Here is a 56,577-nt window from a genome sequence, read left to right as displayed (position 1 = left end):
TGGAAGACCAGCACCTCGGCCATGTCGCTCCCCTCGTGCGCGGTGCCCGGGCGGCACCGCGCACGAGTATGGCGCGTGCCACCGACACCGGCGGGTCGTGGTGGTACGACGCCCGGTGCCGGGGTACGCGGGGCGGCATGATGAGACGTGCGGTGTGGCAGGGGCTCGTGGCGGGTGCGGCCGGGGTCGTGGTGATGACGCTGGGTGAGAAGGCCGAGCAGCGTCTGACCGGCCGGCCGGACTCGCACGTTCCGGCGCGCACGCTCCAGCGGCTGACGGGGATGCCCGAGCGGCCGGGGCGGCGGTCGCCGGTGGTGAACCGGGTGATGCACTACGGGCAGGGTGCCCTGCTGGGGGTGGTGCGGTCGGTGATGGCGCAGGCCGGGCTGCGCGGGCCGGTGGCGTCGGCGCAGTTCGCCGTGGTGAGGCTCACCAACGACCAGATCCTGGAGAACGCCACCGGGGTCGGCGCGCCGCCGCGGACCTGGCCGCGCGGGGAACTGGTGGTGGACCTGTTGCACAAGGCCGTCTACGCCTTCGCCACCGGGGCCGTCGCCGATGCCCTGGCCGCCCGGTCCGGTCCCGGCCCCGGGCAGCGGCACGCCGCCGAGCGTCCGGGCCGGCACGCCGACGTGGGACCGCTCCCCCGCCGCGCGGTCTACGGCCGCTGAGCGTGCACGACGGCGGGCCGGGGGAATCGGCCGCGAGCGGAGGGGTACTCCGGTGCGGGGGCCGGAAGCCGGCGGCCCGCCCGCCGGCACAGGCGGAAGGAGCGGGTGACTCCATGGCCATCGCGGACGAGCCCACCGACGACGCGCTCGACCTCCATTTCATCGGCAACGCCACCGTGCTGCTGCGCTACGGCCCTCTGACGCTGCTCACCGACCCGAACTTCCTGCACCGGGGCGAGTACGCCTACCTCGGATACGGCCTGCTGAGCCGGCGCCTGACCGAGCCCGCCCTCGGCCCGCGGGAGCTGCCCCGCGTCGACGGGATCGTGCTCTCCCATCTGCACGGCGATCACTGGGACCGCAGGGCACGGCGGTCCCTGGACCGTGCGATCCCGGTTCTGAGCACGCCCCACGCCGCGCGCCGCCTGCGGGTGCTGCACGGCTTCCGGCGGACGGCGGGTCTGCGGACCTGGCAGGCACTGACCCTCCAGCGGCAAGGGGTGCGGGCCACTGTCACCGCGCTGCCCGGCCGGCACGCCGGGCAGCCGGTGCTGCGCGGACTGCTGCCGCCCGTGATGGGCAGCATGATCGAGTTCGGTCCCGTGGGCGGGCCGTCACGGCTGCGGCTGTACGTCTCCGGGGACACGCTCCTCTACGACGGCCTGGCGGAGATCGCCCACCGTTTCCCGGCCGCCGACCTGGCCGTCCTCCACCTGGGCGGCACCCGCCTTCCCGGCGGGTTCCTGGTCACCATGAACGGGGCGCAGGGCGCCGAACTGGTCCGGCGTCTCGGGCCCCGCGCCGTGCTGCCCGTGCATTACGAGGACTACACGGTGATGCGCTCGCCCCTGTCCGCCTTCCTCGCCGAGGCCGGCAGGCTCGGCCTGGGCGACCGGATCGTGCCCTGTCCGCACGGCGGCCGGGCCCGTCTGCCCGCCGCCCCCGGAGCACTGCCCGTCGTCCGGTGAGCGGCGCCGTTCCCGTCAGGCTGCCGGGGTCCGGGGCACCCGGGCGGCCCGGCGGTCGGCCCGTAGCCGGTCCAGGAGGGCGTCGGCGGCGGCGAGGGCCTGGTCCACCGACTCGGTGACGGTCAGGACGCACAGCCTGCGGGAGGTGACTTCGAGTTCCCGGCTCGAATGACCGGTGGGTTGCAGGTCGTGGCGGAAGCGAGCCTCGGCATAGCGCGCCAGTACCGCTCGTAGTTCCTTCTCCGCAGGCGGCAACACAGTCACAAACCCCTCTCCCAACACGGACCGTCGTACCGGGCCCCACGTCTGTGAGCGCACCCTCCAGGTGGCTCTCCCCAGGGGGCGTCTGCCCCGGCCGGCCCACCGTATGCGCGGTTCCCTCGACCAATGGCGTCCGGTTCCCGCCCCGGACGGGCGGTGCCTTCGCGGTGTTCTCAGGTGGGCCGGCCGGCCGCGCGTTCCGCGCCGAGGTCCCGCTCTTCGCCGCTCCTCCAGAAGTCCAGCAGGGCGGTGACGAGTGCTTCGGGCGCCTCTTCGGCCATGTGGTGCCCGGATTCGATCGGGGCGCCGTCCAGCCGGCCCGCCACCCAGTCGCGCCAGACACCCGGCACATCGCCGTAGAGGCCGGTCATGTCGTCGCGGGTGGCCCACAGCACCTGTACGGGGCAGCCGATGCGCCGGCCGGCCCGCCGGTCGGCGTCGTCGTGCTCCCGGTCGATGCCGAGTCCGGCGCGGTAGTCCTCGCACATGGCGTGCACGGTGGCCGGGTCGTGGATGGCGCGGCGGTAGTCGTCGTACGCCTCGGCGCCCATCTGCTCGGCGGTCGCCTTGTACCAGGCGTCCGGATCGGCGTTGATGACGCGTTCGGCGGGCTTGTCGGTCTGTCCGAGGAAGAACCAGTGCCACCAACTGGCGGCGAAGGTCGCGTCGCAGCGCCGTAGTGCCTCCCCGATGGGCACGGCGTCCAGCACGCTGACGGCGGACACGGCTTCCGGGTGGTCCAGGGCGAGGCGGGTGGCCACATAGGCACCCCGGTCGTGGCCGACGACGGCGAACCGGTCGTGTCCGAGGCCGCGCATGACCTCCAGGCAGTCGCCGGCCATGGCGCGCTTGGCGTACGGACTGTGCCGCGCGTCGGTCGGGGGCTTGTCGGACTCGCCGTAGCCGCGCAGGTCGGGGCAGACCACCGTGTGCCCCGCGGCGGCCAGCATCGGGGCCACGCGGTGCCAGGTGGCGTGCGTGCGCGGGTGGCCGTGGAGGAGCAGGACCGCGGGGCCGCTGCCGCCGTGGCGCACCCGCAGCCGGACGCCGTTCCCCTCGCGACGTGTCAGCTCGAACCCGTCGAACATGAACTCTCCTCCTGTACCGGGGACATCACGGCTCACCTGCCCCGGCACGCTTCCCGCACACGGTGGTGCCGTCGGCCGCGTGCGCCGCCCTCACGCGGCGCCGTCCTTCGCCGCGGCGTCCCGCCACTCGCTGGGCGAGCAGCCGTAGGCGGACTTGAAGGCGCGGCTGAAGTGCGCGGCGTTCTTGAACCCCCAGCCCCGGGCCACCGCGGAGATGGTGCGGCCGGCGCGTCCACGGCGCAGCAGTTCGCGGGCGCACTCCTCGATCCGCCGCTGCTGGATGAGCCGGTGCACCGTGGTGTCCTCGTCCTCGAACAGCGCGTGCAGGTAGCGCAGTGAGATGCCGTGGGCCTCGGCGACACGGGCGGGTGACAGGGCGGGGTCGCGCAGGTGCGCGTCGATGTGGGCGCGGATCGCGGTCAGCAGCAGGGTGCGGGGGGTGTCCGGCGCGCTGTCGCCGTGTCCGCCCGCCTGCTCGTCGACGAGCGTGGCGACGAGGTCCGCGAGGTGGCCGGCGAGACGCTCCTTGACGTGGTCGGCGAAGGCGGTGGTGCCGGACGCCAGTTCGGTGGCGAGCGGGCGCAGCAGCGCGGCCACGCCCTCGCCCGCGGGGATGGCGCGGCCGGTGATCTGCCGGACGCGTCCCGCGGATGGCCCGAGGGAGCGTTCGGGCATCCGCAGGGCGTACAGGTGGAACGGTGTGCGCTGGTCCAGCGCGAAGGGCCGGCTCAGGTCGAGCAGGGCCAGCTGACCGGCGCGTACGACGTCCTCGCGGCCGTCCTGGCGGATGGCGCCGGTTCCCTCCTGCTGCACGAGCAGGACCAGGCGGCCGTCCTCGGCGGCGGGCTCGGGGCGGGCCGGGCGGCTCAGCCGCAGCGGGGCGGCCCGCATCGACAGCAGCCGCAGCCGGCCCGCGTCGTCCGAGCCGAGCGTGCCCCGGAAGCCGGCGGTCCCCGAGGGGAAGGTCATCTCCACGGGTGCCAGCCGCCCCCGGACCGCGCGTTCCCACTCCCGGGCCCGGTCCGCCCCCGGTGCCGGCACTGTTCCTGTCTCGTTCCGCACGCTGTCCCCTCCCGGTCCTCCGGCCCTGGCGGGACGGATGTGTCACGCCTTCAGCCTCGTCGGGGGCGTCGGGGAGGGGTTAGGTCATGTGACCTGTCCTGCGGGTGCGGGTGACCTGTCCTGGGTGCGTATGACCTGTGCTCCGATGGCGGATGTGACCTGTCGCGGGGCGTGGCCGGCGTGCCGCGCGGCTCGGTACGGCCGGCTCGCGGGAGCCGCCTACGCGGTGCCGCGCTCCAGAGCGTGCGCCAGGGCGGCGCGTGAGGCGATGCCCAGCTTGGGGAAGACCTTCGCCAGGTGTCCGCCGACGGTGCGCGGGGACAGGCTCAGCCGGGCGCCGATCTCCTTGTTGGTGAGCCCGTCCGCGGCGAGCCGGGCGATGCGCAGTTCCTGCGCGGTGAGCGCGTCGGGACCGCCCGCCCCGCCGTCGGCGGACCGGAGTTCGCGTTCGGCGCGGTCGGCCCAGGGGACGGCGCCCAGCGCGCGGAAGGTCTCCAGGGCCTGCTGGAGGACCTCGGGCGCCTGCGGGCGGCGGCGGTCGCGCAGCCAGGCGCCGTGGGCCAGCCGCAGCCGGGCCAGTTCGAACACCCACTGGTCGGCGCCGGGCACGGCGTACGCCGCCTCGTAGAGCCTGTCGGCCTCGTCGTCGGCGGCGGCCAGCGCCCGGGCGGCCGCCAGCAGGAACGCGTGGTGCGGGGAGATGTCGCCCATGCGCGCCGCCTCGCCCGCCGCCACGTGCGCCCGTGCCCGCGCGGTCCGGCCGGTGCGCAGCGCCGCGTCCACGAAGTCGAAGAACGGCAGGTGGAACCAGGGCAGGCCGGGCGGCAGGACGCCGGGCGGGGTCAGGCCGGCCAGTGCGGTGTACGCCTCCTCGTCACGTCCGTGCCCGAGGGCGGCCAGGGCCCGCAGATGGGTGAGGTGGTCCGTCACGAACTTCATCCGGACCCGTTCGGCCAGGGGCCGGATGGCCCGGTCCACCGCGAGCAGGGCCTCCTCGTCGCCGCGTCCGGCCAGGAAATGGGCGTAGTGGTGCCGGAAGAGCAGGGCGTTGCAGTGGTAGCCGAGGGCGTCGGCCGCCTCGGCCTCGCGCAGGCAGACCTCCGCCTGGTCCCAGTGGCCCCGCAGATAGTTCTGGTAGCCGCCGGCCTTGGCGATGCTGCCCTGGGTGGCGTAGGCGTGCTGGCCCAGGAAGCGGCGCCACAGGGACGCGTCGGCCATGTCGACCGCGGCGGCGGTCCACAGCAGCAGCCATGCCGCCCCCGCCTGCTGCTCCTGGCTCATCGTGGCGGCCATGGCGCGCAGTTCGGTGCCCGTGCCGTGCGCGGTGCGGGCGGGGTCGGACCAGGCCCGGCGGCACAGGTCGGCCAGTGCGGAGACCTGGTGCCGGTGGGCGTGCAGGGCGGCCCAGCCGCGCGCGTCGGAGGTGTACACCGTCGCCAGCAGCAGCTTGAAGTAGACCTGTTCGGCGAGGTCGTCGAACGGTCCGGTGCCGGGTCCGGTGCGGGACAGGGCGTCGAGGGCCTGGGGGAGGAGGGTGAAGGACGACTCGAAGTCGACGTGGTGGCTCTGGTCGACGTAGACGACGGCGTAGGCGTACAGCGGCGCGCTGTCGACGGGGACGGGCGCGCGGCGCAGTTCCTCGACGAGTTTCGCCGCGTACGGCAGCCGTCCGCCGCGTGCGGCCATGGCGGCGGCCCAGGTCAGGCGGCGAGCGCGGGTCCCGGCGGCGGTGCTGAGGGCCGCCGCGCGGTGCAGCAGGAGTGCGCCCTCGGCGTCGCCGCCGCGCAGCGCGAGCCGGCGGCCGGCTTCCTGGAGCCGTCCGGCCAGCGTGTCGTCGGGCAGGACGGTCGCGTCCGCCTCGTGGCCGAGCGCCCGGGGGTCGTCGTGCGGCAGGGCGGCGGCGAGCCGGCGGTGGGCGGCCCGCCGTTCGGGCCCGGAGGCGCGGGCGACGACGGCGCCGCGCACCAGGGGGTGGCGGAAGGTGAGCCGGCCGTCCGGCTCCAGGCGGGCCAGGCCGCTGGTCTCGATCTCGTCGAGCACCTCGTCGGCGCGCCCCGGGTCGAGGCCGTCCAGCAGGGCCGGGGTCACCCAGATCGCCGCCGTGCCGCCCAGCGCCGCGTACAGCAGCACGTGGACGGCTTCGGCGGACAGGCGGTCCAGCCGTGGGGCGAACAGCCGCTCCAGCCGGTGTCCGAGGGGGAACCTTCTCGGCAGCGGCATGACGCCGCGGGCCTGGTCGGGGTGGAGGTGCACGGGCAGTTCGACCAGCGCCAGCGGGTTGCCGGCCGCTTCCTGGAGGATGCGGTCGGCCGTGGTGACCGCGAGGTGCGGGTGCCGGGTGCTCAGGAGTGTGCGGGCGTGCTCCCCGTCCAGCGCGGTGAGGTCCACGACGGTGCCGGGCCTGCCCTCGGCCGTGGGCCCCTCGGGGCGGCCCGCGCTGACGAATGCCAGGGGCACCTCGGCGGTGCGGCGTTGGAGGAACGCGAACACGGCCGCGCTGGAGGAGTCCACCCATTGCAGGTCGTCCACGAGGACCAGCACGGGGCGCATGCGTGCCTCGCCCGCGAGGAGCGCGAGCACGGCGGCGCCCACGAGGAAACCGCCCCGGACCGGTTCGGCGGCCTCCCCGAGGGCGAAGGCCAGGGCCCGCCGCTGTGGCTCGGGCAGCGCACGCATACGGCTCGTGAGCGGCCACAGCAATTGGTGCAGCGCGCCGAACGCCACGCCGGCCTCGGCCTCGGAGCCCACCGCGCGCAGCACGGTGAAGCCCAGGGCCCGTGCCTCGGCGTGGGCCCAGTCCAGCAGGGCCGTCTTGCCGATGCCGGGCGCCCCCTGCAAGAGGGTGCCGGTGCCACCGCTGCCCGACCGGGCACCGTCCAGCACCCGGCGCAGCAGGGCCTGCTCGGCTCCGCGCCCGGCGAGCGCGGGACGGTCCCGCGCCGGACGCCCCGCGACCGGAGGACCGCCGACGGGAGGGGTCTGGGCCACGAGACCTGCCGGGTCGGACCCGGACGGCGCGAAAACGGCCGGCGGGGGCGGGGCCACGGCCCTCTCGGACGGCGGCACCACGGCCACCGGGGACGATCCGGCCGACACCAGCGGCACCGCGACGGCACGCGAGGGCGGCGCGGCGGCCCCGGACGGCAGCCCGCCCGCCCCGGCCGGCGCGGCCGACGGAGCAGCGGTATGCGGAGGCGACGCGGACGCTTTGGACAACGGCACACCAGCCTCCGACGACAGCCCACCCGGCCCGGCCGACGGTGCTGCGGCCTCCGACGGCAGCCCGGCCGCCCCGGGCCACGGCGCGACGGCCCCCGGGGGCGCCGGGGCCGTCCCGCCCGGTATCCCCGTGGGGGCGCCGTCAGGCCGCACGGAACGTGTCCCGGCCGGTAACGGCGGCGGTGCGCCCGGTACCGGCCGCCGGTGCGGTGGCGGCCATGCGGGAGGGGACGCCGTGGGTCTCGCCCGGCGTCCGGCCGGTCGTACCCGGCTGTCGCCCGCCCTGTGTCCGGCCCGCCGCGCTCAACTGCCGCCATTCGCGCGGCGAGTGCCCGTACGCCCGGCGGAAGGCCCGGCTGAAGTGGGCCGGGTTGACGAAGCCCCAGCGGTGCGCCACCGCGGCCACGGCGGGCGCGGCCCGGCCGCCGCGGGCCAGTTCCCGCGCGCACTCCTCCAGCCGGCGGCGCTGGACGAGGCGCGCGACGGTGATGCCCTCCTCCTCGAACAGCCGGTGCAGGTAGCGCACGGAGATGTGGTGGGCCGTCGCCACCGTCTCCGGTGTCAGCCCGGGGTCCTCCAGATGACGGTCGATGTGGTCGCGGATGCGCAGGACGAGTTCGCCGCGTCCGCTGTCGGCGCCGCCGGACGGACCGCGCTCGGCCACCAGCGTGCCGAAGAGGTCCTCCACGCCGGCCGCGAGCCGTGCCGCGACGGCGGGGCCGTAGGAGTCCGCCGGGTCGAGGAGGCGGGTGAGGAAGGGGCCGAGGACGGCGCCGATCCCGTCCGTTCCGCTGACGGCGGTCGCCGTGACCGCGCGCAGTTCCTTGTCGGACACGTCCAGCCCGCGGCGGGGCAGGTGGACGATGTGGCAGGCGAACCGCTCGGGGAAGTCCAGGGTGTACGGCCGTGCCGTGTCGTAGACGAGGAGGTCGCCGGCCTCGGCGACCGCGCTGCGGCCGTCCTGGACCAGCGTCACCGTGCCGGCCGTCAGGACGAGCACCGCCACGCACGGGACGCCCGGCCCGCCCCGGCCGACGCGCTGGGCGTCGGCCTGGAGGGAGCAGACGGGCAGGTGCCCGAGGTGGCCGCCGGTGATCCGGCCGGTGAAGGCGACGCCGCCGCGCGATGTCACGGCCATCGGGGTCGGGGCCGTGGCCAGGGCGGCCCGCCAACGGTCGACTCTGTCCCCGACCGGCACCATGTCCGTCGACAGCACGAGGTCCACCCGGCTCTCCTCTCTCTCCTCAGCGGAAATCAACCAGCCGGCGGTACCGCGCACCAGGCACTCTCCAGGCAGAAACAGGCAGTGCCGGGATGTGCGCGCGGGGAACAGTGCCGTGCGCGCAGGGGCAAGTCCGGCCGGCGGCCGGCACATAGGGTTGCGGGGCCGCCTTCGCCGGGCGGCGGGCCTGGTCAGGGCGTGTCCAGGCGGGCGAGCCGGGAGCGGGCCTCGGCGACCCGCCTCGGGTCGGCGCCGGGCCCGAGGGCGATGCAGCGCGCGAACGCCTCGCGGGCCTCGGCTTCGCGGCCGGCGTCGAGGAGTATGTCCCCGAGCGAGCGGAGATAGCGGCTCTCCAGGGCGATGTTGCCGTCGGTACGGCACAGTTCGACGGAGGTCCGCAGGTGCCGTACGGCTTCTTCGCAGCGGCCCAGGCGGGCGCAGGAGCGGCCGAGTCCCGCGAGGGCGTTGACGCGGGTGACGGCGGCGATGTGCGGTTCCAGGCGGTCGCCGGCCTCGTCGAGCCGAGCCAGGGCCCGCTGGTACGCCTCGGCCGCTTCCTCACTGCGCTGGACGCCCTCCAGGTCCAGGGCACGGCCGAGCAGCGCCTGGAGCATGCCCGGCAGGTCCCCGGCGGCGTCGAACAGGGTGATGGCCCGGGAGTTGTGGTCGAACGCCGGGCCGGTCCGGCCGAGGAGGTGGTGGGCCCAGCTCGCGTAGTGGTTCGCCCACGCCTCCTGGAGGCGGTCGCCGGCCCGGCGGGCCGCGGCGAGCGCGCGGGCCGAGTACTCCAGGCTGTCCCCGGGTCTGCCCTCGCACAGGAGCACGGCCCAGGCGTAGTAGTTGAGCTGGGTGGCTTCGAGCAGCGGGTCGCCGAGCGCCTCGGCGCAGCGGACGGCCATCTCGAAGACCTCCGGCCAGTGCCCCCAGAAGATCCACTGGTCGGAGAACCAGTGCAGGGACTCGGCCACCTCGACGACGGTCGCGTGGTCGCCGTCCGCGGCGGCGGCGCGCAGGGCCGCCAGCCAGTTGGGGGCCTCGGCCTGGAGCCATTCGCGTGCCCTGTCGGCGCTGGAGAGGTCCACGGTGCCCTGCCAGGTGGACGGCGGCGCGCCGTGGTCGGGTTCGTACCAGCGGCCGGCCACGACGGCCGTCTCGAGCAGCCAGTGGAACATCGAGCGGCGGGCCCGCCCGACGTCCTCGGCGTCGTCCTCGGCGGCGAGCCGGGTACGGCCGTACAGGCACAGCAGATCGTGCAGCCGGTAGCGGTCCCCGGTGGCGCCGAGCAGGCCCGCCTCGACCAGTTCCTCCAGGGTGTCCTCGGCGTCGTAGAGGTCCTGGCCGGTGAGGCGGGCGGCGCCGGCGGCGCCCGTGTCGGGGCCGGGGACCAGGGACAGGCGCCGGAACATGCGGGCGGCCGGGGGCGTGAGCTGGCGGTAGGAGAGGTCGAAGGCGCTCGCCACCCGTATGTCGCCCGCTGACAGCGCGTCCAGACGGCGTTCCTCGCGGGCGAGCCGGTCCGCGAGCCGGCGCACGCTCCAGCCGGTGCGGGTCGCCAGCCAGTTGCCGGCCACCCGCAGGGCGAGCGGCAGGTAGGCGCACAGCCGGGCGACCTCGTGCAGGGCGTCCGGTTCGGCCGTCGCGCGGTCCTCGCCGACGAGCGAGGCGAGGAAGGCGGCGGACTCGGCGGCGTCGAGCCGGCCGAGCGGCAGGCGGTGCACGTCGTCGAGTCCGGTGAGCATGCGGCGGCTGGTGACGAGGACCAGCGTGCGGCCGGAGCCGGGCAGCAGCGGACGTACCTGGGCCTCGTCGCGGGCGTTGTCGAGCACGAGCAGGCAGCGGCGGTCGGCGAGTACCTGCCGGTAGAGGGCCGGGTGGGACTGCGGGCCGGACTTGGCCAGGTCGCGGTCGGGCACGCCGAAGGCCTTGAGCACCCGGACCATCAGCTCCGAGGCGGCGGGCGGGGTGCGGTCGGTGCCCCGCAGGTCCACCATGAGCTGGCCGTCCGGGAAGCGGTCGGCGAGCCGGCGGGCGGCGCGCAGGGCGAGGGTGGTCTTGCCGGTTCCGGGCGCGCCGTGGACGGCGACGACGACGGGCTGGGCGGTCGCGGTCCCGGTGTCCGCCTCGGTGCCGTCGTCCGCCGGTGGTGGTCCGGCGAGTTTCTCCAGTTCCGCCAGTTCGTCCGCGCGGCCCACGAAGTCGTCGACGCCACGGGGGAAGGAGCGCACGCCGACGGGGCTGTATCCGGGGGTACGGCCGGCCCGGGCGGCGGCGAGCAGCCGCTCGCGTTCGGTGTCGCCGAGCCCCAGCCCGTCGGCGAGCGCGGCGACCGTCCGCCGTTGCGGGGCTGCCCGGCGCCCGCGTTCCAGGTCGCCGATACCGCGCACGCTGACGCCGGACGCGTCGGCCAGAGCCTCGATCGTCAGCGACTTCTCCAGCCGCATCTCCCGTAGCAGTGCCCCGAAAACCACCTCTTGTGCGGACATTCCCGCCCCCTCCACCCCGCTGAGTACTTGAACATTCTACTAGATGGGGGGAGCATTTCTGATCAAGGAGGGACGGCCGGGGGCCCGCCTCCCGCGGTCCCTCCCTCGCGCGGGGCCGCGAGCACCTCCGCCAGGGGGCCGGCCGGCGCCGGCTCACCGGCCGGTGAGGTCCACCGGACACCGGCAGCGGGCGTCGTCCGGCTCCTCGTGTCCGCGCCACTCCTCCCCCGGCAGGGAGGACAGGGCGGCCGGCGAAGCGGTCAGCGCACCGCCTTTCCGCGACCGCGCCCGATCACGACGAACCGCCTACCGCGCGTCGCAAGCGGCCACCTCCGTGCGGCCGGTCCTGCCTTGCCGGTACGCCCCGCACCGGAGGGCGACCTTCGAGCCCTGCTCCGACTGGCGCAGGATGACCAGGGTCTTGTCCCGCGGCGGCATGTTGCCCTGCCCATAGGAGATGTAACCGGTCGCGCCGTCGAAGGTGATGCCGCTCTTCAAGGCCGTGAGCATGGCATCGGGGTCCACGCCGCCCTGACCCGAGAGGGCCATGTCGGCTGCCCGGGAGAGGACGTGGAAGGCGTCATAGGACACCGCGGAGTGGCCGTCGTCGCGCCAGGGGTCGTCCTTGGAGGGTCCGCGCACGAAGGCGTCGTACTTGACGAGGAACTGCTTCGTCTTCTCCTCGGCGGCACTGTCGCCGGCCGGCAGCCGGTGCGCCGAGTAGTACAGCCGGAGCCAGTCCTTGTCGTTGAACTCGCCCGTGAGCACCACGTTCGTGAGTTCGTTGCCGCCGAGCATGGTGATGTCGCGGTCGATGCACGTCCCCTGCGTGTCCAGGGCGTTGACGAAGGCGACGAAGTCACGGGCGCGCGCGGACCAGTAGACGACCGTCGGATCGGAGCCGCGCAACGCGTCGCACACCGTCGCCGCCAGATCGTGCGCACTCCTGATCCGCGGCGTGCCCGCGGGCGCGCCCTCGAAGTCACCCGCCTGGGAGAAGTTGACCAAGCGCGTGTCGCCGCGGAAATGTTCGCGGAACTTGTCCGCGAGGCTCTTGCTGTACAGGTCCGCCGAACTCTGGATCACCACGGCCTCCTTGGCCGGCTCACAGCCGCCGTCGGCGTGCGCCATGATGGGGAAGCCGGTGGCGAAGTTCGCCTCGATGTGCGCTTCGGTGCTGTTGAGCGGCGTGAGGGGCCAGTAGTTGGCGCTGACCAGCATCTCGTCAGCGGTGGCGGTGGTGCCGATCACGGGAAGCTCGGCCTGCTTCAGGATGTCCAGGGCCCTGAGCGTCGTCTCCTTGCTCTGGGCGAAGCCGAGAACACCGATCACCTCCTCGTAATCCTTGCCGTCCTTGCCGTCCTTGCCGTCCTTCACCTCGTCGACGAGCTTCCGTGCCTCCTGCTCGGCGTTCTCGAAACCCTTGCCGGTCGTGACCACCCTGACGCGCAGCGGTACCCGCGAATCGTCGGAGATCGCGTACTGGTTCAGATCGTGCTGCCACATGGCGATGCCGCGCAGCTCCGGAATCGTTCCGTCGAAGAGGGTGTCCGTCTTCGAGGTCGGCCCGTTCGACGTGAACGCGACGACGGTGCGCACGGTCCTGCCCCGCGCCACGAAGTCTTCGGCCTCCCGGTTCTGTGCGTCGATCTTCGCGCGCGTCTCGTCGTACCACTGCTTCGGGCGCAGCGGGACGGGCTGGGAGTACCTGCTCCCGGCGACCGGCATGTCACCGGCGGCGCAACTCCTCGACTCCCGCTCCACCGGCGCGAGGTACACCGCACCGCCGACCCCGAGAAGTCCCAGCGCCAACGCCGTGCCGCCGGCCACGCCCGCGGTCATCGTGCGTCCGCCGACACGGTACGACGTCGGAGATGTCGGACGGATGATCAGCCCCTCCCTGCCGAAGGGTTCCTCCCTCAGCCGCACCAGGACCACGCCGGGGTCGGACTGGTGCAGCAGCCGTCCCGCCGAGGTGAGGCTGGACGCCGCCGGGTCGCCGAGGTTCTGCAACAGCTGCCGGGAGGGCGTGCCGACCGCGATGACCAGGGGGCCCGCCGCCCGTGCGGTGTTCTTCCGCTCCTGGTGGAAAGAGCACAGGAAACGCTCCACCGCCTCGGCGCCCGGCCTTTCCTCCCGGGGCAGCGGAACCAGGAGGACGGGACGTGCGGTGCGGCGGCGTTGCAGGGGTCGCACACTGCCGACCTTCGGTGTCCTCAGGTCTTCCAGCAGGGCGCGTGTCAGGAGCGATTCGAGGGCGGACAGCGACTCCTGGTGCCGGGGGTGGTCGGGCGGCAGCACGAGGCGTGACATCTGACGGTCGGCCACCTCGTCCATCACCGCGAACAGGGTCTCGGCGTCTCCGGACATGCCGAGCATGCCGCCGAGCCAGCGTTGACGGGCCGGGCGGAGCACGCGCGGGGCGCGCAGCAGCCCACGGGTCTTGCGCCGCTCCCAGCACCAGCGGGGGAAGGTCCGGGTGATGCCCTGCCACAGGGACCCGAGCAGCCAGCCGCGGATGCCGCCGACCGGTGGCGACTCGCTGCCGCCGAGCGCCCACAGGAAGACCTGCAGACGTCCCTCACGCCGCAGTTGGCGGTGCATCCGCAGTTGGCCGTGCGCGTGGTCGCGCAGTACCTCCGCGCCCGGAGCCCGCCGTTCGTCCGCGTGTTCCCTGATGTAGCCGACCGAGTCCCACAACGGCCAGAAGCCGGGCAGCCGGTCCGGTGTCATGTGCCTGGGCTTGCCCAGGGCCAGTCCGCGGGCCGCCGCGCCGGAGAGCAGTTCGGAGCCGTCGTCGGCCGTGGGGATCGCGTACGGGACCAGCTTCACGTCCCGCTGGCCGCGCAGTGCCTGCTCCAGCGCTCCTGTCAGTCTCCGGACGCGGCTGTCGTACTCGGCGGCGTTCCCTGCGACGTCCAGGATCACCAGCGGCGGTGTGTGCGCGAGCATCTCCCGCTCGGCGGGCGACACCGCCTGACGGAATTCCCGGACGAAATCGTCCGCACCCTCGTCGTCGGGAAAACCGTTCGGTAAGCGGTCGGATTCGGCCATAAAAGATCCCCCTCAGTCCTCCTCGGCGGGTCACGTCATCCGGCCCGCCGGCTCCACGCAGGGGGAGAGAGTACTGGTGATGCCGCATTCCTCACACCAGTTCGCGAAAAGCATGCCGGCTACCCGAAATAATGTCGGGCCACCGTCTGCAATTATGCAAGCGGGCCGTAAGGGCAAGCCGGTGAGGCGATCGCCGGAACTCCTCCCGGGCTGGGGTCAGCGCGCGAAGACCGTACTCGCCAGGACGACGTGGACCGCGGTGCCGCCGAGAATGCTCACCAGCGCGTTGCGGCGCCACAGGTGCAGCCCGACGGTGACGGCCAGGGCGGCCGACGGGGCCACGGCGCGGGCCTCGGTCACCGGGAGGTCGCGCAGGCAGTAGACGAGGAGGATCACCATGACGCCCGCGGGCATGCGGGTGCTGAGGAAGCGCACGGTGGTGCTGGTGCGCAGGGGAGCCAGCGCCGCGAACGGCAGGGCGCGCAGGGCCCAGGTGACGGCGGCGGAGACGAGGATCGCGGCGACGGCGTGGCCGGTGTCAGACATGAGCGGTCCTCCTGCCGGTGGCGAGGTGGCGGGCCAGGAGGCCGGCGGTGAACAGGGCGAAGGCGACCAGCAGCATCTGCGACGGGAACAGCAGCCGGGCGGTCAGGGCGCCGAGCACGGCCAGCAAAGGGGTGGGCAGATCGCCGCGCAGGTCCCGCGCGGCATCGAGGGCGAGCACGGTGAACAGGGCGGTCAGCGCGAAGTCCAGGCCGGTGACGCTTTCGGGTATGAGGAAGCCGAGCAGGGCTCCGGTCGTCGCGCTGCCGGCCCAGTACAGGTGCAGCAGGAACTGGAGCCACAGGATGCGCGGGCCGGACCAGGAGCGGGCCCGTTTCCCGGTGGTCAGCGCGTACACCTCGTCACACAGCGCGAAGGTGCCGTAGGCCTTGCCGAGGCGGCCGCTCACGCGGTCGAGGGGGAAGGACAGCGCGTAGAAGACGTGCCGGACGTTCACCAGGAAGGCGGACGCCGCGACGCCGGCCAGCGGGACCGCGGCGGTGACCATCCCGATGAGCAGGAACTCGAACGACCCGCCGAAGACCAGCATGGCGGACAGCCCCGCCCACCACCAGTCCAGACCCGACTGCGTCGCCAGAGCGCCGAAGGCGAGCCCGAGCGGAAGGAATCCCAGGCCCACTCCGGCGGAGTCCTTGAACGCCGCGCCCGCCTGGGAAAGCGCCGTGGACGGAGTGGCGGGAGCGGGCCGCGGGCGGCTGCCGGTGGCGGCAGAAGGTGCATCCATGGCGCAATTTTATGAAGAATCGCGCGTTATATGGTTGCCCATCTTTGCCTTAGGATCACCCTGTGAGCAATAAAATCACCCTTGATGCGGTCGACCGAGAAATTCTGTTTCATCTGCGCGAGGATGGGCGGCTGACCAACGTCGAGCTGGCCAAGCGGGTCGGCCTCACCCCGCCGCCCTGCCTGCGCCGGGTCAAACGGCTGGAGGAGGCCGGGGTCATCACCGGGTACCGGGCCGTCATCAACCCCGAGGCCGTGGGCCGCGCCCTGGAGGTCCTGATCGACGTGGAGATCTACGCCCAGGACCGCAAGAGCTTCGAGGAGTTCGAGGACACCGTGGCGTCCTACGAGGAGGTCGTCGAGTTCCGCCGCATGTACGGGCGCCCCGACTATTTCATCCGCGTGGCCGTCGCCGACCATGCCGCCTACGAAGCGTTCCTCACCGGCAAGCTCAGCTGCCTGCCCGCCGTCCGGCGCCTGGAGTCCCACCTGACCATGAAGGAGATCAAGACCATCGGATAGGACGGCACGGCCGCCGCATTACGTATGTTGACATAGTTATCTGCTCATACCTATGCTGGGTGCCATGGATCAGCGCAGCGTGTCCGCTCAGGACATTCGCCGGGTGGCCTCGGGCCTCGTGGCGTCCCTGCCCGCGCTGTCCCGCGCCCTGGACCGGCGAGTCGGCCAGGAACATCCCCACCCCAAGCCTCCCGAGGCCCAGCTCGCCCTGCTGCGGCACGTCGAGGCCCACGACGGAGTGACGGTGCGCAAGGCCGCCGAGGCCCTGCGGATGAAGCCCAGCAACGTCAGCGCGCTCGTGTCGCAGCTGACCGAGCAAGGTCTGCTGGAGCGTCGGCAGGACCCCGCCGACAAGCGGGTCGCGCACCTGCACCTGACCGAGCGGGCCAGGCTCGAGCTGGCCGAGGTCAACCGGCTGATGAGCGCCCACGTCATGGGCGCGTTGAGCACGATGACCGACGGGGATCTGAAGGCCCTCGGCGCGGCCCTGGGGTCGCTGAACGCGCTCGCGGAGCGCCTCCACTCCGACCGGTGACGACGCGTACCGACCCCACGGTGGTCCGGTACGCGCGTTGAGGGACCTTTCCGGTTCACCTCTCGCCCTGTCGCTCTTTTCGGGTTCCTTGTTTCCGCCCCGCGGTCCCGACGACGGCGGCCGCGCCCTCCCTCGTGCGCGGACGTCCCCTGCCGTCCGGACCCAGACATCCTCGTGAAGGACTGAATCGTCATGCCCTCCGAAGTTCCGAGTTCCTCCGCGCCCGTGAACGGGGCGCAGCACGCGGACCGCCCGCGCGGCCGGCGTGCCAACCCATGGCTGTCCCTGATCGCCGTCGCGTTCGGGCTGTTCATGGTCGGCCTCGACGGCTCGGTCGTCTCCATCGCCAACCCCGAGATCGGCCGGGACCTGAACGCCGGCACCGCCGACCTGCAGTGGGTGACCAACGCCTATCTGCTGGCCCTCGCGGCGGCCCTGATACTCGGCGGCAAGCTCGGCGACCGGTTCGGGCGCCGCACCTTCTACCTGATCGGCGTCGCGGGTTTCACGGTGGCGTCCGTCGCCATCGGGCTCACCGGCTCCATCGAGGGCGTCATCGCCTTCCGTGCCGTGCAGGGCTTCTTCGGGGCCCTGCTGATGCCCAACACCCTCGGCATCCTGCGGGCCGTCTTCCCACCGAAGAAGTTCGGCATGGCGGTCGGCATCTGGGCCATGGTCTCCTCCGTCTCCACGGCCCTCGGCCCCATCGTGGGCGGCGCGCTCGTCGAGCACGTGAACTGGGAGTCCGTCTTCTACATCAACGCCCCCATCGGCGTCATCGCCCTCCTGTTCAGCGTCATCGTCCTGCCGCAGAGCAAGAACACGGCAGCCGCCCGGGAGAAGTTCGACATACCCGGCGTCGTGCTGCTGGCCGTCAGCCTGCTCGCCGTGGTGTTCGGCGTGGTCAAGGGCGAGACGTGGGGCTGGACCTCGGGCGGCACCCTCGGTGCCATCGCGGCCGGCGTCGTGCTGCTGCTGCTGTTCGGCTGGTACGAGACGCGGATCGCCCACCCTCTGCTGCCCATGCGGTTGTTCCGCAACCCGGCCCTGTCCATCGGCACCGTCATCACCGCGCTGAACTTCTTCGTCCTGCTCGGCGTGATCTTCTTCGTGATGCTGTACCTGCAGAACGTCCGCGGTTTCACCCCCGTACAGGCGGGTGTGCGCACCCTGCCGCTCAGCCTCGCGTCGGTCGTGGCCTCCCCGCTGGGGGCCGCGCTCACCGAGAGGTTCGGTCCCCGGCTGACGATGCCGCTGGGCATGGCTCTCCAGGCGGCCGCCTGCTTCGTCATGCTCGGCTGGAGCGCCGACTCCTCGTACGCCCTGATGTGGCCCCCGTTCGTCGCGCTCGGCTTGGGCGTCGGCATGGTGATGTCCTCCTCCTCGGACGCCATCGTCGGCAACGCACCGGTCAAGGACGGCGGCGTCGCCGGCGGCCTGCAGGCGACGGCCCTGCAGGTCGGCGGCGCCCTCGGCACCTCGGTGCTGGTGTCGCTGATCAGCAGCCGCGTCGGCTCCACCCTCACCGGTGAACTGACCGCGTCCGGCGTGCCCGCGACCGCGGCCGAAGGCCTGGGCGAGGCGAAGGACGCGGTGTCCATGGGCGTCGCCCCGGTCTCGGGCGAGATGCCGGACCAGCTCAAGGCGGCGATCATCGAGGGCAGCCACCATGCCTTCATGAACGGTGTGCACACCGCGGCGCTGGTCTCCGGCGTGCTGGCCGTCATCGGCGCGCTGACGGCAGCCGTCGGTGTGCGGCGCGCTCCTGACGCGGCCCGTCACTGAGGGCGGACGGGCCCGCCCGGCCGAGCTCACCGCGCGACGGTGGCAGCTCGGCCGGGTTGTCTCCCACGGGCCGGGTTCCTACCTGCCCTCTTGGTGCTCCCGGCTGGTCGCCGGCGTCACCAGTTCACGCGCAGACCGGCGATGAACGAGGTGAGCCGGTCGGCGATGAGCCGGTCGTCGTGTACCGAGTAGTGCCAGTGGCAGCCCTGGAAGTCCAGCCCCGAGTCGTCGAGGAACCAGTAGCGCACCCCGCTGTCGCCGGCGTCGTTGCGGGCCTTGACGACCTGCTGGACGTGGGCGGCGAACTGGCCCGCGCCCACTGCCACGATGGTGGTCGCGGCCCCGTACCGTGTCCGCAGCTTCTGGAGGAAGTCTCCGTAGGCGGTGCGGTAGGCCGTCGCGAGGCTGTCGGGGGTCCACGGCTCGCCGGGGTTGACGGCGGTCGAGAAGTCGTTGGTGCCGAGGTTGACCACCACCAGCCGAGGGTGCCAGGTGCCGGGGTTCTGCCACACGTCGCCGGACACGCTCAGCAGGGCACGGTCGTAGAAGGTCCGGTACGTGACGTCCGGCGAGCCGCCGTTGTAGTTGCGCACCATGCCGAGGCCCGAATACCCGTTGATCTGGTAGTCGGCGTTCAGTCGCCGCGCGGTGAGGGCGCCGTAGCTCACGTCGGCGTTGGTGGTCCGCCTGACCTCGTCTCCGGCACACTCGCGAGAGGTCGAGAGGTTGCCGTAGCCCACGGTCAGGGAATCCCCGATGAACTCGATCTGCCGGTCGCGCGGCGCCGGCCTGCGCAGCACGGCCCCGCCGGGCGCGGCGACGAAACCGCCGAACGCGCTGATGTCACCCGGGCTGTCGCTGCGCTTGACGAGCCGCACGGTGTGCGTGGCGTTCGGCAGGCCGTTGATCCAGTGCGTGGTGTTACCGGGTGTGAACAACGTGGCGACGGTGGTTCCGTCGATCTGGACGTCGTAGTCGGCCGCCGAGTCGTTGAGCACGATGCCCACGCCGGTGCCCCTGACAAGGCCCTCGAAGTACACGCCGGGCCAGCTGTACTGCACCGTGCTTCCGGCGTCCTTGACCCGCCCCGCGGTGTGCACCCGTTCCAGCACGCCCGTCGCGGGGACCGGTCGCCCTTGCCGGCCGCCCGCATCCCGGCCGGCGTATCGCACGGCCTCGGCTCCGTTCCCGGTGGAGGCATGCGCCGTGCCCGCCGTGCCCCACGCGGACAACAGCGCCGCCAGTAAGGAGCCCACCGCGGTCAGCACCGCTGTGCGTCCGCCCTGTCTCCGCCATGACGCCTTGCGTGTCATAGCCGTTCCCTTCATCCACGTCTCCTTGCTCGGTTCTCGTAGGTCGCCGGGGTCCCGGAGGGCGCAGCCGTTGTTCCTGGGGAACCTGTGCCGGGTCCGGGGGCGAAGCGCTGTGGCGTGTCGTCGCACGGGTCCGACTCGCTCCACTCGTCAAGCGCGGTTCCACTTCTGGTTGGTCTGGCCGTTGCAGGTCCACAGGACCAGCGGGGTGCCGTTGGCGGTTCCGGCCCCACTGGCGTCGAGGCACAGTCCGGCGTGGACGTTGCGGATCGTCCCGTCGGTGCCGAGGGTCCACTTCTGGTTGCCCTGGCCGTTGCAGGGCCAGGTGACGACCCGGGTACCGTTCGTGGTGCCCTGGTCATAGGCGTCCAGGCACTTGTCCCCGTAGACGCGGATCTCACCGCCCGCCCAGGAGGTCCACAGTTGGTTCGCGGCGGTGTGGCAGTCCCACAGCAGTACCGCCGCACCGGCGGCGGTGGAAGCGTTGTCCACGTCCGCGCAGCGCCCGGACGCCCCGCCCCGCAGACGCGAGGTGGTGGCGGCCAGCGGGCTGCCACCACTCACCCGGAACACGGCCACACCATGCGCGGGCACGCTCGCCGAGATCTGCCCCGACGTGCTCGACGTATCGCCGGTCCACAGATCGGTGAGGGAGAACGGCCCGCCCGACAGGCCGACTTGCGCGGCCGTCGTGGTGACCGTCGCGGTCCCCGCCGACCGGTTGAACAGGCCCACCGCGACCGAACCGTCCGCCAGCGACTTGGCGAACACCTCGGTGGCACCGTCGTCACGGACCCTGCGCCCGCCCGCGCCCAGCGGATCCTGGTCCACCGCCAGCAGACGCGGGTTGCGCAGGACGGCGCTCACCTCGGCCGACATCGTACGGATGTCGTTGCCCGCCATCAGCGGGGCCCCCATCAGCGCCCACAGGGCGAAGTGGGAGCGGGACTCGGTCAGGGACAGGCCGGGCCGGCCCACGACCAGCATGTCGGGGTCGTTGAAGTGTCCCGGTCCCGACTGTGCCGCCAGCGGCGCGGTGACGTCCAGGACGTTGCCCACCCCCATCGGGTAGCTGTTGGTGTTGCCGTTCTGCCAGATGTCGAGCAGGTCCTCGGTCGTGCGCCACAGGTCGGCGACCTCGCCCCAGTTGTAGGCGGCGCCGGTGATGGCGTGCAGGCTGTTGGGGTTGATGCTGTAGACGATCGGCCGTCCGGTGGCGCGCAGGGCATCGCGCATCAGGGTGAACCGCGCGACCTGCTCCTCGCGTGTACCGCTGGACGAACACCAGTCGTACTTCAGGTAGTCCACGCCCCAGGAGGCGAACGCGGCGGCATCCTGCGCCTCGTGACCCCGGCTGCCGGTCGACCCCGGGTAGCCGCCCGTGGCCTGCGCGCAGGTACGCTCGCCCGGCACCTGGTAGATGCCGAACTTCAGCCCCTTGCCGTGGATGTAGTCCCCCAGCGCCTTCATACCGCTCGGGAACTTCGCCGCGTTCGCCCGCAGGTTGCCCTGCGCGTCGCGCTGCGGATCGAACCAGCAGTCGTCCACCACCACATACCGGTAACCCGCGTCCCGCATGCCCGAGGACACCATCGCGTCCGCGGCCTGACGCACCTGCGCCTCCGTGACCCCGCACCCGAAACTGTTCCAGCTGTTCCACCCCAGCGGCGGAGTCAGAGCCGGACTCCCCGGCGCCGCCGAAGCGGTCGAATGCACCGAAGCCGACACACACGCGCCCACCGTCAACACGGCAGCCGCCAGAAGACGAAACAGCCGCCCACCTGACCGTCTGAACACCAAAGCTCCTTTTCCGGGAGGCACCCAAGAAAGAGGGTCCGAAATTTCGGACGCCATTCGGAAACTCGTGCCCCCCGGATAGTAGAGAGTCGGCCGGACGTGTCAACCTTCTCCGCCGAACCAGCCGCCACAACAGGACGTCCGAGCGGTTCCGCAACCGCGCACCGGCGGCGATACACCGAAACTTTCGCCACTTGCCCCGGGGCGTCCGGTCGGGATTCCGCCTCCGCGACTCCCCCGAAAAGCCCTCAGGAGGAGACCTCTCGCGGAGACACTCGACGCATGGACCGGACATCATCCGAGCAGCTCGACGAGACACCTCCGACCGCCGAGGAGTACGAGGCGGTACGGGCGGCGGTGTCGGCCGCGGTCGGATGTCGGGCCGACGGGCAGTCGTGGACGCTCAACTCGCTCCTGGCGGCATGGCAGGACGTCGTGGAGGACGTGGAGGACGGCTACGCATGGTCCGCACCCGACCTCGGCCATGACATCTGGTGCCGCGAGGCCCTGGCCGGAGCCTGGCCGTCCCTGCCCTCCCGCGTGCGGGCGATCCGGCAGTCCGAACTGGACCGGCTCGACAGCCGCTTCCGCACGGCCACCCTCTCCTGGCCCGGCCGGGAAGAGGACCCGGGCCAATGGTGGAAGCGGCGCGTTCCACGGGTTCTCGCAGCCGAAGCGGGCGAGACCCGACGGCAAGGCTGGCCTGCCGGCTGGAGCATGATGCCCTTCCCCAAGCCGGACGGCGTACAAGTCGTCGAGTGACCGGCCAGGGAGGCCGGGCGACGAGTTGACGCGCAGCGGGCAGAAGTACCGGGCGCGCGGCACGCTCGTCGACGGGACACCCTGGATGTCGCGTCTCCCAAGTCTGGCGTCTTAAGTGAAGGCTAAAGAAAAGCCTGTTCACCTTCTTGACCGAGGCATGACTGCCGGGCATGGTTCCCGGAGAGCGCTCTCCCCCATGGATTCCGTCCCGGCCTTCCCACCGCTCCGCACCGCCTCCGTCCCCCGGCGTCCCGACCCGTCAGGAGCCCCTCTTGTCCAGGTCCCTTCCCAGCCCCCTTCCCCCACGCCGAGCCGGCGTGCCCCTGCTCGCCCTGGGCGCACTCCTCGCGTCCTCGCTCCCCCTCGCCGCCGCGCCGGGCGCGCACGCGGCGGACACCCTGCTGTCGCAGGGCCGGCCGGCCACCGCCTCCTCGCAGGAGGGCGACGGTTACGCGGCCGCCGCGGCGGTGGACGGCGATCCGACCGGGACCCGGTGGGCCAGCCAGTGGAGCGACCAGCAGTGGCTCCAGGTCGACCTGGGCCGGGTGTCGAACCTCAGCCGCGTCGTCCTGACCTGGGAGACGGCCTACGGCAAGAGCTACGAGATCCAGGCGTCCGACAGCGGATCCGACTGGCACACCCTGAAGACCGTGACCGGCGGCGACGGCGGAACCGACGACATCGCCGTGTCCGGGACCGGCCGCTACGTCCGGATGCGGGGCCTGGCCCGGTCCGGCGGATACGGCTACTCGCTGTGGGAGTTCCAGGTCTACGGTTCCGCCGGTGACACGACCCCACCGCCCGCCTCGGGTGCCGTGAAGGTCGAGGGCACCCAGGGCGACTGGCGCCTGACGGTGGGCGGCCAGCCGTACACCGTCAAGGGAGTCACCTGGGGCCCCGCGGTCTCCGACGGTCCCACGTACCTGCCGGGCGTCAGGGCGATGGGCGCCAACACGATCCGCACCTGGGGCACCGACGCGTCGAGCAAGGCGCTCCTGGACGCGGCGGCGGCCAACGGGATGCACGTCGTCAACGGTTTCTGGCTGCAGCCGGGCGGCGGGCCGGGGGCCGGCGGCTGTGTGAACTACGTGACGGACACGGCGTACAAGAACAACTCGCTCGCCGAGTTCGCCAAGTGGGTGGACGCCTACAAGAGTCACCCGGCGACGCTGATCTGGAACGTCGGCAACGAGTCGGTCCTCGGACTCCAGAACTGTTACAGCGGCACCGAGCTGGAGGCGCAGCGCAACGCCTACACCCGCTTCGTCAACGACGTCGCCAAGAAGATCCACGGCATCGACCCGGACCACCCGGTCACGTCCACGGACGCGTGGACCGGCGCCTGGCCGTACTACCAGCGCAACGCGCCCGCCCTCGACCTCTACGCGGTGAACTCCTACAGCAACGCGTGCAAGGTGCGCCAGGACTGGATCGACGGGGGCTACACCAAGCCGTACATCATCACCGAGACCGGCCCGGCCGGTGAGTGGGAGGTGCCCGACGACGTCAACGGCGTCCCCGACGAGCCGACCGACGTGCAGAAGGCGGACGGGTACACCAAGGCGTGGAACTGCGTGACCGGCCACCGGGGCGTGGCGCTGGGGGCCACCCTCTTCCACTACGGAACCGAGCACGACTTCGGCGGTGTCTGGTTCAACCTGGTGCCCGACGGGCTGAAGCGGCTGTCGTACTACGCCGTCAAGAAGGCCTACACCGGATCGACGGCCGGTTCCGACACCTCCCCCGTCATCAGCGACATGACCGTCACCCCCGCCTCCTCGGCGCCGGCCGGCGGCGAGTTCACCGTGCACGCCGACGTCCGTGACCCCGAGGGCGACCCGATCACGTACAAGGTCTTCCTCAGCGGCAACTACGCCGACGGTGACAAGCGGCTCGTCGAGGCGCGGTGGCGCTCGACCGGCAACGGGAACTTCGCCGTCACCGCACCCCAGCGGCTCGGCGTGTGGAAGGTGTACGTCCAGGCCGAGGACGGGCACGGCAACGCCGGCATCGAGACCCGGTCCGTCAGGGTCGTCGCCCCGCCGGTGAGCGGGACCAACCTGGCGCTGAACCGGCCGGCGACCGCCTCCTCCTTCCAGCCGTCCTACGGTGACTGCCCCTGCGCCCCGGCACTGGCCGTCGACGGCCGCGCCGAGACCCGCTGGGCCGGCGACTGGAGCGACCCGCAGTGGTTCCAGGTGGACCTCGGCTCCTCGAAGGCCCTGCGCAGGCTGCAGCTGGTCTGGGACCCGGCCTATGCCAAGTCCTACGAGGTGCGGGTCTCAAACGACGGCACCGACTGGCGGTCGGTGTACTCCACGGCCGCCGGTGACGGTGACGTGGACACCCTCGACGTCTCGGCCACCGGCCGCTACGTGCGCCTCCAGCTGACGGCGCGCGGCACGAGCTGGGGCTACTCCCTCCATGAGCTGGGGATCTACGGCTGACGGCTGTGCCCCGGACGAAGGTGGCGCGGCCGTGAGGGTTTCGCCACCACCGCTCCACCCAACGCCACCCGCGTGACACGTGCGCGTGTGCGCGGGCCTCTTCCCACCCCACGGGCAGGAGATCCCATGAAATCGAGTCCGAAACGGCTCCCCGCACTCCTCCTCGGCACCGCGATGCTCGCCAGCGTCCTCGGCGTGGGCACCATCGCCTCCGCCGCCACCGACACCGGCGGCACGGCACCCGCCGCCGTCGCCCACACCGGGCACACGATGGCCGCCTCCACCCAGGCGTCCGGCGACGACCCGGACGGCGACGGCTACATTCCGGCGGTACCGCAGGTCACGGGCGTCACACCCTCCACGGCCACCCCGCCCTCCCGCTACTTCCACGAGTTCCAGGCGAACTGCTCGGTCACACACACCGCCCCGGACGACCCGATCGTCTACCCGGGCCAGCCCGGCAAGTCCCACGACCACACCTTCATGGGCAACACGTCGACGAACGCGGGCAGCACCACCGCCTCCCTCTACGGCGGCGCCACCACCTGCAAGGCGCCGGCCGACGCCTCGGCGTACTGGATGCCCTCGCTGTACAAGGGCGACCAGAAGATCCTGCCCGTGGGCCCGCAGACCATCTACTACAAGTCCGGCGTCACCGACTACACCAGCGTGCGGCCCTTCCCCAAGGGACTGCGGTTCGTCGTGGGCGACCCGATGCAGAGCGCCGACGCGTTCCGCCACCACCGCGGCTTCGTCGAGGGCTGGGAATGCGGCGACAGCTACTTCAACACCGACTTTCCCGCGAGCTGCCCGAACCGGGCCGACGTGCAGCTGAACCTCCGCTTCCAGGCGCCCAGTTGCTGGGACGGGAAGTACCTCGACACACCGGACCACCAGAGCCACATGGCCTACCCGGTCGTCAAGCCCGGCACCAACGACAACATGTGTCCCGCCGACCACCCGGTCGCCGTCCCGATGATCGAGTTCAAGATGGCGTTCCCGGTCAACGGCGACATGAGCCAGGTACGCCTGGCCAGCGGCCGCGGCTACTCCTTCCACTACGACTTCTTCAACGCGTGGGAGGAACGCACCCTCAAGGCCATGGTCGACCACTGCGTCGTGGGCGGCCTCCAGTGCGACGCCCGCGGGTACGACCAGACCCACCCGGAGGCCGGCGCGGTCCTCGGCCCGGACTACCGACTGCCCTGACCGCCGCCCCGTCCCGCCCGTCCCGGCCCGCTCCCGTGCGCCCCGCGCGGGAGCGGGCCGCCGCTCAGCGGACGGGACCCGGTCCGCATACCGTGCCGCGGTCGTCCGGCGTGCCGCACCGGGCCGCGGGCCTCGACCGCGCCGTGACGGTCACAAGAAGCGGCGGACCGGGGTGACGGCGGCTTCCTTGGCCCGCTGGAGCACGGTCCGCCGTCTCCACCGGTGCAGGTCGATCTCGACGCTGCGCTCCAGGTCCACGTCGTAGTCGCGGTCGAGGGCGGCGGTGAACTCCTCGTCCAGCACGGCGAGCATGACCTCTTCGTCGTGGTCCATGGAGCGGCGGTTGAAGTTGGTGGAGCCGATCAGGGCGGCGACCGAGTCCACCGTGATGATCTTGGCGTGCATCATGGTCGGCTGGTACTGGCGGATGTGGACGCCCGCCTCCAGCAACCGTGTGTAGTGGTGCTGGCCGGCGAGCTGACAGGCGCGCTGGTCGGTGTGGGGACCGGGGAGGAGGATCTCCACCCGCACACCTCGGCGGGCGGTGCGGCACAGCAGGTCGATGAAGTAGGTGTCGGGCGCGAAGTAGGCGGTGGCGAGGCGGAAACGCTCCTCGGCGGAGGTGAGCATGACCCTGATGAGGGTCTGCATGTCCTGCCAGCCGATGCTGGCGGAACCACGCACGACCTGGACGATGGACGAGCCGGGCTGCGGGTGCTCGGTGAAGCGGTCGCGGTCGTCGAACAGTTCGTCGTGGCACTCGGCCCAGTTCTGCGCGAACGCGGCCGCGATGCCGTCCACGGCGGGCCCGCGCACCTGGACATGGGTGTCGCGCCACTCCCCCGGATCCCGGGCGTCCCCGCACCATTCCTCCGCGATGCCGACGCCCCCGGTGAACGCGGTCTGTTCGTCGACGACGAGCGCCTTGCGGTGGCAACGATGGTTCTGCTTGAACGGCGACAGCCAGACCGGCTTGCGGAACCAGGCCACCTGCACACCCGCCGTGTCCATGAGGTCCAGCAGTTGCCGCTCGATCTCCTTGGCGCCGAAACCGTCCAGCAGCAACCGGACGCGTACCCCCGCCCGGGCGCGCTCGGCGAGCGCGAAGGCGAAGTCGCGGGCGATCTGACCGCGCCAGTAGACGAACGTCATCATGTCGATCGTGTGCCGGGCCGAACCGATCGCGTCGAGCATCGCGGGAAAGATCTCGTCGCCATTGCGCAGCGGGACCAGCTCGTTTCCCTCGGTGGCGGCGATGCCGATCAGCCGCTCCAGGCGGCGGCGCAGACGCTGCTTGCGCGCTGCCGCGTCCGTCGCGGTGCCCTGGGCCGGGGCCGTCGGCATGCCGTCGAGTATCACGTCGTCTCTCCCGTTCGATCATGCGGCCGGATCGGTGCGGGCTGCCGCAGGAGCCCGAGAACCAGGATGCCCGGTGGGCACCGCGGCACTCCCCGCCGACGGCGCCGTCCGCTGAGCGTCCCGAGACGGTCAGCGGAGTGATCGACGACGGCACCGGGGCGGAGTGCGGCGCGTACGGCCCGTCTGCTTCCGGGCTCAGCGGGCATACGGCGAGGGGCCGGGGGATTCCGCCTCCGGCCGGGCATCGCAGCGTGACGTCGACCAGGGAAGTACGCATGCCGACCGCTGTATCCGGGACACCTGCCGGGCCGCCCGGCGAGAGACCGGGGGTGGGCCCCGGCGTCTGCCCGTCGGGCACCGTGGCCGTGGACCGTCACCCCGCGGACGTGCGACGGCCCGGCGGCCCGCCGTCCACGTCGGGCCGGGCCCGCGGTCACACCCGTACGGCCCGGTCCGGTGCTCCGGTCGCGTGGTCGCCGGAAGGGGGGAAGTGAATGGGTACCGCGACGAAGGTGCCCGAGACACGGGACATGAGCGGAGAGGAGCTGTCCGGCGACGAGGCGTGGGCGGCGCTGCGCCGCTACGGCGGCTGGCCGCTGCTCAGGGACGCCTTCGTCCGCTTCCGTTACGCCGACGGGTTCAGTCACTCCCGTGCCCTCGCCCTGCAGACGGTTCTCGCCGTCATCCCCTTGGCGATCGCCTTCGTCGGCCTGTCCACCACGCTGCACACGGAGAGCATAGGCAGGCTCGCGGAACTGACGATCCACAGGATCGCCCAGGGCCCCAGCGCCGATGTCGTCGACGACGCGCTGGAGCGCAGCCGGCGCACGGCGGGCGACGGCGCCGCGATCGCCCTCTGGTTCGGTGCCGTCTTCTCACTGGTCAACGTCACCACCGCGATGTGCCAGATCGAGCGCGGCGCCAACCGGATCTACGGCAACGAACGCGACCGCCCCTTCCACCTCAAGTACCTGCGCGGCCTGATCATGGCCGTCAGCGCCGGACTGCCCCTCGGACTGGGGTTCGTCGCCATGGTCGCCGGGGACGACCTCGCCTCGGCGGCGGTGGCCGTCTACCACCTCGACGACAGCGCCCGGCGGGCATGGAACATCCTTCGCTGGCCCTTCGGCCTGCTGCTCGCCCTTCTCTCGGCCAGCACCGTCTTCCGCCGCGCACCGCGCCGCAAACAGCCCGGCTACACCTGGCTCGCCTTCGGCGCCGCCGTGTACCTGGTGCTGTGGATGACACTGACCTGGCTGCTGAGCGTCTATCTCGAGCTCAGCGGTTCGTTCGACACCGTCTACGGTCCCCTGAGCGCCTTCATGTCCCTGCTGCTGTGGGCCTACCTGACCTCCATCGCCCTGTTCCTCGGCCTGTCCTTCGCCGCCCAGCTGGAGGCGGCTCGCGGCCGGCGTCCCGGCCCGGCCGACGCCGATCCGGGGGTCTGACGGGCCGAGGGGGCGTGGCGGCTCTCGCGGGCATCGACTCGGGCGCCGCGCGGTATCACCAAGGTGCCGCGCGGTATCACCAAGGTGCGGGCGCAGGCCGGGTCAGAGACACGATCCTTCCTTCTCGACCGTGTCGGGCCGGATGCACGCGGTTCCGGCGGCGTAGTCGCCGCTGCGGTCGTACACCTGGAGGACCGACCTCTCGTCGGGCTCCCACCAGGCCGCGAACGCTTCGGCGATGTACTGGCCCTGCTTCTCCAGGTCCAGCATCTTGTCCTGCTCGGCCGCGTCCCCGGCGTCGATCGCCTCGTAGTCGACGGTCGGGTAGTCCGAACCGGCCTCCAGGGCCGGGTAGGCCGGCTTTCGTTCGTAGCCGCGCCAGCCCGTCAGGTGCTTGACGGCCCGCTTCTGCCGGGTCGTTCCGTACCGGGCGACGAAGTCCTGGAACCGCTTGAAGGTGCCCGGGCTGTCGGCGATCTCCGCCAGTGACATGGTGACCTTCCGGGGCTCCGGCCGGGCGGGTGCCGGTGAACCGGCCGCCACGGTGCGCCCGGGGCCGGACCCAGCCGTCGGGCCTGCCTCCGGTTCGCCGTCACCGGCGCCGCATCCGCTCGCCACCGAGCAGACAAGGGCGACGGCCACGAGCGCGCTCCGCCTCATGGCCGACTGGTTCCTGCTTCTGTCGCTGTCCACGTACCGATCCCCACGCCGGAGGGGCCCCTGCGGTCAGGAGCCCCTCATCCACCGACGCGTGATCGTACATGTGCCCGAACAGAGCGGGGGTACCGCTCCTCCGGTCCGTCAGTCCGTGGCCAGCATGCCTTCGCGCAGGCGGCCCAGGAGGCGGGAGATCAGGCGGGAGACGTGCATCTGGGAGACGCCGAGGCGCTCGCCGATCTGTGCCTGGGTCAGCTCCTCGACGAACCGCCAGTGGATGATCTTGCGGTCGCGTTCGTCGAGTTCGGCGATCATCGGGGCGAGGGAGCGGAAGTCCTCGATCAGGCCGAGGGCGGCGTCGTCGGCGCCGATGAAGTCCGCCAGCGCGGCTTCGCCGTCCTCGCTGCCGTTGATCGCCGCGTCCAGGGAGGCCGACTTGTAGCCGTTGGAGGCCAGCTGGGCCTCCACGACCTCGTCCTCCGGCAGGCTCATCAGCTCGGACAGCTCTTTGGTCGTCGGCGTCCGGCCCAGCCGGCTGCGCAGTTCCTCGTTCGCGCGGGCGAGTTGCACACGGGCTTCCTGAAGCCTGCGCGGAACGTGCACGGCCCAGGAGGTGTCACGGAAGAACCGCTTGATCTCGCCGACGATGTAGGGCACGGCGAACGAGGTGAACTCCACCTCACGGGATATCTCGAACCGGTCGATGGCCTTGATCAGTCCGATCATGCCGACCTGGACGATGTCCTCCATCTCCTCCGGGCCCCGGCTGCGGAACCGGCCGGCCGCGAAGCGGACGAGGGACATGTTCATCTCGATGAGCGTGTTGCGCGCGTACTGGTACTCGGGGGTCCCCTCCTCCAGCACCGCCAACTGGTCGAAGAACAGCTTCGACAGCTCCCGCGCGTCCTTGGGCGCGACCTTGGAGGGATCCGCGATCTCCGGTACGTCCGCCACGTGCGCGGTCCTCTGCACGGTCGTCGTCGCCATTGTGCGCCCATCCAATCGGTCGTTACTGTCCTTGGCCGGTTCTCCGGCAAGCCAGCGTCTACCCCGACTCCCGAGCGGCATTCCCCGGAGTTCGCCGCTTTTTGTCGAGCCCTCCCCGGCTCCGGACGCAGGGTGCGGGACGGGCCGCGCCCAGCGGACCGGTTCGGTACTCCCGTCGAGCCGCCAACTCCGCTTCGTCCGCGATGATTTGGGTCCACATCCGACAGGCATGACCCGGCCGTGACGGGCAAGCAGAGGGGAACCGGAGGAGATGAAAGCAGACAGTAACGACGATTAGGGAGATAAGTGATGTCGTCCTACAGCACAGGCGCCCACAAGACGAGCCGGACCAGCGGTCTGGCGATCGCGGGACTGGTCTGCGGCATCGTCGGCCTGTTCATCCTGCCGATCGTCCTGGGGCCGCTGGCCATCATCTTCGGCGCCGTGGCCCTGCGGCAGACCGGCTCCACGATGGCGAAGTGGGACATCGGTCTCGGCGTGGCCGACCTCGTCCTCATGATCGTGATGTTCGCCGTCGCCGCCCGGAACGGCGGCGCCTTCACCTGGCACGTCGGCTGACCCGCCGCGCCCGCGCCCGCACCGGTCACCCGGCGCGCGGCCCGGAAGGGGCAGGACATACCCGCGCCGCCCCCGGCTCCACTGCCGGGGGCGGCGCGGGCGTGATCGACGCGGGCCATGTACGTGGTCCCGCATCCGCGGATGCACCCTCGGGAACCGGCCCGCGCGGGAAGACTTCCGTGACTCCGGGATCGCCGGGGAAGGCCGCCGCTCCCGTGGAGCCGGTGCGGCGGCAGGCCGGCCGTCTCACCGCGAGGTGCCGGGTGGCACGGACGGCAGGTACCGGGGCGCCCGCCAGGCGGCCAATCGCCGCTCCACCAGAGTTCCGAGCGACAGAAGTTCCGCGTCTTCGCGGTCGCCGGCCATCAGGAGCAGCCCGACGGGCAACTCGCCGACGGATCCCGCGGGCACGGACAACGACGGGTATCCGGCGACGGCGGCCGGAGTGGAGGACGGAATGACGTCGTTGTCGCCCCGGGCACAGTCGGTCGTCCAAGCCGGCGGATTCGCCGGGGAAGCGATGGCGTCCAGGCCGTGGGCGGCCATGGTCTCGTCGATGGACCTCCGGGACAGATCCTTCAGCTCCGCCCGCACGGCCCGGTAGCGTGGATCGGTGGTCGAAGGCGCGGCCAGCGCCTGCTCGAACAGTTCCTGGCCCGCGAAGCAGGTCCGCTCGGCCGGGTGCGTCCGGTTGAACTCGACCAGCCCGGCGAGGCTCCGCGGTCCGCTTCGGGTGGCGAGGTAGGCGTCGATGTCCCGGTGGAACTCGCTCAACAGCGCCGGGAACTCGAGCTCGGCAAGCCGGCCCTGGTAGGGCAGCGTCACGTCGACGACTTGTGCGCCCGCGCCGCGCAGCCGGTCCGCCGCGCGCGTCATCACGGCGTCCGTCTCCGGACCGAGCGAAGGCAGGCGCCACAGCCCGATCCTCTTGCCCCGCAGACCACCGGGGCGCTTCGCCGCGTCCGTGAGGCCGGGACCGCCGGCGCGCACGGTGTCGCGACCGCTGAGCACGGAGAGGGTGAGCGCGGCATCCGTCACGTTGCGCGCCATCGGCCCGGCGGTGTCCTGCTCGGCGGAGATCGGGACGACGCCCGACCGGCTGACCACTCCCAGGCTGGGCTTGTGGCCGACGACCCCGTTCATCCCGGCCGGGCACACGATGGAGCCGTCCGTCTCGGTGCCGATCGCCACCTGGGCCAGGGACGCGGCGAGCGCGGCGGCCGAACCGGAGGACGAACCGCACGGATTGCGGTCCAGGACGTACGGGTTGTTCGTCTGTCCTCCCACGGCCGACCACCCCGACGTCGGCTTCGCGGCGCGGAAGTTGGCCCACTCCGACATGTTGGCCTTGCCCAGGATCACCGCGCCCGCCGCCCGGAGCCTGCCGACCAGCACCGCGTCCGTGTCCGGGGGACGCGTGGCCAGCGCGAACGACCCGGCGGTCGTCGGCATGTCGCGGGTGTTCACGTTGTCCTTGAGCAGCACGGGGATGCCGTCGAGCGGACCGCGGACCGTCCCCCGACGGTGCCTGGCGTCGCTGGCGGCCGCCTGGCGCAGCGCCGTCGGGCTCGTGCGCAGCACCGCGTGCAGCTTCGGATCGATGGTCTCGATCCGTCGCAGGTACGCCCGTGTCAGCGCCGACGACGTGAGCGACCCGCGTTCCATGCGCCTCTGTAATTCGGGGATCGTCACCGTGTCGAGGTCCAGTCCGGCCACCGGGGAGGAACCGGCCCGCTGCGCCGCACCGGCCGCACCGTCGGCGGCGGCCTCGGCCCGCTGACCGGGCGCGCCCGCCAGAAGGGGCGCCACGACCAGGGCCGCGGCGAGCACCGTCACGCTTCTTCTCTTCATGGCCGCACAGCCCACTACACGGAGCCGTCCGGCACAAGAGCGCCCCGCCCGCCCGTGCCCACACCCGGGCCCCGTGCCCGGCCCGCCCCGGTGTCGGACCCGTCGGCGAGGCCCCTGTCCCGGGCCGGGGCACGACCGTGCCTCCGGTCGTCGTCACCGTGACGGGCGCCTGCCGAGCTCATCCGGCGACGCGTTGACGGAACCGACGGTGAAGGCCGTGAGGTTCGCACGGTAAGCCGGCACGATCCGGCCCGCGACGACCTGCTCGCCCACGGCCAAGGCCGCGTGCCACGTGCGCCCCTCAAGGGCCATCAGGCCGGTGGGGGCCTGTTGTCGACGCGGTTGCGCCGAGCCGGGCGGAACGCGGCGGCCGGCCGTCCGGCGCCCTTTCGATGTGCTCGGCCATGTGCGGGGACCCGCTTCCGGGGGGCTGTCCGGGAGCTCGGCGGAGTCGAGGACGTGTCGTACGTCCGCGTCCCCGACGGCGGCTTGGTGCATCCGCACTCCGGCATGGGCGAGCCGGTGGACCGCCCGGGTGCGGGCGGCGAGGTCCGGCCCGGACGCATCGAGCCGGACGTGGCAGTCGGCGTGCTCCGGGCCGGGCGGTGCCGCACGCCACGGCCTTCAGCCCTGTCATGTCCGGGGCGCGCACGGCAATCCGCGCCTCTGGTGGGGCGACCTCAGGAGTCGAGGCTGAGTTCCGCCCAGACCGTTTTGCCGGGTTGGCGTGGGGTGACGCCCCAGCGCCAGGCGAGTCGTTCGAGGAGCTGCATGCCGAAGCCGCCGGGCTCGGTGTGCGCGGTGGCGCGCATGCGGGGCTGACGGTCGCTGTCATCGCTGACCGCGATGCACAGCAGCCGCCCGTTCCAGGTGAGCCGGATGAGGGGAGAACCGGTGCCGTGACGAATGGCGTTGGTGATCAGTTCCGAGACCAGCAGTTCGGCGGTCTGCACCACCGAGTGCCGGCGCAGCGACTCGCCGAAACCTTCCACACAGTCACGGACCCAGTGCCGAGCGGTAGCGATGCTCGCCGTGACCGCGGGGAAACGCGACTCGCAGGATGGGATGATCGGTGCGCCTCTCACGAGCTTCCTCCAACGTGCGTGGACCCTGCACCCCTGCGGACAGACGCGGTGTGCGGAACGGTGGCAGCCGTGTGTCGGGTTACCCCCGCCTACCTGGTGAACCATCCGGGCCTACCGGAGGAGCGTCAGATTGTGTGAAGATCATTCGTCGAAGGAGGGGCAGGGTCGGTAGTGGCGGGTCGGCGGGCGCTGGCAGAATCAGGTCCCGTCGCAAGAGACGAGGCCACGCCGGACACGCTGCCGTCGCGGTCCGAGGTGAGGGAGCCGGCATGGGACAGGTTTCGGATGCGGAGATTTCGCTGGACCGTGATGTGTTCCTGCGGACCCTGGTGCGTGAGCTGGCAACGTCGCTGGAGTCGGTGATCGGCCTGGAGGAGGCGTCCGGCTACGTCAGCCTGGTGGGGCAAGCCGTCGGCACCCAGATCGACGAGATGTACCTCAAGGCGCTGGGAACCGACCGCCTCACGGGCGAACAGGTCGCCGAGGCGCTGGTGGATCTCAAGCGCCGCATCAACGGTGACTTCCATGTCATCGAGCACGACGAGACGAAGATCGTGCTCGGCAACCGGGTGTGCCCGTTCGCCGAGAAGGTGTTGGGCCGGGAGTCGATGTGCATGATGACGTCCAACGTCTTCGGCACCATCGCCGCCCGCAACCTGGGCTACGCGCGGGTGGAGCTGGAGGAGACCATCGCGCGCGGTGACGCGGGCTGCCGCGTGGTGGTGCACCTGGTCCCCGACGTGGACATCGAGACGTCGAGTGGCCGCGAGTACTTCGGCGACCCGGCTGTGGCCCCGTGACCCTTGGCCTCTTCCGGGCCATCACCAAACCGCTGCCCCACCCGGTGCTGCTCTGCGGGGCCGACGGCCGCGTACTGGCCGCCAACCCGGCGGCCTGCCGCTGTGACGACCGCCTGCGCCCGGACGCCAGCTTGTTCGATCTACGGCCCGACGACACAGAGTGGCTGCGCCGGCAGTTGGCCGTATGGCTGCGCAGCGGCAGCCCCGTGCCCGGAGCGTTGGTCATGAAGGACGCGGACGGCCGCACGCGGCGCTTCCGCTGCCACGGGGCGCGCGCCACCTGGTGGGACGGCCCGCAGCCGGCCATACAACTGCATCTCGTCGAGGCCGGGACGTCCGACCGGTTCGTCGTGCTGAGCCAGCAGGTGGAAGCGCTGAACCGGGAGGTCGCCTTCCGTCGGGCCACCGAAGTGGACCGGGCGCGGCTGCTGGCCGCCGAACAGGCCGCCCGTGCCCGGTTGCAGCACCTGTACGACCTGACCGCGGCCCTGGCCGGAGCGATCACCCTCGCGCAGGTTTCCCGCGTCGTCAGCGAGGTCGCGCCGGCCGCCCTCGGGGCCACCGCGGCGGAGCTCTACCTGCACTCGGCGCGGCTGGTGCCGCCCCTGCAGCCGGAGGACAACCGCCTCCCGGCCGGGTCGGGGGGCTGGACCGACCTGGACCGGCCGTCTTCCTCGGACGGCTCGCTTCCCCGCGAGGCAGCGGACGCGGTTCCGCTCGCCCTGTCGCTGGAGGCGGACGGCGTCCAGCTGGGCATGCTGATCGTCCACGGCGCACACCACTCCACCACTCCCGAGCATGTGACGGCTGTCGCCCAGCAGATCGCCCAGGCTCTGCGCCGGGCAGGGCTGCACGAGCACGAGCATCGGGTCGCCGAACGCCTGCAGCTCAGTCTGCTGCCCCAGTTGCCGCGCCTGCCCGGTCTGCAGACGGCCACCTGCTACGCCCCGGGAAGCGACCTGCTCTCGGTCGGCGGTGACTGGTACGACGTTTACGACGTGGACGCCGATCACATCGGGCTGAGCATCGGCGACGTGGCCGGCCACGGACTGCACGAGGCGACCGTCATGGCGCAGATCACCGCCGCCCTCCGCAACATCGTGCCGCGCTGCGGCACCGACCCCGCCGCCGTCCTCGACGAACTGAACACCTTCCTGGGCCGCTACCATCCGAACCGCATGGCCACCGCCTGCTACCTGGTCTTCGACCGCCGGACGCGCGGCCTGACCTACGCCCGCGCCGGCCACCCGCCGCCACTGCTCATCCACGCCGACGGCACCAGCGCCTACCTCGACGACGCCACCTCACCGCCCCTCGGCCCCGTCCGCGACGTCTGCTACCGACTGGCCGCCACCACGGTGGACGACGACGACACCCTGCTGCTGTACACCGACGGGCTGATCGAGCGCCGTCGCGAGGACCTCGCCACGGGAATGGAACGGCTGACCTCGTTCGCGCGCACCGTCAGCGGTCTGGACATCGCCGAGCTGTGCGACCGGTTCCTGCACCACCAGCCCGAGGCCGCGTTCCCCGACGACCGGGCCCTGCTCGCCGTCCGCTTCCGCCCACCGGCCTGATCGCCGCCCACGGCGCGCACTCCGCACGGACGTGGAAGGTGGCGGCCGCGCTGCGGCAGATACACCGCACACAGCCCCGTATTTCACTCGAATGGCGGTACCCACCCACTCCGCCACGTGCGCATTACCGGGGCGTATGCCGGACTGGTGCAGGCGGCTTCGACCCACGGGACGCCACCGCAATCTCCATGTGAGCCAAGGAGGAACCATGCGTCGCACGACTGTCAGTACTCTCCTGACCGCCGCTCTGCTCGCGGGCCCCGCTGCCGTCACCGCGGAAGCGCGGACACCGGCAGTGGCCCAGACGGCCACCGTGCAGACCGTTTCACCCCAGGCACAGGACGATCGGAACAAGGACGATGACGACGGAGGGTGGGGGCTCTGGGGGCTCGCCGGCCTCCTGGGTCTGCTCGGCCTCATCCCCCGCCGCCGGAAGACACACGATGCGGGGGCCTACCGCGGCACGGGCACCGGCCGTCCCTGACCCGGATATCCGCACAAGACCCACCTTGCCGCCGACCGGTCCTGGCCGTTCCCGCAGGCTCCTGCCGCGAACCCCGGAAGAGCGGGTGTCCCCCGCACCCCGGGCCCAGCTAGAGCCGCGCCTCTTCGCTCGGGGCCGGGTACGGGTCGCGGAAGGTGAACGCCTGCGGGCCGGGCCCGTTCTCGCGCAGCATCGCGACCCGCTCCACCGCCTCGGCCACGGTCGGGCGGTGGCCCACCGGGATCCACCACAGGGCCTGGTGCGCCTCGGCCATGCGGCGGAACCACTCCCGGCGGCGGCCCAGTACGCGAAGGTGATCGCTGCGGTACGTGAAGTCCCGAAGGGCTTCGACCGACTCCCAGACCGAGCAGTTGAACAGCAGTCGCGCGTCGCTCCCGTCGGGCCGGATGCCGGTCGCGTCCATGCCACCGGCGTCCACCATGCGCCAGACGAACCCGGGGCTCCGGTCGGCAAGCGCGTTGATCTCCGGTTGCAGGGCGACGAAATCGGCCAACTCGGGGCTGTCCAGCGGGGCGACGATGCGGCCGATGTTGACCTGCGCCAGGTGAGACTCAGTCATGAGCACAGCATGACCTGGCCGGACTTCTATCGTCAATGATTTTTATTTTTAGAGAGGGCTACGCAGCATCCGCCAGGGCACGGATCCATCTCCGGTGTCCACTGCCCAGGCGCCAGGCCCTCGATGAGCGCCAGGTTCATCCCGCAGATCAGGGCGGGGAACTCCGTGGCCAGCACGTGGAAGGGGCAGTTGCGCAGCCGCAGCGTCTCCCCGTCCCAGAAGGGCTCGTAGCCGCGGGCCCGCAGCGCCGCCTCCACGTCGTCGGCACGGGCGTCCGGATGGGACGCACCCGCCGCCCTCGCCGCGGCCTGCAACTCCCGGTCCAGCCCGGCGTTCTCCAGCACCTCGGCGAGCAGCCGGCCGGCGGCTTCGTACGACCGCGGCGGCACGGAGACGGAATGCTCCGCTTCGGCGCGCCGGTACAGCTTCGCCGGCCGCCCCGCCCCGGGGCCGGTGCGCCCGGACAGCCGCCGGAAGGAGACGGTGAGCAGCCCGGCCTCGACCAGCTTGTCCAGGTGGAAGGCGGCCAGCGACCGGGAGATCCCGGCCGCTTCCGCGGCCCCGTCACGGCCCACCTCGTCGGGGGCGGCGGCGACGTATCGGTAGAGGCGGCGGCGCACGGGGTCGCTCAGCACGGCCAGCACGTCGAACGTGGAGTCTTCGTCAGTCACACGCCGACTCTATGACCCAGGAGAGCTTGTCACTGATGCCAAGGGAGCCAGGAACTGCCTGCCGGGCTGTGCGGCCGGCGGCGCGACCGGTGGCGCCCGGGCGGCGGGCGGTCCGATCAGCTCGTCGCGCCGCCGGCGGCCGGCGGACTCGGACACGTTGCCGCCGTCGGCCGTGCGGTCAGGACCCTTCGGGCACTCCGGCCCCGTCAAGGCCGCCTGGACCGGCCCGGCCAGGCTTCAGCTGTTCGAGCACGTCAAGGCTCCCCTGGCGGACCTGCCGGTACGGGAGGTCGTCTCGGCCGGCCACCTCGTCACCGACCTGACGCTGTCCCCGATGACGCCGGTGCACGACTCTCTCGCGGGCTGGAAGTACGAGCATCCCGGACACCCGGCCGGACGCCCTCCCGGACGTCATGCCAGGCCCGCGCTCCCGTTCAGCGATCGGAGCAGGGCGTGCTGGCGGCGGACCTGGTCGCGGCCCCGGTAGGGTTCGCGGCGTCCCTCGTACTCGCTCGAGAGCCAGCCCTGCCAGCCGGCCGAGCGCAGGGTGGCGAGGATGTCGTGCCAGGGGATGTGCAGATCGGTGAGCCGGTCGTCGATCTCGAAGAACTTCGCCTGGATGAAGTGCACATGGGGCAGCACGTCGGCGAGGTGGGACAGGGGAACGGCCAGGGGTTCCAGGAACGCGGGGCGCTTCTTGCCCTCGAAGCCCTCGTGGCCGTCGTCGACCGGTGCCGTCTGGAAGATGCCGGTGTCGATGAGCAGCTTGAAGTGGTCGCTGCCGGTCCGGTCGATGAAGTCGAGGTACGCCTGCGTGACCGGGTGCCTGATCGGGGTGGGGCTGTGGATCTCGGGGCAGATGACGATGTCGAGGTCGGCCGCGAGGTCGAGGACCCGCTCCACCGCGGGCTGCCAGATGGGGTGCGGGTCGAGCTCCGGGGTGACGACGCCGAACTTGGGGCGGATCGAGGTGAAGCCGAGCAGCTTGGCCAGGCGCAGGTCGCGTTCGAGCTGTGCGCGGCCCTCCTCGGCGGTGAGGTCGCGGTCGCGCCACATGGCGGTGTCGACCCAGGAGCCGTAGTTCGTCGGCGTGAGCCCGTACCGGTCCAGGTGCCGGTGCCAGGTGTCGATCCAGCCGGAGTCGGGGTGCGGGTAGCCGGGGATGTTGCCTTCGCCGAGGATCTCGATGCCGGTGGCGCCCAGGTCGGCGATGTCGGCCATGGCGTCCTGGAGCGTCATCGACGTGTACAGGTCGCCCGAGTAGCTGTAGAGCGAGACGCCGTAGCGCAGCCCGTGCGGGGCTCCGTCGTCGCCGGGCACGATCGTGGCCGTGGTGGCGGCGCGGAACACGGAGGGTCCGGCGACCTCGGGGATGTAGGGCCGGCGCAGGTGGACCGCGACCTCGATCCGGTGGACGCCCGCGCCGAGACCGCCCGGGTGGTCGACGCAGAGCGTGGCGGTCTCGTCCAGTTGCCAGCGCACGTCCGTGGAAGCGCGCAGGTCGTCGAGCGTGAACGTACGGCCCTGGAGGGTCCAGCGCTGCGCCTCGCGCGGGAAGGGGTGTCCGTCGACGATCACGTCGGCGCCGTCGACGAGGCTGCCGGCGATGCCTCGGTAGTTGGGGTTGCGCAGGAGGAGCTGGAAGCCCGTGACCCCGGTGTCATCGGTCGTGTTGCGGAATCCGCGCTGCTGGATGATCGGCCGTTCGAGCATGGTCGGTCCTTCGTGACGGGTTGCTGGTTGCTGCGGGGAGGTGTGGGTGTGTTGCCGTGGGGCCCGTGGGTCAGTGCTCGCGGTCCTCGAGGCCGTAGAGGGCCATGCAGGCCGCCTGCGCCAGGCAGAGCGCGGCGGGAAGTCCGACGAAGGCCCACTCGATGGCCTGGTCCGCCCGGTCGGAGACGTGGCCGGTGCGGTATCCGCCCCAGGCCAGGGCCCAGGCGAAGAGGGAGCCGCCGAGGGCGGTGCCCGCCTTGGTGGCGAAGCTGTAACCGGCGTACAGCAGCCCCTCCTCGCGGCGGCCGGTGAGGGTCTCGTGGTGGTCGATCGCGTCCGAGACGAGCGCCGGGGCCGCGACGAAGCCGAAACCGCCGATCATGTTGGCGAACAGGAAGACAGCGAGGAACACCGTCGGTTGCCCGTCCAGGAAGAAGAGCAGGACGTACAGGGCCGCCGTGACGGCGAGGCCGATGTTGATGCCGCGGCGCTTGCCGGTGCGGCGCAGGAACCAGGGGGTGACGAGGGAGCCGATCAGGGCCGACAGGGAGAACGCGAGGAGGATGTAGCTGGTGGCCCAGGCGTCGTCGAGGACCTCGCGGGCGTAGAAGACCGCGCCGGCGGTGATGATGCCCAGGCGGACGAACGCGATGAGGGACGCGGCGCTCACGCCCAGCCAGTGACGGTTGTGCCGCAACGAGGCGAGCGCGCCCCATGTGGGAGCCTCCCGGGCCACCGGTGCGGCGGGGCGTTCCCGGCACAGCAGGGCGACGATCCAGTAGAGCAGCGTGCCGACAGCGCCGAGGACGATGGCCATGCCGGTGAAGCCGCGCGCCCGGTCGGCACCGCCCAGGGCGCCGACGAGCGGCATGACGGCGAGGGAGACGGTGATCAGCCCGAGCGAGGCGCCGACGAACCGGTAGCCGCTCATCCTCAGGCGGGTGTCCGCGTCGTCGGTGAGCATGGGCAGCATCGCGCCGTAGGGGACGTTGACGAGCGAGTGACTGATGCCGACGGCGACGAAGGTGGCCGCCGCCCAGACGACCGCCGTGGTGCCGCTGCCGTGTGAGGAGAAGGCCAGGGCGAAGGCGGTGCCGAGGACGGGTGCGGCGAAGATCAGGTAGGGGCGGGCGCGGCCGAAGCGGCTACGGGTGCGGTCGACCGCCAGGCCGACCACCGGGTCGATGACCGCGTCCGCGATGCGGCCGACCAGCAGGATGGTGCCCGCGGTGGCGGCGGCCAGGCCCGCGACGTCCGTGTAGTAGTACAGCAGGAACGCCGTCAGCGTGGTCCACGTCAGGTTGGACGCCAGGTCACCGAGTCCGTAGCCGAACTGGGCGGCCTTGGCCGGCGCGGGCAGCCGGGCGGAGGGTTCCGGGGTCACGGCGGTGGCGGGAGGGGGCACGGCACTCATCGTCGAGTCCCTTCGGGAGGCAGAGGGCACGCCGCCACCACGCACGCCGGGGCGGGGCGGGGGACTGTGGGCGGCTGCCGGAGGACCGCGGCGGGCCTCGTCCGAAGCCCGCTCGCTGTCGACGGAACTTATGCACACCACAGACATAAGTCAATGGCTGCTGCCATCCTTATGTACGGCACAGCCGCCATGGAAGGCGCCGCGGTGCGCCCGCCCGCGCCCCGGCGGTCCGAGGGCCGCGGCTTGGCGGGGCGTCTCACACCCCGCCGACGAGCCGGTCCGGCTCCACCGCGGACGGCCGCCCGCCCGGCGCCCAGGCGGCGAGCGCGTCCGCGGACAGCAGGGTCTCGACGGCGAGGTGGGCCCCGCCCACGACGCCCCCGGTGTCACCCGCCGCCGAGGCCCGGATGGTCAGGTCCGCCGAGGCCAGGGGCAGGGCCCGGCTGCGTACGGTGTGGTCGACGACGCGGAGGAAGGTGTCCCCGGCGGTGACGGCGCCTCCGCCGAAGACCAGGCGGTCGGGGTTGTAGAAGTTCACGAGCGCGGCCATCAGGCTGCCGATGCGCTCGGCGGCCCGCGCCACGGCGGTCAGGCACCAGGCGTCCCCCGCGACGACACCGCGGCCGATGTCGGCCGGGGTGATCTCTCCGGTGGCACGGTGGATGTCGGCCAGGAAACGGCTGCGGCCCTCGTGCACGGCGGTCACCGCGTCCCGGGCCAGGGCCCAGCCGCCGGCGAGCGCCTCCAGGCAGCCGGTGCGGCCGCACCGGCACATCACGGAGTTGTCCTCCAGGACCCGGGCGTGCCCGATGTCACCCGCGGCGCCCTTGCTGCCGCGGTGGACGCGGCCCCGGCTGACGACGCCCGCGCCGATACCGGTGCCGGCCTTGACGAAGATCAGGTGCTGGTCGTCGTCCAGGCCGGCGCTCCTGCTTTCGCCGAGGGCGAGGAGATTGGCGTCGTTGTCGACCCACACCGGCACACCATGGCGGTCCTGGAGCCGTCCGCGGATGTCGAAGCCGTCCCAGCCGGGCATGATCGGCGGCTGCGAGGGCCGGCCCGTGGCGAACTCCACGGGGCCGGGAACACCGATCACCACGGCCCACAGCCGCTCCGGGTCGCGCCCCTCGAGCAGGCCGGCGAAGTGGTCGCCGAGGAAGCCGAGGGTCTCCTCGGGCCCGCGGGCGACCGGCCACTCCAGATGACGGTGTTCCAGCACTCGGGCGTCGAGGTCCGTGACGGCCACGTCGAGCGCGCCGGCACCGAGGACGGCGGACAGCACGAGCCCCTCCTCGGCCCTGAAGCGCAGCCGCCTGGGCGCCCGGCCGCCGCTCGACGGGCCGGTGTCGGCGTCTTCGAGCAGCCCGAGGTCCATGGCCTCCTCCACCCGCTGGGAGATGACGGTGCGCCCCAGGAGCGCCGTCGCGCCGAGCTCGGGGCGGGTGCGCGCCCGGCCCCGGCGCACCAGGCGCACGACGGTGGAGAGGGCCTCGTACTGATCGATGGCGGTGGGCGGTCGACGTGGCATGCCGCCATCATTCCGCACTTCCGCCGTGGTGGAGCACACGCTTGACGGCTTTTGCATGCCACGTGCAATAGTGGGCCCGATCGTTCTTCCGAAGAAGCCGGAGGCTGCCATGTCGCAGCAGATTCAGGCCGCGGTCGTGGGCACGGGGTTCATGGGATCCGTGCACGCCCGCGCCGTGACGGCGGCGAGAGGCCGCGTACGCCTGGTCGTCGGCAGCTCGCCGGGACGCGCCCGGGAGCTGGCCGAGGGCGTGCCCGGCGCCGAACCGGCCGGATTCGAGGAGGTGTTGGCCTCCGACGTGGACGTCGTCCACATCTGCACGCCCAACCACCTGCACTACGACATGGCCCGGCGGGCACTGGAGGCCGGCAAGCACGTGGTGTGCGAGAAACCGCTGGCACTCTCCGTGACGGAGGCGGCGGACCTGGCCGGCCTCGCGGCGCGCACGGGCCGCGTGGCGGCGGTGCCGTTCGTCTACCGCTTCTACCCCTCGGTACGGCTGGCGCGTTCGCTGATCGGCGCCGGCACCCGCGGGCCGTGGCTGCTGCACGGTTCGTACCTGCAGGACTGGCTGGCCTCGCCCGACGCCGACAACTGGCGGGTGGACGCCTCCCGGGGCGGCGGAAGCCGGGCGTTCGGCGACATCGGCATTCACTGGTGCGACCTGATGGAGTTCGTCACCGGGCAGCGCATCACGGCGCTGCAGGCCATGCTCGGCACCGCTCACCCCGTGCGCGCGGGCCGCCCGTCGGCCACCGAGGACGGCGGCGTGATCTCCTTCCGCACCGACGGCGGGGCTCTGGGCTCCCTGGTGATCAGCCAGGCCAGCGCCGGACGCAAGAACCGGCTGTGGTTCTCCTTCGACGGGCCCGACGCCAGTTACGTCTTCGACCAGGAGAAGCCCGAAAGCCTCTGGGTGGGCGGTCCGGACGCCAACCGCACGCTGATCCGCGACCCCGCCCGCGCCGGCGGCCGGCCTCAGGCGCTGCCCGCCGGGCACCCCCAGGGCTACCGCGAGTGCTTCGCCGACTTCGTCGCCGACACCTACGCCGCCGTCCGGGGCGAGATACCCGACGGCCTGCCCACCTTCGACGCCGGGCTGCGTGCCGCCCGGCTGACCCGGGCCGTGCTCGACTCGGCCGCCGCCGACGCCACCTGGACGGAGATCCCCGCATGAAGCTCGGCATGCTCACCGCCTGCCTGCCCGCCTGGCCGCTGGAGCGCGTCGCCGACCGGGCCGCGAAGACCGGCTACGAGCGTCTGGAGGTCGCCGTCTGGCCCGGTACCGGCGGCCGCGACTTCGAGGCGGCGCACATCGACGTCGCGCACTTCGACGGGAGGGAACACGAGCGCGTACAGGGGCTGTTGCGACAGACGGGGCTCGCGATATCGGCTCTGGCGTACTACGAGAACAACCTCCACCCCGACCCGGAACGACGCGCCCGGATCCGTGCCCACCTCAAGCACGCGATCGACGCCGCGCAGGCACTCGGCGTGCCGTACGTGGGAACCTTCATCGGCCGGGACCCGGCCCGCAGCGTGCCCGGCAACCAGCGCGAGGCCGAACGCGTCCTGCCCGAACTCGTCGAGTACGCCGGCGAGCGCGACGTGAAGCTGATCATCGAGAACTGCGTGATGGAGGGCTGGCACCCCGACGGCCACCCGGGCAACATCGCCTACTCCCCCGAGCTGTGGGAGTGGATGTTCTCCCTCGGCCTGTACCTCAACTGGGACCCGTCCCACCTGCTGTGGCTGGGCATCGACCCGCTGGCCACCATCGCGCCGTACGCCGACCGGATCGTCCACGCCCAGGCCAAGGACATCGAGCTGGATGTGGCCGCCCGGAACCGCTACGGCTTCTTCGGCACGACCGCCAAGAACGGCGACCCGTGGGCCACCGGCTGGTGGCGCTACCGGGTCCCCGGCCGCGGCCAGGTCGACTGGGCCCGTGTCGTCGACCGGCTGTACGAGGCCGGGTTCACCGGCACCCTCTCCGTCGAGCACGAGGACCCGCTGTGGAGCGGCACCCCGGAGAAGGTCTGCCAGGGCCTGGCCATCGCCCACCACACCCTGCGCCCCCTCGTCGTGGCCTGACCCCTCACCCCGGAGCCCCACATGTCCCTCCCTTCGGCAACCGCCTACGACCTCGTCGTCGTCGGCAGCGGCCCCACCGGCAGCACCTACGTACGCGAGGTCTACGAACAGCACCCCACCGCGACGATCCTGCTGCTCGACGCCGGCCCCCGCCTGACCGAGCGGCCCGGCACCCACGTCAAGAGCATCCCCCACCCCGCCGAACGGGCCCGCGCCCAGCGGGACTCCGAGGGCCCCGGCCCGGCGGGCCGCCCCGGCACCCGGCTGCTCGGCACCCGCGAGCTGCCCGCCGCCGCCCTGTCCACCAACGTCGGCGGCATGGGCGCGCACTGGACCGGCGCCTGCCCCCGCCCCGGCGACAGCGAACGCATCGGCTTCATCCCCGACGCCGAGATGGACGCCCACCTCACCCGCGCCGAGCGGCTCCTGCACGTCGACGCCCACGCCTTCGACCGGGCCCCCTTCGCCGACGAGGTACGCCGCCGGCTCTCCGCGCTCTTCGACCCCGGCCGGCCCGCGCACCGGCGAGTGGCCCCCATGCCCCTGGCCGTCACCACCCGTTCGGACGGCGCCCACACCTGGAGCGGCACCGACGTCGTCCTCGGCGGGGCGGCGGCCGACGAGCGCGTCGACATCGCCGACCGGTGCCTGGGCCTGCGCCTCGTCCTGGACGAGGACACCGCCACCGGGGTCGTCGTGCGCGACCTCGTCACCGGTGAGGAGAGGACCGTCGCCGCGCGGGCGGTGGTCGTGGCGGCGGACGCCCTGCGCACGCCTCAACTGCTGCACGCCTCCGGCATCCGCCCGCCCGCGCTGGGCCGCTACCTCAACGACCAGCCGCAGATCGTCCACGCCGTCCGGCTGCCCGACGACATCGTCGCCGCCCACCGCGCCGTCACCGGCCGCACCCGCGACAAGGACGGCGCCATCGTCCCCCAGAGCGGCGTCAGCTGGGTCCCGTACACCGACGCACACCCCTTCCACGGCCAGGTGATGCAACTAGACGCCTCCCCCGTCCCACTCGCCGACGACACCGTGATCGAGCCCGGTGCGGTCGTCGGGCTGGGCTGGTTCTGCGCCAAGGACATCTCCCCCGACGACCGCGTCGAGTTCACCGACACCGCGGCCGACGCCTACGGGCTGCCCGCCCCGCGCGTCCACTACCGCTACAGCGACCGCGACCTGGCCACCATCGAACAGGCCAAGAAGGCCGTCGCCGAAGCGGGAGCCGCCGTCGGCATCCCCCTGGACGACGATCCCCTCCTGCTGCCCGCGGGCAGCTCACTGCACTACCAGGGCACCACCCGCATGGGACCCGCCGACGACGGCACCAGCGTCTGCGACAGTCACAGCCGCGTCTGGAACACCAGCGGGCTGTGGGTCGCCGGCAACAACGTCATCCCGACGGCCACCGCCTGCAACCCCACGCTGACGTCCGTCGCCCTCGCCGTCCGGGGCGCCCGCGCCCTCCTGGATCACCTGGGGTCCACGGCCGGTCAGACGGGTAGCGGCACCGCCTGAACCGTTTCCCCACCGAACACGGTGCTGGTGGCCGGGGCCTTCTTGTTCACGCGGAGTCCCGCGAGGCACGCGGATCAAGCGGCGGCACGGGAACGGCAGGTGCGGGCGGGGTGTCACCGGCCGCGGGCCGCGCCCGGGGGCCGTGGCGTCGCTGGTGCGTCAGCAGCCCGAGGAATCCGGCGAGGAAGCCGCTGATCAGCCCGGACACGGCGTGGTTGGCGGCGTTCGCCCCGGCACTGGAAGGCACCCCGACGATCACGTAGTTGGCCAGCGCGCTCATCACCGCGCCGATCACGCCCCCGATCGCGCCGCTGACGACCGAGGCGCGCACCGCGGACGGGCGGTCGTCAGCGGGCCCGTGACGTCTCGGCACGACCGCTTCGACACCGAGAACGCGGTCGAGCGCGAGCGGACCCGGCCCGGCCAGCAGGACGACGAGCAGCGCCGCCACCACCATCAGCGGGAACTCGGTCCCCGCCCCGCTCGCGGCCCCCTGCTGGGGTGTCATGAACCCGGTGTCCGCGTTGACCAGCGCCGCCGCCAGACACAAGTGGACGGTCAGCGACAGCGCGGTCAGCCGTGCCAGCAGCCCGAGGACGAGGAACACCCCGGCGACCGACTCCCCGGCCGTCACCGCCCACGCCGTCATGGCTGGCACGGGCACACCCCTGCCGTTCAGGAACGCGCCGAACCCGGCCGGTCCGTCGATGAACGTGTCGAGACCGTGGACCATCATGACGGCTCCCGCGGCGAGCCGTGCGACAGCCGGCGCGACCTCCTTGAATCGGTGGGCCGGGGCGACGCCGACGGCGCGCCTCAGGCTGTCCGGCCGGTAAGCGGGCATGGCGGATTCCTCTCCCACAGGTGACGGGTGCGTAGGTCATCGCCGGTCCGCGCGGCTCGGCGCGGCCGGCCGTGCCCTGGCGAACCCGGCCGCGTTCCGTCGCGGCGGCACCGGCCGATGACGTATGCGGTCACTGTGCGGTGCGCCCCCGTCCAGCGGAATCCCCCGGTTCATCGAAAACGCCGATGCCCCGCATCCACGCCGTGGATGGGGCGGCGCGGCGCCGTCCCCGTGGGCCTCTTCTACGGCACGCCGGGCAGGCGGCTGCCGACCCGCTTGGCCGTCTCCCGCAGCCAGATGTGGGCCGCGTCATGGGTGTGGACCGGGTGCCACCACAGCGCCTCGCGCAACGGCACCGCCTCGTAGGGCGGCTCCACCAGCCGGACGGCGGCGATCGGCGTCAGCATCCGCGCCAGCCGTGCCTGGATCAGAGCGATGCGCCGGGTGCCGGTGACCAGCAGCGGCAGGAGCTGGAAGCTGTCGACGGACACCTCCACGCGCGGTTCGATGCCGAGCATGCCGAGCTGGCGCACGGCCGGCGCGTCGTAGGTGCGCTGGTACGTCACCCACGGCAGCCGGGCGAGGTCGTGCCGGGTGAGCCGGTCCTCGACGGTGGGGTGGTCGTCGGCGATGAGGAAGACCCAGCGGTCGTCGTAGAGGTCGGTGGCGGGGAAGTCGCTGATCACGCCGTGCGGCATGAGCAGGCCATCGGTGGCGCTGAGCAGGGTGGCGGTGTCGTCGACCACGACCGGCTGGGTCTGGGTGAAGCGCAGCCGGATGCCGGGGGCCTCCTCGTGCACCACGCGGGCGAGTTCGGTGCCGAAGACGGCTATCGCGTAGTCGGACGCCACCAGCCGGAACTCGCGGCTCTCGCTGGCCGGGTCGAAGTCGGCCTGGCTGGAGAAGAGGCGCTCCAGCACGTCGTAGGCGGTGGCGGTGCGGTCGAGGAGGACCTGGCCGAGGGCGGTCAGCTCGTAGTGGCCGCCGACGCGGGCGAGCAGGTCGTCGTCGAAGTGGCGACGCAGCCGGGCGAGGGCGGCGCTCATGGCGGGCTGGCTGAGACCGACGCGCTGCCCGGCGCGGGTGACGTTGCGCTCCTCCAGCAGGGCGCGCAGGGCGACGACGAGGTTGAGGTCGAGGCGGGTCAGGTTCACGGATCGGTCCTCGCGCTGGACAACGAGCAGGGCGGTGAGCGGCGGAAATAAACCCGGTGGATGCCGACCATCCACAGAATCTATTTCCCTGATCACAAGCGGCGGGTCCAGATTAGTCCCACCGCAATCAGGAGGACACGTCCGTGAAACCCGAACCCGCGTCCGCGCTCTTCGCCGGACCCTTCGCCCTTGCCACCCTCTCGGCCCCGGACGGGCCGGAATTCCCCGCCCTGGTCACCCCGGACGGCTTCGCCGTCGATCTGCGGGACGCCTTCGGCGAGGACCGGCTGACCACGCTGGACGTCCTGGACCGCTGGGAGACGGCACTGCCGCGGCTGCGCGCGCTCGCGGCCGGCCCAGGCCCGGCCCGCGCGGCCGTCACCGGCCTGCGCGTGCACGCGCCCGTGTCGCCGCGCCAGGTGTTCCAGTCGGGTGCGAACTACCGGCAGCACGTGATCGACCTGCACGTGGCCCACCGCGCGCCCGGTGACGAGCGACCGGAGAGCGAACGCCGCGCGGAGGCCGCGGAGATCATGGACCGGCGGGCGGCCGAGGACCTGCCGTACGTCTTCATCGGACTGCCGAGCGCGATCACCGGTCCGTACGACGATGTCGTGCTGCCCGCGTGGGCCGAGCAGCCCGACTGGGAACTGGAGCTGGCGGTCGTCATCGGCAAGCCCGCCCACCGGGTGCCGGTGGGGGAAGCGGCGCGGTACATCGCCGGTTACACCATCGCCAACGACCTGACCGACCGGGCCACGGTCTTCCGCCGGGACATGCCGCAGATCGGCACGGACTGGCTGCGCAGCAAGAACGCCCCCGGGTTCACCCCGCTCGGCCCCTGGATCGTCCCGGCCGAGTCGATCGCGAACCCGGACGACCTGCGCGTCACGCTCAGGCTCAACGGCGAGACCATGCAGGACGAGTCGACCAAGGACATGATCTTCAAGGTCGCGCGCATGGTGTCGTACGCCTCGCAGACCGCCCGCCTGCTCCCCGGCGACCTGGTGCTCACCGGCTCCCCGGCCGGCAACGGCATGCACTGGGGCCGGCTGCTGCGCGACGGCGACGTCATGGAGGGCACGGTCACCGGGCTCGGTGCGCAGCGCACCCGGTGTGTCGCCGAGGCGGCGTCATGAACCGGGACGACGCCGAGGGCGCGATCGCCGAGGCCGCCGAGGCGTACTCCAACTGGGGACGCTGGGGCGAGGACGACCGGCTCGGCACCCTCAACTTCCTGGACGAGGGCAAGCGCCGCGAGGGCGCGGCCCTGGTGCGGCGGGGCGTCAGCTTCTCGCTGTCCCAGTCCTTCGACATGACCGGCCCGCAGAAGGGCTGGCGGCGGCGCACCAACCCGGTCCACACCATGCTGGACACCGGCACGGACGCCGCCCTCGGCAACCAGGGCTTTCCGCACGGATTCGGCGGCGCCGACGACGTGATCGCGATGCCGCTCCAGTGCTCGACCCAGTGGGACGGGCTCGGCCACATCTTCGACCACGGCAAGGCGTGGAACGGCCGGGACGCCGAGAAGGTCGTCACCTCCGACGGCGACCTCGTCACCGGCATCGAGCACATGGCGCCGTACGTCGCCGGCCGCGGCGTGCTGCTCGACGTGGGCCGGGTCGCCGGCGAGGACGGTGAGCTGCCCGACGGGTTCGCCGTCACCGAGGAGCATCTGACCCGCACCGCCGAGGCGCACGGGGTGAGCGTCGGCCGCGGTGACATCGTCGTGGTCCGCACCGGGCAGCTCGCCCGGGCCCGCCGCGAGGGCTGGGGCGACTACGCCGGCGGTCCCGCGCCCGGCCTGTCGTTCACCACGGCCGGCTGGCTGCACCGCACCGAGATCGCCGCGATCGCCACCGACACCTGGGGTTTCGAGGTCCGCCCGAACGAGTTCGCGCACGCCTTCCAGCCGCTGCACCAGGTCGCCATCCCGAACATCGGCCTGCTGATCGGCGAGATGTGGGACCTCGACGCGCTCGCCGAGGACTGCGCCGCCGACGGCGTGTACGAGTTCTGGCTCACCGCCGCGCCCCTGCCGGTCACCGGAGCGGTGGGCTCCCCCGTGAACCCCGTCGCCGTCAAGTGACCGCCGTCAACGCACCCGAGGAACGAAGGAGTTCCCCATGAGCACACCCCGTACGGTCCTGGTGATCGGCGGCGGCGCGGCCGGCAACGCCGCCACGGTCCTGTTGCGCCGCGCCGGGATCGCGGTGGACCTCGTCGAGGCCAAGGACGACTGGAACGCCACCGCGGGCTCCGGTATCACCCTCCAGGGCAACGCCCTGCGCGTCCTGCGCGAACTCGGCGTCTGGGAACGCGTGAAGGAGTCCGGCTTCGGCTTCGGCTCGGTCGGTATCACCGCTCCCGACGGCACCGTCCTGCACGTCGCCCGGGACGTCCGCACCGGAGGCGACGACCTGCCCGCCACGGTCGGCATGCAGCGGCCCCGGCTCCAGCAGATCCTCATCGACGCCGTACGCGCCTGTGGCGCCCGCGTCCGGCTGGGCACCCGGGCCACGGAGTTCGAGCAGGACGCCGACGGCGTGACCGTACGCTTCAGCGACGGCACCGAGGGCCGCTACGACCTGGTGATCGCCGCCGACGGCCTCGGCTCGGCGACCCGCGCGGCCATCGGCATCACCGACAAGCCGGAACCCACCGGCATGGCCATCTGGCGTGTCGCCGTCCCCCGCCCGGCCGGCGTGGTCCGCACCGACCTCACCTACGGCGGCCCGGCCTTCATCGCCGGTTACTGCCCCACGAGCGACAGCACGATCTACGCGTACGTCGTCGAGGCCAACCGCGACCGCGCCTCCATACCCCCGGAGAGCTACGCCGACGAGATGCGCCGCCTGGCCGCCGGCTACGGCGGGCACTGGGCGGACATCGTCCCGCACATCACCGACCCGGCGAAGGTCAACTACACGTGGTTCGACCGGTTGCTGGTGGAGGGCTCCTGGCACCGCGGCCGGGTCGTCCTCGCCGGGGACGCGGCACACTGCTGCCCGCCGACCCTGGCGCAGGGCGCGGCGATGTCCCTGGAGGACGCGCTCGTCCTCGCCGAACTGCTCACCAGCGGCCGGGAGTGGGACGACGCGCTGCTGCGGGAGTACCACGAGCGCCGGATGCCGCGCGTGCGGGCGGTGGTCGAGGCGTCCGTGCGGCTCGGCCAGTGGCAGCTGGACGGCGTGCGGGACGCGGACGTGCCCGGACTGATGGGCCGCACCATGACGATGCTGCGGGAGCTGCCGTGACGACGACACCCACGGTGGACGTGCACGCGCACGTCCTGCTGCCCGAGGTCGAGGCGCTGGTGGCGGGCCTGCCGGGCCTGGCCGAGGCCAGGGCGCTCGACGCCCGCCGGGGCGGTCCGGCCGCCCTGGAGGTCAACGGTCCGATGGTGCGCGAGCGCGCCCCGAGGATGACGGACCCGCGCCTGCGGCTGGCGGCGATGGACGCGCAGGGCGTGGACGTGCAACTGGTCAGCCCCTCGCCCTCGCACTACCACTACTGGGCCGGCGAGGAGACCGCGGAGAAGGTCTACCGGCTCGCCAACGAGGCGACGGCCGCGCACTGTTCGGCCGCGCCCGACCGGTTGCGGGGACTCGGGCTCGTCCCGCTCCAGCACCCGGACCTGATGGTGCCCGCCCTGGAACACGCGCTGGCGCAGGGCCTGTCCGGCGTGGAGATCTCCAGCCACGCCCCGGGACGGGAACTGTCCGACCCGGCCTACGAGCCCTTCTGGTCCCGGGCGCAGGAGACGGGCGCGCTCGTCTTCCTGCACCCCTTCGGCTGCACGCTCGACGAGCGGCTGGACCAGTGGTACCTGTCCAACACCGTCGGCCAGCCGGTGGAGAACGCCGTCGCGCTCTCCCACCTCGTCTTCTCCGGTGTCCTGGACCGGCACCCGGGGCTGACGCTGATCGCCGCTCACGGCGGCGGTTACCTGCCGACCCACATCGGCCGCGCCGACCACGCCTGGACCACCCGCTCCGACGCGGGCGCCGGCTGCGCCCACCTGCCCAGCAGCTACCTCAAACGGCTGTACTTCGACTCCCTCGTCCACGACCCGCACGTGCTGCGGGAGCTGGTGCGGGTCGCGGGCGCGGACCGGGTGCTGCTCGGCTCCGACTTCCCCTTCGACATGGGCACCGAGGACCCCGTCGGCGCACTGCGCGCCGCGCGGCTCCCCGAGGCCGACTTCCACGCCGTACGGGGCGGCAACGCCTCCGCCCTCCTCCGGAAGGACTGACACCATGCGCCTGCTCACCCATCTGCGCCACGTCGACCTCGCCGTGCCCGACTACGACAAGCAGCTCGACTTCTACGCCGGTGTCTGGGGCCTGACCAAGGTCGCCGAGGACTCCGGGATCTCCTTCCTCGCCGCCGAGGGCTCCCCGGAGCAGTACGTCGTCCGGCTGCGCAAGGCCGACGAGAAGCGCCTCGACCTGGTCTCCTACGGCGCCGCCTCGGCCGCCGACGTGGACACCCTCGCCGAACAGTTGCTCGCCGGGGGCGTTCGGTTGATCACCCGGCCGGGCAAGGCCGACACCCCCGGCGGCGGCTACGGCTTCCGCTTCTTCGACGTCGACGGCCGCACCGTCGAGGTCTTGGCCGACGTGGCGGTACGACAGCACCGCAGGATCGAGGAGAAGGAGTCGATCCCGGTCAAGCTGAGCCACGTCGTCCTCAACTCCCCCGACCTGAACCGCACCCGCGAGTGGTACGAGACCCACCTCGGCTTCCGCCTCTCCGACACCCTCAGCTCGCCGCACATGGGCGAGGTCATGCACTTCATGCGGATCAGCAACCAGCACCACTCCATGGCGCTGGCCAAGGGCCCGCACACGTCCCTGCACCACATCTCCTTCGAGATGCGCGGCATCGACGAGTACATGCGCGGCTCCGGCCGCGTCATCCGCGCCGGCTTCAAGAAGATCTGGGGCCCCGGACGGCACATGGCCGGCGACAACACCTTCACGTACTTCCTCGACCCGCACGGCAACACCGTCGAGTACACCACCGAGTTGGAGTGCCTCGACGAGGACACCTGGCACCCGCACGTCTACGACTTCTCCCGGCCCGAGGTCACCGACCAGTGGGGCACCGCCAACCCCATGAACGAACTCGTCGCCAAGGAATCCTTCAACGACCCCGACCGCGGCGTCTTCGTCGCCCCGCCGGTCTGATTCCCCTCTCCCGCTCCCGGGGGCGCGGCCGGCCCTGTCACCTGCCCTGACTCAGACCCGCCACGCCCCCGGGCCTCACCGGCCAGGAGCCGCACCATGCGTTTCGCCGCCTACGAGCACCACCACCGCGTCCGAGTCGCCGTAGTGCAGGACGACGGCACGCTTCTCCCCCTGCCCGGCGTCGCCTCGCTCACCGGCCTGCTGCGCGAGTCCGGCGGTCTGCCCGGCCTGCTCGCCGCGGGCGCGGCGGCGCTCGACGTGCCGCCCGGCCCTCACGTCAGCGAAGTCCGCCTGCTGCCGCCGCTCCAGCCCGCCTCCGTCCGGGACTTCGTCACCTTCGAGGAGCACGTCGAGGGCGTACGGCGGTCGGTGGACGGCGCGGCGGGCGTGCCCGACCAGTGGTACGCGGCGCCGACCTTCTACTTCACCAACCCGCACGCGATCTACGCGACGGGCGACGGCATCCCGATGCCGCCCGGCTCGGCCGTCCTCGACTTCGAGCTGGAAGTGGCCGCCGTCATCGGCCGTGAGGGCCGCGACCTCACCCCCGAGCAGGCCCGCGACCACATCGTCGGCTACACCGTCTTCAACGACTGGTCGGCCCGGGACCTCCAGTCCGCCGAGATGAAGGTCGGCCTCGGCCCCTGCAAGGGCAAGGACACGGCCACCACGCTCGGCCCGTACCTGGTCACCGCCGACGAACTGGAGCCCTACCGGGATGCCGACGGTTTCCTGCGCCTCGCGCTCACCGCGGAGGTCAACGGCGAGACGGTCGGGTCGGACCTGCTGTCGAACATGAGCTGGACCTTCGAGGAGATGGTGGCCTACGCCTCGCGCGGCACCCGGGTCGTCCCGGGCGACGTGCTCGGCTCGGGCACCTGCGGCAACGGCGGTTGCCTCGCCGAGCTGTGGGGCCGGCGCGGCGAACGGACACCGCCCCCGCTGAAGCCCGGCGACACCGTCACCCTCACCGTGCAGGGCATCGGCACGCTCACCAGCACCGTCGTCCCCGGCGCCGCCCCCGTGCCGCTGCCCACCGGACGGCGCCGCGACCGGGAGCGCCCGTGACCGGCCCGCGCCCCGAGCGGCTGCTCGGCAAGGTGGTGGTCGTCACCGGTGCCGCCCGCGGCCAGGGCGCCGCGGAGGCGGAGGCGCTGGTGCGCGAGGGTGCCCGCGTCGTCGCCACCGATGTGACGAAGGCGCCCGGCTGCCGGCACCTGGACGTGACCAGCGCGGAGCAGTGGGCCGCACTGGCCGCCGAGCTGGAGGAGGCGTACGGGCAGGTGCACGGCCTGGTCAACAACGCCGGCATCACCTGGCGCGCCCGCCTCGGCGACGTACGGGCCGCGGACTTCGACCGGGTGCACGCCGTCAACGTCACCGGCCCGCTGCTCGGCATCCAGCACCTCGCCCCGCTGATGCCGCCCGGCTCCTCGATCGTCAACGTCGGCTCCTCGGCCGCCCTCACCGCCCACTACCCGGTCGCCTACACCGCCAGCAAGTGGGGGCTGCGGGGCTTGTCGAAGACGGCAGCGCTGGAACTCGGTCCGCGCGGCATCCGTGTCAACACGGTCCACCCCGGCTACATCGAGACCGACATGACCGCCTCCGCCGCCCCCGTCTTCCGCGAGGCCAACATCCGCGAGACACCGCTCGGCCGCACCGGCACCACCGACGAGATCACTCCCCTGGTCGCGTTCCTGCTGTCGGACGAGTCGTCGTTCATCACCGGTGCCGAGATCCCCGTCGACGGCGGGCTCACCGCGCACGGCGGGGTCAAGTCCGTTGCCGACGCGCTGCGCGAGGGGGCCTCGTGAAGCGGCTGGAGGGCAAGGTCGCGCTGATCTCCGGCACGGCCCGCGGCCAGGGCCGGGCCGCCGCGCTGCGGTTCGCCGCCGAGGGCGCGCTCGTGGTCGGCGGTGACCTGCTGCACGAGGAGGCCGTCGAGACCCGGCGGCTGATCGCCCGCGCGGGCGGCACCGCCCTGACGCCCGGCCCGCTGGACGTCACCGACGAGGCGTCGGTGGGCTCGTGGGTGGCGGAGGCCGTCGACGCCTTCGGCGGCGTCGACATCGTCTACGCCAACGCGGGCGCCGTCCGCTTCGAGGGCATCGGCAGCCAGCCGTACGAGGACTTCGCCTTCACCGTGCGCGCCGAGCTCGACTCGGTGTGGCTGACCGTCCGGGCGGCCTGGCCGCACCTGATCGACAGCCGCGGCTGCGTCCTCACCGTCGGCTCCACCGCCGGCCTGACCGGTTCACTCACCAACCAGCGGACAGCGCACTCGGCGTCCAAGGGCGGGGTGATCGCCCTGAGCAGGCAACTGGCCGCGGAGGGCGCGCCGTACGGCGTCCGCGCCAACTGCGTCAGTCCCGGAATGATCGGCACGGAAGGCTCCCGCGCCGACCTCCTCGCGGACGATCATCCGATGCGCGGCATCGCCCGGCACATCCCCCTCGGCCGCACCGGCACACCCGACGACGTGGTCAACGCGGCCGTCTTCCTCGCCTCGGACGAGGCGTCGTACATCACCGGCGCCAACCTCGTCGTCGACGGTGGCTGGTCGACGGTCCTGCCCGGCGCCCACACCTGAAAGGAAACCCCCGCACGTGAACAAGGTCCGCGACAGCGCCGCCGAGGCCGTCGCCGACATCCCCGACGGCTCCTACGTCAACCTCGGCATCGGCCTGCCCACCCTCATACCCGGCCACCTCCCGCCCGGTGTGCACGTCGTCCCGCACTCGGAGAACGGCATCCTCGGCACGGGCCCCTACCCCACCGAGGAGAAGTCGACCCCGGTCTGATCAACGCCGGCAAGGAGACGGTCACCGTCCTGCCCGGGGCCTCCTTCTTCGACTCGGCCCTGTCCTTCGGCATGATCCGCGGCGGCCACATCGACACGGCCGTCCTGGGCGCCATGCAGGTCTCGGCGGCCGGCGACCTGGCCGACTGGATGATCCCCGGGAAGATGGTCAAGGGCATGGGCGGCGCCATGGACCTCGTCCACGGCGCACGCCGCGTCGTCGTCCTGATGGAACACACCGCCAAGGACGGCTCTCCGCAGATCCTCGAGGAGTGCACTCTGCCGCTGACCGGCGAGCGGTGCGTCCACCGCGTCATCACCGACCTGGGGTCCTCGACGTCACCGCCGACGGCCTCGCCCTGGTGGAGACCGCCCCCGGCGTCACCATGGCGGACATCACGGCCCGCACGGACGCGCCGGTACGCCTGGACCCTCCGCGGGGATAGCCCGCCGCCCCCGTTATGTTTTCTGCGGTCCTGCAAGAGGGCCGCTGGCCTCCGGGCCCGGCATGACTGTTCCCCCCTGTCGAAGAGATGACCTGGGGGGTG

At 72.4% G+C, this 56,577-nt stretch carries 48 protein-coding genes and 2 pseudogenes (1 of these 50 only partly in view); 26 read left to right on the top strand and 24 right to left on the bottom strand.

The annotated features are described in order from the left end of the window. Positions 1-23, bottom strand: partial view of a dienelactone hydrolase family protein gene (locus ACZ4W9_RS18470; RefSeq protein ID WP_467936895.1) — the 5' end (the start) only. It extends 556 nt beyond the left edge of the window; 23 of the gene's 579 nt are visible here — the first part of the coding sequence; it begins with the start codon at positions 21-23; its stop codon lies off the left edge, out of view. A 114-nt stretch (positions 24-137) separates the two neighbouring features. Here ACZ4W9_RS18470 and ACZ4W9_RS18465 point away from each other — a divergent pair, with 114 nt between their 5' ends. Beyond that, complete coding sequence (locus tag ACZ4W9_RS18465) at positions 138-671, top strand: hypothetical protein (RefSeq protein ID WP_467936893.1); 534 nt, start codon at positions 138-140, stop codon at positions 669-671. 113 nt (positions 672-784) lie between these two features. After that, positions 785-1,639: an MBL fold metallo-hydrolase gene (locus tag ACZ4W9_RS18460; protein WP_467936891.1), complete on the top strand. Its 855-nt coding sequence runs from the start codon at positions 785-787 to the stop codon at positions 1,637-1,639. A 15-nt stretch (positions 1,640-1,654) separates the two neighbouring features. On the opposite strand, the gene ACZ4W9_RS18455 is transcribed toward ACZ4W9_RS18460, so the two are convergent. The 9 genes from ACZ4W9_RS18455 to ACZ4W9_RS18415 all read right to left on the bottom strand — a co-directional run bounded on the left by ACZ4W9_RS18455 (position 1,655) and on the right by ACZ4W9_RS18415 (position 15,316). Continuing rightward, entirely contained in the window at positions 1,655-1,897 is a 243-nt protein-coding gene (locus ACZ4W9_RS18455; RefSeq protein WP_467937028.1) for a DUF5133 domain-containing protein, read from the bottom strand. Between the two features lie 176 nt (positions 1,898-2,073). Continuing rightward, the gene (locus ACZ4W9_RS18450; protein ID WP_467936889.1) at positions 2,074-2,988 is read right to left on the bottom strand and encodes an alpha/beta fold hydrolase; all 915 of its coding nucleotides are present in this window, start codon (positions 2,986-2,988) and stop codon (positions 2,074-2,076) included. 90 nt (positions 2,989-3,078) lie between these two features. Beyond that, positions 3,079-4,050 carry a helix-turn-helix domain-containing protein gene (locus tag ACZ4W9_RS18445; protein ID WP_467936887.1) on the bottom strand — a complete coding sequence of 324 codons (972 nt, stop codon included), beginning with the start codon at positions 4,048-4,050 and terminating at the stop codon, positions 3,079-3,081. Between the two features lie 219 nt (positions 4,051-4,269). Then, the gene (locus ACZ4W9_RS18440; RefSeq protein ID WP_467936885.1) at positions 4,270-7,038 is read right to left on the bottom strand and encodes an ATP-binding protein; all 2,769 of its coding nucleotides are present in this window, start codon (positions 7,036-7,038) and stop codon (positions 4,270-4,272) included. A gap of 373 nt (positions 7,039-7,411) precedes the next feature. Then, positions 7,412-8,494 carry an AraC-like ligand-binding domain-containing protein gene (locus ACZ4W9_RS18435; protein ID WP_467936883.1) on the bottom strand — a complete coding sequence of 361 codons (1,083 nt, stop codon included), beginning with the start codon at positions 8,492-8,494 and terminating at the stop codon, positions 7,412-7,414. A 188-nt stretch (positions 8,495-8,682) separates the two neighbouring features. Continuing rightward, positions 8,683-10,974: an ATP-binding protein gene (locus ACZ4W9_RS18430; RefSeq protein ID WP_467936881.1), complete on the bottom strand. Its 2,292-nt coding sequence runs from the start codon at positions 10,972-10,974 to the stop codon at positions 8,683-8,685. 306 nt (positions 10,975-11,280) lie between these two features. Beyond that, the gene (locus tag ACZ4W9_RS18425; protein ID WP_467936879.1) at positions 11,281-14,028 is read right to left on the bottom strand and encodes a type 1 periplasmic-binding domain-containing protein; all 2,748 of its coding nucleotides are present in this window, start codon (positions 14,026-14,028) and stop codon (positions 11,281-11,283) included. 216 nt (positions 14,029-14,244) lie between these two features. Continuing rightward, positions 14,245-14,574, bottom strand: a complete 330-nt coding sequence (locus tag ACZ4W9_RS18420) for a branched-chain amino acid transporter permease (RefSeq protein WP_467936877.1) — start codon at positions 14,572-14,574, stop codon at positions 14,245-14,247. Then, a complete protein-coding gene (locus ACZ4W9_RS18415) occupies positions 14,567-15,316 on the bottom strand; it encodes an AzlC family ABC transporter permease (RefSeq protein ID WP_467936875.1) in 750 nt (249 codons plus the stop codon). The genes ACZ4W9_RS18420 and ACZ4W9_RS18415 overlap by 8 nt, the downstream gene beginning before the upstream one ends. Before the next feature lie 62 nt (positions 15,317-15,378). On the opposite strand from ACZ4W9_RS18415, the gene ACZ4W9_RS18410 reads away from it, so the two are divergent. From ACZ4W9_RS18410 to ACZ4W9_RS18400, 3 genes are all read left to right on the top strand, one after another. After that, positions 15,379-15,837, top strand: a complete 459-nt coding sequence (locus ACZ4W9_RS18410; RefSeq protein WP_467936873.1) for an Lrp/AsnC family transcriptional regulator — start codon at positions 15,379-15,381, stop codon at positions 15,835-15,837. Between the two features lie 64 nt (positions 15,838-15,901). Further along, positions 15,902-16,372, top strand: a complete 471-nt coding sequence (locus ACZ4W9_RS18405) for a MarR family winged helix-turn-helix transcriptional regulator (protein WP_467936871.1) — start codon at positions 15,902-15,904, stop codon at positions 16,370-16,372. 192 nt (positions 16,373-16,564) lie between these two features. Next, positions 16,565-18,157, top strand: a complete 1,593-nt coding sequence (locus ACZ4W9_RS18400) for an MFS transporter (protein ID WP_467936869.1) — start codon at positions 16,565-16,567, stop codon at positions 18,155-18,157. 116 nt (positions 18,158-18,273) lie between these two features. Here ACZ4W9_RS18400 and ACZ4W9_RS18395 read toward each other — a convergent pair whose 3' ends face one another. Together ACZ4W9_RS18395 and ACZ4W9_RS18390 are read right to left on the bottom strand one after the other, a co-directional pair. Further along, complete coding sequence (locus tag ACZ4W9_RS18395) at positions 18,274-19,485, bottom strand: SGNH/GDSL hydrolase family protein (RefSeq protein ID WP_467936867.1); 1,212 nt, start codon at positions 19,483-19,485, stop codon at positions 18,274-18,276. Between the two features lie 135 nt (positions 19,486-19,620). Then, on the bottom strand, positions 19,621-21,267 hold the full coding sequence (locus ACZ4W9_RS18390) for a glycoside hydrolase family 27 protein (RefSeq protein ID WP_467936865.1): 1,647 nt from the start codon (positions 21,265-21,267) through the stop codon (positions 19,621-19,623). A 282-nt stretch (positions 21,268-21,549) separates the two neighbouring features. Between ACZ4W9_RS18390 and ACZ4W9_RS18385 the strand changes: the two genes are divergently transcribed. The 3 genes from ACZ4W9_RS18385 (at position 21,550) to ACZ4W9_RS18375 (ending at position 25,685) form a co-directional block, all read left to right on the top strand. Beyond that, on the top strand, positions 21,550-22,029 hold the full coding sequence (locus ACZ4W9_RS18385) for a hypothetical protein (RefSeq protein ID WP_467936863.1): 480 nt from the start codon (positions 21,550-21,552) through the stop codon (positions 22,027-22,029). 317 nt (positions 22,030-22,346) lie between these two features. After that, on the top strand, positions 22,347-24,476 hold the full coding sequence (locus ACZ4W9_RS18380; RefSeq protein ID WP_467936861.1) for a discoidin domain-containing protein: 2,130 nt from the start codon (positions 22,347-22,349) through the stop codon (positions 24,474-24,476). A 126-nt stretch (positions 24,477-24,602) separates the two neighbouring features. Next, positions 24,603-25,685: a DUF1996 domain-containing protein gene (locus tag ACZ4W9_RS18375; protein ID WP_467936858.1), complete on the top strand. Its 1,083-nt coding sequence runs from the start codon at positions 24,603-24,605 to the stop codon at positions 25,683-25,685. A 150-nt stretch (positions 25,686-25,835) separates the two neighbouring features. On the opposite strand, the gene ACZ4W9_RS18370 is transcribed toward ACZ4W9_RS18375, so the two are convergent. Beyond that, a complete protein-coding gene (locus tag ACZ4W9_RS18370) occupies positions 25,836-27,029 on the bottom strand; it encodes a phospholipase D-like domain-containing protein (RefSeq protein WP_467936855.1) in 1,194 nt (397 codons plus the stop codon). A 509-nt stretch (positions 27,030-27,538) separates the two neighbouring features. Between ACZ4W9_RS18370 and ACZ4W9_RS18365 the strand changes: the two genes are divergently transcribed. Next, the gene (locus tag ACZ4W9_RS18365) at positions 27,539-28,492 is read left to right on the top strand and encodes a YihY/virulence factor BrkB family protein (RefSeq protein WP_467936852.1); all 954 of its coding nucleotides are present in this window, start codon (positions 27,539-27,541) and stop codon (positions 28,490-28,492) included. Positions 28,493-28,594: 102 nt separating this feature from the next. On the opposite strand, the gene ACZ4W9_RS18360 is transcribed toward ACZ4W9_RS18365, so the two are convergent. Continuing rightward, positions 28,595-28,984 (bottom strand): hypothetical protein, encoded by a 390-nt coding sequence (locus ACZ4W9_RS18360; RefSeq protein WP_467936850.1) that lies wholly within the window; start codon positions 28,982-28,984, stop codon positions 28,595-28,597. A 309-nt stretch (positions 28,985-29,293) separates the two neighbouring features. After that, positions 29,294-30,136, bottom strand: a complete 843-nt coding sequence (locus tag ACZ4W9_RS18355; RefSeq protein ID WP_467936848.1) for an RNA polymerase sigma factor SigF — start codon at positions 30,134-30,136, stop codon at positions 29,294-29,296. A 309-nt stretch (positions 30,137-30,445) separates the two neighbouring features. On the opposite strand from ACZ4W9_RS18355, the gene ACZ4W9_RS18350 reads away from it, so the two are divergent. Beyond that, positions 30,446-30,715 carry a DUF4190 domain-containing protein gene (locus ACZ4W9_RS18350; RefSeq protein ID WP_467936846.1) on the top strand — a complete coding sequence of 90 codons (270 nt, stop codon included), beginning with the start codon at positions 30,446-30,448 and terminating at the stop codon, positions 30,713-30,715. A gap of 246 nt (positions 30,716-30,961) precedes the next feature. Here ACZ4W9_RS18350 and ACZ4W9_RS18345 read toward each other — a convergent pair whose 3' ends face one another. Both ACZ4W9_RS18345 and ACZ4W9_RS18340 read right to left on the bottom strand, forming a co-directional pair. Continuing rightward, positions 30,962-32,566 carry an amidase gene (locus ACZ4W9_RS18345; protein WP_467936844.1) on the bottom strand — a complete coding sequence of 535 codons (1,605 nt, stop codon included), beginning with the start codon at positions 32,564-32,566 and terminating at the stop codon, positions 30,962-30,964. A 680-nt stretch (positions 32,567-33,246) separates the two neighbouring features. Next, positions 33,247-33,756 (bottom strand): ATP-binding protein, encoded by a 510-nt coding sequence (locus ACZ4W9_RS18340; RefSeq protein WP_467936842.1) that lies wholly within the window; start codon positions 33,754-33,756, stop codon positions 33,247-33,249. Between the two features lie 164 nt (positions 33,757-33,920). Between ACZ4W9_RS18340 and ACZ4W9_RS18335 the strand changes: the two genes are divergently transcribed. From ACZ4W9_RS18335 to ACZ4W9_RS18325, 3 genes are all read left to right on the top strand, one after another. After that, positions 33,921-34,451: a methanogen output domain 1-containing protein gene (locus tag ACZ4W9_RS18335; protein ID WP_467936840.1), complete on the top strand. Its 531-nt coding sequence runs from the start codon at positions 33,921-33,923 to the stop codon at positions 34,449-34,451. Beyond that, on the top strand, positions 34,448-36,028 hold the full coding sequence (locus ACZ4W9_RS18330) for a SpoIIE family protein phosphatase (RefSeq protein ID WP_467936838.1): 1,581 nt from the start codon (positions 34,448-34,450) through the stop codon (positions 36,026-36,028). Before ACZ4W9_RS18335 ends, ACZ4W9_RS18330 begins: the two co-directional genes overlap by 4 nt. A 91-nt stretch (positions 36,029-36,119) precedes the next feature. Continuing rightward, complete coding sequence (locus ACZ4W9_RS18325) at positions 36,120-36,512, top strand: WGxxGxxG family protein (RefSeq protein ID WP_467936836.1); 393 nt, start codon at positions 36,120-36,122, stop codon at positions 36,510-36,512. Positions 36,513-36,621: 109 nt separating this feature from the next. On the opposite strand, the gene ACZ4W9_RS18320 is transcribed toward ACZ4W9_RS18325, so the two are convergent. Both ACZ4W9_RS18320 and ACZ4W9_RS18315 read right to left on the bottom strand, forming a co-directional pair. Continuing rightward, entirely contained in the window at positions 36,622-37,092 is a 471-nt protein-coding gene (locus ACZ4W9_RS18320; protein ID WP_467936834.1) for a DUF3291 domain-containing protein, read from the bottom strand. Positions 37,093-37,124: 32 nt separating this feature from the next. Beyond that, entirely contained in the window at positions 37,125-37,763 is a 639-nt protein-coding gene (locus tag ACZ4W9_RS18315; RefSeq protein ID WP_467936831.1) for a helix-turn-helix transcriptional regulator, read from the bottom strand. 205 nt (positions 37,764-37,968) lie between these two features. On the opposite strand from ACZ4W9_RS18315, the pseudogene ACZ4W9_RS18310 reads away from it, so the two are divergent. Beyond that, positions 37,969-38,250: pseudogene (locus ACZ4W9_RS18310) on the top strand (acetoacetate decarboxylase family protein); the annotation flags it as partial. Here ACZ4W9_RS18310 and ACZ4W9_RS18305 read toward each other — a convergent pair. From ACZ4W9_RS18305 to ACZ4W9_RS18295, 3 genes are all read right to left on the bottom strand, one after another. Beyond that, positions 38,175-39,476 carry a C-glycoside deglycosidase beta subunit domain-containing protein gene (locus tag ACZ4W9_RS18305; protein WP_467936829.1) on the bottom strand — a complete coding sequence of 434 codons (1,302 nt, stop codon included), beginning with the start codon at positions 39,474-39,476 and terminating at the stop codon, positions 38,175-38,177. The pseudogene ACZ4W9_RS18310 and the gene ACZ4W9_RS18305 sit on opposite strands and share 76 nt — an antisense overlap. Before the next feature lie 70 nt (positions 39,477-39,546). Continuing rightward, on the bottom strand, positions 39,547-40,881 hold the full coding sequence (locus ACZ4W9_RS18300) for an MFS transporter (RefSeq protein WP_467936827.1): 1,335 nt from the start codon (positions 40,879-40,881) through the stop codon (positions 39,547-39,549). A 265-nt stretch (positions 40,882-41,146) separates the two neighbouring features. Next, complete coding sequence (locus tag ACZ4W9_RS18295; protein WP_467936825.1) at positions 41,147-42,418, bottom strand: ROK family protein; 1,272 nt, start codon at positions 42,416-42,418, stop codon at positions 41,147-41,149. Between the two features lie 109 nt (positions 42,419-42,527). Between ACZ4W9_RS18295 and ACZ4W9_RS18290 the strand changes: the two genes are divergently transcribed. Genes ACZ4W9_RS18290 through ACZ4W9_RS18280 form a run of 3 tightly spaced genes read left to right on the top strand, consistent with a single transcriptional unit; the run spans position 42,528 to position 46,033 of the window. Beyond that, a complete protein-coding gene (locus ACZ4W9_RS18290) occupies positions 42,528-43,595 on the top strand; it encodes a Gfo/Idh/MocA family protein (protein ID WP_467936823.1) in 1,068 nt (355 codons plus the stop codon). After that, positions 43,592-44,512, top strand: coding sequence for a sugar phosphate isomerase/epimerase family protein (locus tag ACZ4W9_RS18285; protein ID WP_467936821.1), 921 nt, complete (start codon positions 43,592-43,594; stop codon positions 44,510-44,512). The genes ACZ4W9_RS18290 and ACZ4W9_RS18285 overlap by 4 nt, the downstream gene beginning before the upstream one ends. 21 nt (positions 44,513-44,533) lie before the next feature. Continuing rightward, positions 44,534-46,033 (top strand): GMC oxidoreductase, encoded by a 1,500-nt coding sequence (locus ACZ4W9_RS18280; RefSeq protein WP_467936819.1) that lies wholly within the window; start codon positions 44,534-44,536, stop codon positions 46,031-46,033. A 46-nt stretch (positions 46,034-46,079) separates the two neighbouring features. Here the strand turns inward: ACZ4W9_RS18280 and ACZ4W9_RS18275 are convergent, their stop codons facing one another. Both ACZ4W9_RS18275 and ACZ4W9_RS18270 read right to left on the bottom strand, forming a co-directional pair. Continuing rightward, the gene (locus ACZ4W9_RS18275) at positions 46,080-46,877 is read right to left on the bottom strand and encodes a DoxX family protein (RefSeq protein WP_467936817.1); all 798 of its coding nucleotides are present in this window, start codon (positions 46,875-46,877) and stop codon (positions 46,080-46,082) included. 242 nt (positions 46,878-47,119) lie between these two features. Next, complete coding sequence (locus tag ACZ4W9_RS18270) at positions 47,120-48,031, bottom strand: LysR family transcriptional regulator (RefSeq protein ID WP_467936815.1); 912 nt, start codon at positions 48,029-48,031, stop codon at positions 47,120-47,122. Positions 48,032-48,174: 143 nt separating this feature from the next. Here ACZ4W9_RS18270 and ACZ4W9_RS18265 point away from each other — a divergent pair, with 143 nt between their 5' ends. From ACZ4W9_RS18265 to ACZ4W9_RS18225, 9 genes and pseudogenes are all read left to right on the top strand, one after another. Then, positions 48,175-49,170, top strand: a complete 996-nt coding sequence (locus ACZ4W9_RS18265) for a fumarylacetoacetate hydrolase family protein (protein ID WP_467936813.1) — start codon at positions 48,175-48,177, stop codon at positions 49,168-49,170. After that, complete coding sequence (locus ACZ4W9_RS18260; protein ID WP_467936811.1) at positions 49,167-50,123, top strand: cyclase family protein; 957 nt, start codon at positions 49,167-49,169, stop codon at positions 50,121-50,123. Before ACZ4W9_RS18265 ends, ACZ4W9_RS18260 begins: the two co-directional genes overlap by 4 nt. 37 nt (positions 50,124-50,160) lie before the next feature. Then, positions 50,161-51,291: an FAD-dependent oxidoreductase gene (locus tag ACZ4W9_RS18255; RefSeq protein ID WP_467936810.1), complete on the top strand. Its 1,131-nt coding sequence runs from the start codon at positions 50,161-50,163 to the stop codon at positions 51,289-51,291. Further along, positions 51,288-52,289 carry an amidohydrolase family protein gene (locus ACZ4W9_RS18250; RefSeq protein WP_467936808.1) on the top strand — a complete coding sequence of 334 codons (1,002 nt, stop codon included), beginning with the start codon at positions 51,288-51,290 and terminating at the stop codon, positions 52,287-52,289. The genes ACZ4W9_RS18255 and ACZ4W9_RS18250 overlap by 4 nt, the downstream gene beginning before the upstream one ends. A 4-nt stretch (positions 52,290-52,293) precedes the next feature. Further along, the gene (locus ACZ4W9_RS18245; RefSeq protein ID WP_467936805.1) at positions 52,294-53,226 is read left to right on the top strand and encodes a VOC family protein; all 933 of its coding nucleotides are present in this window, start codon (positions 52,294-52,296) and stop codon (positions 53,224-53,226) included. 96 nt (positions 53,227-53,322) lie between these two features. Continuing rightward, positions 53,323-54,294: a fumarylacetoacetate hydrolase family protein gene (locus ACZ4W9_RS18240; protein ID WP_467936803.1), complete on the top strand. Its 972-nt coding sequence runs from the start codon at positions 53,323-53,325 to the stop codon at positions 54,292-54,294. After that, the gene (locus ACZ4W9_RS18235; RefSeq protein ID WP_467936800.1) at positions 54,291-55,043 is read left to right on the top strand and encodes an SDR family NAD(P)-dependent oxidoreductase; all 753 of its coding nucleotides are present in this window, start codon (positions 54,291-54,293) and stop codon (positions 55,041-55,043) included. Before ACZ4W9_RS18240 ends, ACZ4W9_RS18235 begins: the two co-directional genes overlap by 4 nt. Further along, positions 55,040-55,819 (top strand): SDR family NAD(P)-dependent oxidoreductase, encoded by a 780-nt coding sequence (locus tag ACZ4W9_RS18230; RefSeq protein WP_467936798.1) that lies wholly within the window; start codon positions 55,040-55,042, stop codon positions 55,817-55,819. The genes ACZ4W9_RS18235 and ACZ4W9_RS18230 overlap by 4 nt, the downstream gene beginning before the upstream one ends. 16 nt (positions 55,820-55,835) lie before the next feature. Then, positions 55,836-56,475, top strand: a pseudogene (locus ACZ4W9_RS18225) (3-oxoacid CoA-transferase subunit B). The last annotated feature ends 102 nt before the right edge of the window (positions 56,476-56,577 follow it).

The sequence above is a fragment of the Streptomyces sp. NPDC029296 genome, assembly GCF_055569255.1.
This window is presented reverse-complemented; position numbering and strand designations above follow the sequence as displayed.

Bases quoted from the DNA above. Each gene is read 5' to 3' on its own strand.
- ACZ4W9_RS18425 (WP_467936879.1), bottom strand. From the start codon at position 14,028: ATGGCCGAATCCGACCGCTTACCGAACGGTTTTCCCGACGACGAGGGT.
- ACZ4W9_RS18290 (WP_467936823.1), top strand. From the start codon at position 42,528: ATGTCGCAGCAGATTCAGGCCGCGGTCGTGGGCACGGGGTTCATGGGA.
- ACZ4W9_RS18240 (WP_467936803.1), top strand. From the start codon at position 53,323: ATGCGTTTCGCCGCCTACGAGCACCACCACCGCGTCCGAGTCGCCGTA.
- ACZ4W9_RS18450 (WP_467936889.1), bottom strand. From the start codon at position 2,988: ATGTTCGACGGGTTCGAGCTGACACGTCGCGAGGGGAACGGCGTCCGG.
- ACZ4W9_RS18365 (WP_467936852.1), top strand. From the start codon at position 27,539: ATGGGTACCGCGACGAAGGTGCCCGAGACACGGGACATGAGCGGAGAG.
- ACZ4W9_RS18420 (WP_467936877.1), bottom strand. From the start codon at position 14,574: ATGTCTGACACCGGCCACGCCGTCGCCGCGATCCTCGTCTCCGCCGCC.
- ACZ4W9_RS18460 (WP_467936891.1), top strand. From the start codon at position 785: ATGGCCATCGCGGACGAGCCCACCGACGACGCGCTCGACCTCCATTTC.
- ACZ4W9_RS18275 (WP_467936817.1), bottom strand. From the start codon at position 46,877: ATGCCCGCTTACCGGCCGGACAGCCTGAGGCGCGCCGTCGGCGTCGCC.
- ACZ4W9_RS18415 (WP_467936875.1), bottom strand. From the start codon at position 15,316: ATGGATGCACCTTCTGCCGCCACCGGCAGCCGCCCGCGGCCCGCTCCC.
- ACZ4W9_RS18285 (WP_467936821.1), top strand. From the start codon at position 43,592: ATGAAGCTCGGCATGCTCACCGCCTGCCTGCCCGCCTGGCCGCTGGAG.
- ACZ4W9_RS18340 (WP_467936842.1), bottom strand. From the start codon at position 33,756: ATGGTTCACCAGGTAGGCGGGGGTAACCCGACACACGGCTGCCACCGT.
- ACZ4W9_RS18430 (WP_467936881.1), bottom strand. From the start codon at position 10,974: ATGTCCGCACAAGAGGTGGTTTTCGGGGCACTGCTACGGGAGATGCGG.
- ACZ4W9_RS18395 (WP_467936867.1), bottom strand. From the start codon at position 19,485: ATGAAGGGAACGGCTATGACACGCAAGGCGTCATGGCGGAGACAGGGC.
- ACZ4W9_RS18335 (WP_467936840.1), top strand. From the start codon at position 33,921: ATGGGACAGGTTTCGGATGCGGAGATTTCGCTGGACCGTGATGTGTTC.
- ACZ4W9_RS18325 (WP_467936836.1), top strand. From the start codon at position 36,120: ATGGCGGTACCCACCCACTCCGCCACGTGCGCATTACCGGGGCGTATG.
- ACZ4W9_RS18375 (WP_467936858.1), top strand. From the start codon at position 24,603: ATGAAATCGAGTCCGAAACGGCTCCCCGCACTCCTCCTCGGCACCGCG.
- ACZ4W9_RS18260 (WP_467936811.1), top strand. From the start codon at position 49,167: ATGAACCGGGACGACGCCGAGGGCGCGATCGCCGAGGCCGCCGAGGCG.
- ACZ4W9_RS18305 (WP_467936829.1), bottom strand. From the start codon at position 39,476: ATGCTCGAACGGCCGATCATCCAGCAGCGCGGATTCCGCAACACGACC.
- ACZ4W9_RS18320 (WP_467936834.1), bottom strand. From the start codon at position 37,092: ATGACTGAGTCTCACCTGGCGCAGGTCAACATCGGCCGCATCGTCGCC.
- ACZ4W9_RS18280 (WP_467936819.1), top strand. From the start codon at position 44,534: ATGTCCCTCCCTTCGGCAACCGCCTACGACCTCGTCGTCGTCGGCAGC.
- ACZ4W9_RS18405 (WP_467936871.1), top strand. From the start codon at position 15,902: ATGGATCAGCGCAGCGTGTCCGCTCAGGACATTCGCCGGGTGGCCTCG.
- ACZ4W9_RS18345 (WP_467936844.1), bottom strand. From the start codon at position 32,566: ATGAAGAGAAGAAGCGTGACGGTGCTCGCCGCGGCCCTGGTCGTGGCG.
- ACZ4W9_RS18355 (WP_467936848.1), bottom strand. From the start codon at position 30,136: ATGGCGACGACGACCGTGCAGAGGACCGCGCACGTGGCGGACGTACCG.
- ACZ4W9_RS18370 (WP_467936855.1), bottom strand. From the start codon at position 27,029: ATGCCGACGGCCCCGGCCCAGGGCACCGCGACGGACGCGGCAGCGCGC.
- ACZ4W9_RS18255 (WP_467936810.1), top strand. From the start codon at position 50,161: ATGAGCACACCCCGTACGGTCCTGGTGATCGGCGGCGGCGCGGCCGGC.
- ACZ4W9_RS18465 (WP_467936893.1), top strand. From the start codon at position 138: ATGATGAGACGTGCGGTGTGGCAGGGGCTCGTGGCGGGTGCGGCCGGG.
- ACZ4W9_RS18245 (WP_467936805.1), top strand. From the start codon at position 52,294: ATGCGCCTGCTCACCCATCTGCGCCACGTCGACCTCGCCGTGCCCGAC.
- ACZ4W9_RS18385 (WP_467936863.1), top strand. From the start codon at position 21,550: ATGGACCGGACATCATCCGAGCAGCTCGACGAGACACCTCCGACCGCC.
- ACZ4W9_RS18350 (WP_467936846.1), top strand. From the start codon at position 30,446: ATGTCGTCCTACAGCACAGGCGCCCACAAGACGAGCCGGACCAGCGGT.
- ACZ4W9_RS18400 (WP_467936869.1), top strand. From the start codon at position 16,565: ATGCCCTCCGAAGTTCCGAGTTCCTCCGCGCCCGTGAACGGGGCGCAG.
- ACZ4W9_RS18360 (WP_467936850.1), bottom strand. From the start codon at position 28,984: ATGTCACTGGCGGAGATCGCCGACAGCCCGGGCACCTTCAAGCGGTTC.
- ACZ4W9_RS18295 (WP_467936825.1), bottom strand. From the start codon at position 42,418: ATGCCACGTCGACCGCCCACCGCCATCGATCAGTACGAGGCCCTCTCC.